Origin of the sequence: Mesorhizobium sp. M0106 (assembly GCF_040322715.1) — a bacterium.
Taxonomy (GTDB): Bacteria; Pseudomonadota; Alphaproteobacteria; order Rhizobiales; family Rhizobiaceae; genus Mesorhizobium.
In genome coordinates, this window is record NZ_JAMYUA010000003.1 from 226523 (window position 1) to 280788 (window position 54266).

The following is a 54266-nucleotide window of genomic DNA, read 5'->3' on the forward strand; positions in this document are numbered from 1 at the left end:
GAACTCGCCCCTGGGAATGTCCAGCGTGACGTCGTGCACGGCGACGATCGCCCCGAACGCCTTGCGCAGATTGCGGATGGAGAGGAAAGGGTGGGTCATGTCCGGAACTTTCGCTGCAGCAGCGCCGTCATCACCATCAGGGCAAGCGTCAGCCCGACCAGCAGGCTGGAGGCAGCGGCGATCACCGGACTGAGATCCGACCGCAGACTGCCCCAGATCTTGACGGGCAAGGTTTGCAAGCTGGGGCTGGCCATGAAGATCGCCACCACGACTTCGTCCCACGAGGCGAGGAAGGAAAAGATCGCGGCGGAGAAGATGCCGATCCGGATCGACGGCAAGGTGATCCTGAGCCTGGCCTCGAGCGGGCTTGCCCCGCAGACGATTGCCGCGTCCTCTATCGACTTGTCGAACCCTTCGAGCGCGGTCGCGATCGGAATGATGGCGAAGGGCAGCGCCAGCACGGTGTGGGCGATGACGAAGCCGATGGTGGTGCCGCCGAGGCCAAGGCGAAGGAAGAAGGCGTAGATGGCGATGGCGAAGACAACGACGGGCAGAACCATCGGCGTCAGCAGCAGGCCGCGCAGGATCTCACGTCCGGCAAACCTTCCGCGAACCAGGGCAAAGGAGGCGAGCAGGCCGATCGCTACTGCCAGGATCGCCGTCATGGTGGCGATCCGAGCGCTGGTCAGCGCGGCGTCGAGCCAGGCCGGATCGGCAAAAAGCTCCTGGTACCATTTGAGCGTCCAGCCGGGCGGCGGAAAAGCCAGCCAGCGCGACGAGCCGAAGGAGAGCAGAACAATGAAGACCACCGGCAACAGAAGAAAGCCAGCGACCAGCGCGGTGAAGCCGAGCAGGGCAACCCGTAGCCAACCCATGCGGTCATAGTCGAGCAGCATCTCAGATGCCTCCGCTCGTGCGCCTGGCACCGACAAGGCGCAGTTGCAGTGCGTAGAGAACCATGGTGACGACAAGCAGGATGAAGGCAGCGGCGCTGCCGAGCCCCCAGTTGAGCAGCGACTGGACCATCTGCGCGATCATTTCGGCAAGCATCATGTTCGACGTGCCGCCGAGCAGTGCCGGCGTTACGAAGTAGCCGAGCGACATGACGAAGACCATCAGGCCGCCGGCGGCGACGCCGGGCCGCGACAGCGGCACGAGGATGCGGCGGAACGCCTGGAAAGGGCTTGCGCCGCACAGCGACGCCGCACGCAGCGTCATCGGATCGATCGCCCGTAACGTGCCGACCAGCGGCAGGATCATGAAGGGCAGCATGATATAGACCATGCCGATAGTGACGCCGGTGAGATTGTTGATGAGCGGCAGCGGGTGGTCGATGACGCCGATGATCATCAGCGTCCGGTTGATCACGCCGGTACGCTGCAGGAGCACCATCCAGGCATAGGTGCGGGTGAGCAGGTTCGTCCACATCGACAGAATGATGATGCCGAAGATGATCGAGGCCAGTCCCGAAGGCATGATCGCCAGCATCCAGGCGACCGGAAAGGCGACAAGGACCGTGACGATGGTGACCAACGCCGCGACCAGGAATGTGTTGAAGAACACCCGCGCATAGGTGCCGTCACCAAGCAGGGCAGCATAGTTCTGCAAGCCTGGCTCGGGCTCCGTGACACTGCGCAAAAGCAGCGCCAGCACGGGGACGATGAAGAACAGCATAATCAGAATCAGGGCCGGCAGCAGGCCATTGAGACCTGCCGGCACCCGCACCGTTCCAAAGTTCCGGCGTGTTTCGACCGACATGACAGCGACCCGGCTAAGGGACGAGACGGCGCGAACCGTCTCGTCCATTGCGGTTCAAGGGCGGGCTTATTTCGCCTGCCAGGCATACCAACGCGCGGCGATGGTGTCGCGATTGGCGGCCCAGTAGTTCATGTCGAGATTGATCTGTCCGTCGACATGAGCGTCCGGCAGCGATTTCACGGCATCGGCCGGCATCTCTGCCTTGGCCTTGGTGTTGATCGGCGCATAGCCGCTGGCTTCGGCAAATTTGGCCTGGCCGGCGGGGCTGCTCGCCGCGGCGAGGAATTTCATCGCCGTATCCTTGTTCTTGGCACCCTTCGGTACCACCAGAACGTCGGCTGCGGTCAGGTTCTGGTTCCAGGAGACGCCGACATCGGCGCCATCCTTGTCCAGTGCGAAGACGCGGCCGTTCCACAGCTGGCCGAACGTTGCTTCGCCGGATGCGATCAATTGCTGCGACTCCGCCCCGCCGCCCCACCAGACGATGTCCGACTTGATGGTATCGAGTTTCTTGAAGGCGCGATCGAGATCCAGCGGATAGAGCTTGTCCGCCGGAACACCATCGGCCAGCAGCGCGATCTCGATGACACCGGGCGCCGACCATTTGTAGAAGGTCCGCTTGCCCGGGAACTTCGTCAGGTCGAACATGTCGGCCCAGCCGGCCGGTTCACCCGAAATCGCGCCCTTGTTCCAGGCGAGAACGAAGGAATAGTAGAAACTGCCGACGGCGTGATCGGTGGTGAAGCGCGGATCGAGGTCGGCCTTCGGCACGGTCTTGAAGTCGATCGGCTCGAGCAGACCGTCCTTGGCCGCCTTGATGGCGAAATCCATCTCGACGTCGACGACGTCCCAGTTGACACTGCCGCTGTCGACCATCGCCTTCAGCTTGCCGTAGTCCGTCGGGCCGTCCTGCATGACCTTGATGCCGGATGCAGCGGTGAACGGCTCGGCCCAGGATTTGGTCTGCGCTTCCTGGGTCGTCCCGCCCCAGCTGGTGAACACCATGTCCTCGGCCTTTGCGGCCGTCGTTGCCAGAACTGTCGTTGCAATAAAGCCGGCAAGGAAGCCGGTGATGATCAGTTTCATGTCGTTCTCCTCTGTTGTTTTCGTTGTTGTCTGTTCGCAATCGGTCGTTTTCGCCTTGATCGCGCATCTCCGGCCGGCGGCGGCTACCGCATGACAAAAGGATCGGGAATCGGGTCGTCGGAGGTGCGTATCCACACCGATTTCGAACGCGTGTAGTCGCGGATCGCATCGAGGCCGCCCTCGCGGCCGAGCCCGGATTGGCCGTAGCCGCCAAACGGAACCAGCGGCGAGACCGCCCGATAGGTGTTGATCCAGACCACGCCGGCATGGATGCCGCGCGCCATGCGGTGGGCTTTTGCCAGATTGGTGGTGAACACGCCGGACGCCAGGCCGAACTTCGTGTCGTTGGCGAGCGAAAGCGCTTCAGCTTCGCTGTCGAAGGCTAGCACACAGAGCACCGGGCCGAAGAGCTCTTCGCGCACGCAGGCAAGGGTCTGATCAGGCGCGTCGATAATCGTCGGCGCGTAATAGAAGCCGTCCGCCATGCCCGCGGGGCGGATGCCGCCGGTGACCAGTTGCCCGCCCGCGGCCAGGCTTTCAGCAATGATCCTCTCTATCCATTCGCGCTGGCGCGAGGTGGCGAGCGGTCCCATTTCGATCGCGGGATCCTGCGGATCGCCAATCCTGATCGCCTCGGCCTTGCGCTTGAGCCGGGCGAGGAATTCGTCCTTCACGGAGCGCTGGACCAGCAGCCGCGAGCCGGCGACGCAGCTCTGGCCGGTGGCAGCGAAGATGCCGGCAACGACCGCGTTGGCGGCGCTGTCCAGATCGGCATCGGCAAACACCACGACCGGGCTTTTGCCGCCGAGCTCGAGCGTCGTGAAGGCGAGGTTTTCCGCCGTATTCCTGACGATCTGCCGAGCGGTCGAGGGACCGCCGGTGAAGGCGACGCGGGCGACGAGCGGATGACTGGTCAGCCGGTGACCGCAATCGTGGCCGAAGCCGGTCAGGATGTTGACGGTCCCGGCGGGAAATCCCGCCTCATGGACGAGTTCGGCGAAGGCCAGCAACGGGGCAGGGCCGTCTTCCGATGCTTTCAGAACGATGGTGCAGCCGGCCGCCAGCGCCGGCCCGAGCTTGACGGCGGACAGGAAGAGCTGCGAATTCCACGGCACAATGGCGGCGACGACGCCAATTGGCTCCGGCCGGATGGTCACTTCCATGTCGGCCTTGTCGATGGGGACAAACGAACCCTCGTGCTTGTCGGCCAGCCCGCCATAATAGCGGTAATAGTCGCCGACATAGGCAATCTGGGCGCGGGTCTCGCGGATGATCTTGCCGGTATCGCGCGTCTCGAGTTCCGCCAGCCGGTCGGCATTGGCGACCACCAGATCGCCGAGCCGCACCAGAAGCTTGCCGCGTGCCGTTGCCGTCATTGCCGGCCACGTGCCGGAGCCAAGCGCCCGGTGAGCAGCTTCGACGGCGCGGTCGACGTCATCAGACGATGCAGCGGGCATCTTCGCCCATGGCGCGCCCGTCGAGGGATCGATGCTGTCGAAGGTCGCCGCCACTTCGACGAAGCTGCCGTCAATATAGTTCCTGAATTGAGTAGTGCTCATCGCAATCCAGCTTTCGGCTCGGAAAAGGCCGGCATCACCCTGTCGATGAAGAGCTGCAGCGATTTCTTCTTGCGCCGATGGGAAAGGCCGCTGTCGATCCAGATCGAATACTGATCGTAGCCGAGCGCTTCGTAGGCCTTCAGCCTGGCGATCACCTCGTCGGCTTCGCCAATGACCAGGTTCTGCTTGATCTTGTCAGGCGCATATTGCGGCATGGCCGCGATCTCGTCTTCGGTCAGCGCTTCCATTATGCCCTGGTGCACCGGCTTCTTGTTCTGGAACCAGGCGCCGAACTGGCAGTAGAACTGCGACAGATCCTGCGCGAGCCGGTCAGCCTCCGCGGCATCCTCGGCGACGAAAGTATGCATCAGCAGCATGATCGCCGGCCTTGGTACGTCGGGGTGGGCATTACACGCCGCATTGAAACGCTCCATCAGGCTGGCCACTTCGTCATCGCCCGAGGCGAGCGGCGTAACCTGGACGTTGCATTTGCTGGAAACCGCAAAGTCGTGCGAGTTCGGATCGCGTGCGGCCACCCAGATCGGCGGATAAGGCTTTTGCAGCGGCTTGGGCGACGAGGTGGTTGAAGGAAACGACCAGAACTCGCCGGCGAGTTCGAAATCACCATCCCATAGGCCGCGGATCGCCGGCACCATCTCGCGCATACGCTGGCCGGCACTCCAGGCCTCGAGGCCTGGGAAAAGTCGCTGGTATTCGTAAGCGTAGGCGCCGCGCGCAATGCCGATGTCGAGACGGCCGCCGGTGATGACGTCGGCCATCGCTGCTTCGCCGGCAAGCTTGATCGGGTGCCAGAACGGCGCGACGATGGTTCCGGTTCCGAGCCGGATGCGCCTGGTTTTGGCGGCGAGCCACGCGATGTTGATGAACGGGTTCGGCGAGATGGTGAATTCCATCCCGTGATGCTCGCCGATCCAGGCAGTCTCGAATCCTGCCTCTTCCGCCTGCAGCACCAACTCCTCCAGCTCGCCGACAAGCTCGGAATGCGGCTTTGCCAGATCCGATCGCTCCATGTGCACGAAAAGCGAAAACTTCATCGGTTTCACCCGCGGCCGGAAAGAGGAATTTGAGAAGGCGAGGGCTTGGCGAGCGGCCGGACTTCGCCTTCGACCTCGTTGCCGACATAGACGCCGAATGCATCTTCCGTACGTTCGCGCGCATAGCGGGCAAGCATCGAACGCACCGCGGGATCGGCGATCTTCAGATCGGCGATCTTCTCGATGTCGACAAGCCGCATCTGGCGATCGTCGGAATAGGATCCCTCGACCGTTCCGCGATAATAAACATGCGTGCGCCAGGGTTCGGCGGCATCGTCCCACACCGCGAACAGGAAGCCGAGCTGGGCGTCTATGGCCCTGGCGGCAAGGCGCCCATTGAGGCTGCGCGCATCGTTGGGCGTGCCCAGTCCGCGCCCCGCAGGCAATTCATAAATCCCGTCGGCCGTTTCGACGAACAGCACACGGCCCTCGTTCTCGAGAATGGCGCCGACCTCCGTATCGGGGGGCGCCGCCGCCAGCGCCTCCTGGCTAAGGCCAGGCGTGACGTAGGTGCCTCTGCAATAACCGAGGGGCTGGGCTCCGTTGTGGCTGAAGTCGCGGACGCGGCCGATGAGGATCGAGTGATCGCCAGCATCGACCAGCTGCTCCATGCCGCAATCGAACACCGCAACGGAGCCGTCGATCAGCGGATTGCCGGTCCGGCCCGGTTGCCAGCTCACGGCCGCGAACTTGTCCGCTGCTTTGGAAGCGAAGATGCCGGAATGGGCCTTCTGGTCCTCTGACAGGATGTTGATGGCGAAACCTCTCGACGTCGAAAAAGCACTGTGCCCCAGCGCCCTCTTGGCGATGCAGACAAGCACCAGCGGCGGCTCGAGTGAGACCGAGGTGAAGGAGTTGGCGGTGAAGCCGCGCGGTTCGCCTTCCACTCCGATCGTTGTGACGATGGTGACGCCGGTCAGGAAGGAGCCGAGCGCGCGCCGGAATTCGCCGCTGTCAAAGACTGCATCCGTCTCCGGCTTCACGCCAGCGTCTCCTGCCGTGTCGAGAAATTCCATGATGTGTTTGGTCACTTTTTCAGGTGAAGCCATTGCCATCATGTGCCTTTCTCCATTGAGCACGAGGCATTGGCCGTGCGGCGCAAGCCTCGCCATCGCCGCCGACATGGCCGGGGTCGAATTGCTGTCCTGCGACCCGGTCATGAACAGGGCCGGCGCGGCAAGACCGGGGAGAGCATCGGCGTGCTCAGCATCGGCATGGGCAAAGAGGCGATAGGTGCGCGCGTAGCCTTCGGGGTCGACCCTTTCAAGGGCGGTGCGCGCTGTGGTGGCCGCCCCGATAAGATTCGCCGGCAGCGGGTCGCCGAACCAGCGGGCGAGCGTAGCCGCAATGGCGGAAGGGTTGCCATGGGTGCCGAGCGCGGCCGCACGCTCGCGTACGGCCTGCGCCAAGGCCGCGGGGCGGCGGAATACCGCATTGAGACAGACGATGGAGCGAACGCGCGAAGGGGTGCGAAGGGCGATCTCCAGAGCGACCAGCGCGCCCATCGAATGGCCAACGATCGACACCGACGCCACGCCAAGATGGTCGAGAAGGCGAACCGCCTGATCGGCGAAATCCGACAGGCTGGCTTCTTCCGGCGGCAGCGGTGAAACGCCGTGGCCGAGCATGTCGATGGCGATCAGGTCATGATGGTCTTTCATCGCCGCGATCTGATCGTGCCAGATCGCGGCGTTCATGCCGACACCGTGAATGAGCAGAACCGGCGCGCCGGAGCCGGCGCGGATGAAGCCGGTGCCGTCCGGAGCCGTGTCTCGGACCCATGCGGCGGCAGCGACGTCAGCCATGCAGGTCTCCGACCTCCTTGAGGTCCTGATAGCGATCGCCGATACGATGGTGCGGGCGGCCGCCAATCGAAGCGCCAAGCGCCACCACCAGCTCGTCGGGCGCGGGCGCGTCGCCGATCTGGAAATGTACGGTCAGATAGTGGGAGCGGCGGCCTTCGTCGTTCTTGTCCATCAGCGGGATCATGATCGGGGTGTTCGGCCCTCCGCGCAGATTGGTGAAGGCGAGATAGGTCTTGGCGCCGACCGCGCGACGGTAATGGTTGCCGAAATGCAGCGTATGGATCAGCGCCGATGCATGCTCGATCTCGCCCGCCGTGCCGCAGACCGCGGCCTTGCCATAACCCTCTATCGCCTCGCCGGAGCCGGCAACGGCGATAATCTCGCGGGTCAGCAGTTCGCCGAGGACGGGAGCAATGACGCGGATCTCCGGCGACAGGTCGTCGGTGAAACCGCGGCCCGCCCAAGGGTTTGTCAGCACGGCGGCGACGCCGATCAGGCGCAACGGTTTTGGGGCTTCCTTGCCGCCCTCGATTAACGTGTTCTCGATGTAAGTGACGATCTTTCGAATGGCTGGTTTCATGAAGTCCTCGGTCGCCACGGCGCTGTGCAGCGCCGAAATCTTTACGCCATCTTATGGTATACCATACTATGGAGCACCAGAAGTCTTGTCAATCGGCTATGGAATCTGTTTTGTGGCCGGATTGGATGGGGAGAGAAAATGTCAGGCGATACGCTGCGGATCGACCGCTCTGCCAAGACGCTGAGGACGCTGGCGCTGGAGCGCATGCGTGAAGCGATCATGGGCTTCCATTTCCAGCCTGGTGAAAGGCTGGTCGAGCGGCCGCTATGCGATCAGCTCGGGGTGAGCCGTTCCGTCGTGCGCGAGGTGCTGCGGCAGCTGGAGGCGGAAGGCCTGGTGCAGATGATACCGGGCCACGGACCCGCCGTGGCCAAGCCGGATCTCGGCCGCACCGACGAAATCTATGAATTGCGGGCGCTGCTCGAGGGTATCGCGGCGCGGGCTTGCGCCTTAACGGCCACGGACGCGCAGATCGCTTTGCTCGATGCCGCCTTGACGAACCTGCTTGAGGCGTGGGCGTCCGGTGCGCCTGTCGAGGTGATGCGGGCAACGACCAAGTTCTACGAAACGCTGTTCGAGGCGGCGGACAAGCGCATTGCCTGGGAAATCGTGACGGGGCTGAATGTCCGCATCAACCAGCTCCGCTCAATGACGATCGCGTCGGAGAACCGCCGCGAGCCGGCGATCGCCGAAATGACCGAAATCATGGATGCAATCCGGTCGCGCAGGCCGGACGAGGCGGAGGAGGCGGCGCGGCGGCATGTCGAATCCGCGTGGCAGATCGCCCGCAACACGCTTCGCCTTGGCTGACTGGTATGCCGCCGGCGGTCCATCGTTCCACGGCAAGGCATCTAACTGGTGCGTACAGTGACATGTGTAACATGCCAATTTGCTTTCAGTTGCGGCGGCAAAATCGTATATCGGGTTAGCTGGGTGTGCATCTCTTGCCAAATTGCTCTGTCATTCGAACGGAGTATCGGACGGACTGAGACAGAAAAAATAGTAAAATGAATATGTTACGCCACAAAGTTGCCGTGGCGCCGATGATGGATTGGACGGACCGGCACTGCCGGTTCTTCCATCGCCAGCTGACGCGCGAGGCGCTGCTCTACACCGAGATGGTGGTGGCCGATGCGGTCATCCACGGCGCACGCGAGCGGCTGCTCGGCTTCGACGACAGCGAACGTCCGGTGGCGCTGCAACTCGGCGGCGCCGATCCGGGAAAGCTGGCCGAGGCGGCGCGCATCGGCGAAGCCTTCGGCTATAATGAAATCAACCTCAATATCGGCTGCCCGTCCGACCGCGTCCAGTCGGGCACCTTCGGCGCCTGCCTGATGAAGACGCCCGTGCTCGTCGCGGATTGCGTCGCGGCAATGAAGGCGGCGGTGAAAATACCGGTTACCGTCAAGTGCCGCATCGGCGTCGATGAGCAGGATCCGGAACCGGCACTCGATGCGTTGGCCGATGGTGTTTTCGCGGCCTGCGCCGACGCGCTGTGGGTGCACGCCCGCAAGGCCTGGCTGGAAGGACTGAGCCCAAAGGAAAATCGTGACATCCCACCGCTCGACTATGGCCGCGTCTATCGGCTGAAAGCCAGAAAACAAAACAAATTCATCGGCATCAATGGCGGCATTCAATCTCTCGCAGAGGCGCTGACGCACCTCGACCATGTCGATGGCGCCATGCTCGGCCGCGCCGCCTATCACACGCCAGGGATACTGACCGGCATCGATGCCGCGTTTTACGGCAGCACAGCTGAGTCGTTCGATTTTGCCGCACTGATCGATGCCATGGCGGATTACGCGTCACGCCATATCGAGCAGGGCGGACGCCTCGGGCATGTCACCCGGCACATGGTCGGGCTGTTTCACGGCCTGCCCGGTGCACGCCGCTACCGGCAGATCCTCTCCACCAAGGCGACACGGCCGGGTGCCAGAGCGGAGGTGCTGAAGTCAGCCTTCGCAGAGGTCGATTTCGGCCGGACCGCAGAGGCGGCCTGAGGAAAAACTTAATCCCGCAAAATCATGCGATCGCCACGGACGTCGAAGCCCGATAGCGAGCCGATGAAATTCATGCCGAGAAGGCTCTGGCCGAGCGTGCCTGGTGCGGCGATCATGATGGGCATGTCCTTGCGCACGATGCCGCCGATCGACAGTTCGTCGGTTCGCACCGCCGCCGCGCGTGTCATGCCGTTGGCGGTAGAGATCGGTATGGTGAAGCGGAGAGCCGCCGAATTGAACCCGACCGCCAGAGCGTCCTCGGCGGTCAGCACGGTGCTGGTCGCGCCGGTATCGACAACCGTCAGGATCGGCGTGCCGTTGATCGTGACGCGCGCTTCGAAATGGCCGCTGCCGGCCTTGTCCAGGGTGACGGTGGCATGGCCTTCTTCCACGCCCAGCGCCAGCGGACTGCCGGGAACAAGGCCGGCGGTGACGCGGCTGGCGAAATCCTGCAACTCATAGCGGTACTGATAGCCGGCGATCAGCGCCAGCACGATGGCACCCCAGGCGCCGAGGCTGCGGGCCATGGTGCCCAACGGCCTGCCCGATCTGAGCAGGCCGGCGCCGACGAGTGCCGCTAAGGCGCCAAGCCAGATCAACTGGCTGAAATCGTAATTCTCAATGCCGAACGTACTGCCGGCGGAATCGTTGAGCATGAGCAGGAGCACACCCGCCCCGATCGCGACGATCAGAATCCACAACAGTCGGTTCATCTCTGCGGCCGGTTCACGAGAGGGCGTCGCGTTCGCGTGCCATGCGGCTGCGACGGGTTTCCCGGCGGGGGCGTCGCTCGACCGTTTCCAGCCTTGCCGGCAGCTCGGCCATGACGCTGCGGCGGGTTTGCGGGGTCATGTCGATCCAGGCGGCGATTTCCTCGCGCGTGCGCCCGCAACCGAAACAGAAGCCGGTTTTCATATCGATCGAGCAGACCAGGATGCACGGGGATTCAATGGCCGTCATAAGGATTTCCTTGGCTAGCCTCCACATGGTGCAACGACAAAGTCAATGCAAGCCCTCCGGGAAGCGCCGCCAACGAATGCTTTCGCGTCAATACCGCCAAGTTGTACCAGGCCTGGAGGTTGTGCCGGCTTGAGGTTGTGCCGGCTGGCCAAGGCGGCTATGCCGCTCACCAATTCACACGGACGATTGCCATCGACATGACCAGCGCGCTGCCTTTCGACGATTTTCGCGACCTTCTGGTGAGCCTGCCGCCGGCAGATATGGCGGCCAAGGCCCGCGTGCGCCAGTTGTTTGCCAAGGCAGACAAGCCCAAAGGCTCGCTTGGCCGCATCGAGGACATCGCCGCCTGGCTTGCCGGGTGGAGCGGCCGCGCGCCGCCGGCGGTGACGCGGCCATTGGTGGCGATCTTTGCCGGCAATCATGGCGTCACCCGCCACGGCATTTCGCCGCGCCCCGCCGCCGCCACGGCAAATGCAGTCGAGCTCTGCGCCGCCGGCGGTGCAGCAATCAACCAGATCTGCATCGCCAACGATCTCGGCTTGAAGGTGTTCGATCTGGCTCTGCACATTCCGACAGCCGACATTACCGAGGATGCGGCACTGGACCAGCGCGGTTGTGCCGCTACCATGGCCTTCGGCATGGAAGCGATTGCCGGCGGCACCGACCTGCTTTGCCTTGGCGACCTCGGCGTCGGCAATTCGACTGTCGCCGCGGCCCTTTGCACGGCACTGTTCGGCGGCACCAGCGCCGACTGGGTCGGCCCTGGATCAGGGGCGGACGCGGCGATGCAGAAGCGCAAGGCGGAGGTGGTCGATGCCGCGGTCGCGTTGCACGGCGCGAGCCTCAAGGACCCGCTGGAAGCGCTGCGCCGGGTCGGCGGGCGGGAATTCGCCGCGATCTGCGGCGCCATTCTGGCGGCGCGGATGCAGAAGATCCCGGTGCTGCTCGATGGGTTTGCGGTGACTGCCGCCGCTGGTGTCCTACATACCGCCAACCCCGCGGCGCTCGATCATTGTCTCCTCGCAAGCCTGTCGCCGGAGTCTGGCCATGCCAAGGCCGCCGAGCGCCTCGGCCTTCGCCCGCTGCTCGATCTGGGCGTCAGTCAAGGCGAGGGGGTAGGGGCGGCGCTTGCCGCTGGGCTGGTCAAGGCCGCCGCGCTGACCAGCGCCGGCATGGCAGCCGCGGTCCGCGGTTAAGCATTCAGCGCCGGCGCGAGGCAACCGCCTTGGTCGGCAGCGCCGGCAGTTCCTCCATCACCCGGCTCAGCGGGAAGATGGCGATCGCCTCGGTGCCTTCGCGTAGCCTGGAATGGAGCTGGAATTCGCCACCATGCATGGCCAGCAAGCCTTGCACGATCGGCAGGCCAAGCCCGGTGCCCTGTTCGGCGCTCTTGATGGCGATCGAGCCCTGGCCGAAGGCCGAAAGCACGATCGGAATCTCGTCTTCCGGTATGCCCGGCCCATTGTCCTTGACGGAGAGATATTGCCCGCCGCCCGCCGTCCAGCCGACGCGCACGCGGATTTCGCCGCCGGTGGCGGTGAACTTGATGGCATTGGACAACAGATTGAGCGCAATCTGCCGCACCGCGCGTTCGTCGGCGAACAAGCGCGGCAAGGCGTTTTCGAAATCCTGGACGATGCGGATGTCCTTGTTGCGCGCCTTCAGCTCCATCATGTGGCAGCAATCCTCGACGACGGAGAGCAGCATCATCGGCTCCTCGTTGAGCTGGTAGCGGCCCGCTTCGATGCGCGACAAATCGAGAATTTCGTTGATCAGGTCGAGCAGATGCTGTCCGGAGTCGTGCACGTCACGGGCATAGTCGCGATAGGTCGGGTTGCTCATCGGGCCGAGCACCTCGTTGGCCATCACTTCGGAAAAGCCGAGAATGGCATTGAGCGGTGTGCGCAGTTCGTGGCTCATCGAGGCCAGGAAACGCGATTTCGCCAGATTGGCGTCTTCCGCCCGCCGCCGTGCCTCGTCCGACATCGATTTCGCCGTCTCCAGTTCGGCGATCAGCGCATCCTTCTCGGAGCGGAACGACAGCAGCATCAGCGAGGAACGGTTGAGCTGGCGCGCTACATAGGCGAAGAAAGGCAACGAGGCGATCAGCAAGCCTGCCATGATCACTTCGACCGGCATCCATAATTTCGCACTGGCATAAGCATAGATGGCGACCGGGAGCGCGAAGGTCGCCAACAGCGCACCGCGCAGGGACGAGGCCAGGATCGCGGTTGCCGACATGGCGAGCAGCAGCACCACCGCCTTGGCGACCTGGAACTGATCCATTTGGCAAGTTTCGCAGCCGAGCCATGCGAACCAGGCCCAGCCAAGCCCGCACAGAAAATGGCCGATCAGGAAATCCCTATGCGTTTCCAGCGGGTTGAGCTCGGACGCTTGAGTGACGCGTCTGGCCATGAATGCAACGATGGTATAGCAGATGAATGTGAACAGCGCCCAGACGCCGATCTCCTTGCCGATGCCCGCGAACAAGCCTGCCGCGGCCGTTGCCAGGACGAGCAGCGGAATGACGATCACGCCGCCGGTCATCGAAAGCGCGTGGAGCTTCAACAGCTCGCGGTCGAAGTCGGGATTTCCGGCTTGCTGCGAAAGACGGTCGCGCGTCTTGCGCACCGCGCGCGCGACATCGCTGTTGCGATGGCGTTTCCTGCGGTCCACAATAAACTTGTCTGCCATGGTCGAGCGTTGCAGGGGCATGAAGTCTTCAATTTACGCGGGCAGCAATTTCAAATCGTTAAGCTACGTTCGAATGATTAACCAACGGTTTGCCATATGAGCCGTTCGTGGTCGCGATGGTCGCGCCAGCGATACTATGCGCCACGTCCGCGAAGCCTGTGGCGCCGACTAATGGACTATGGGCTGACACTCATCGTGCTCGGCCTGGCGATCCTCCTGGCGGCGCGCCTCGACCGGATCGAGACGCGCAAGACGGAAGGCGCGGCCACCGTCAATGACGGCGATAGCATCACGCTCGGCAGCGAGCGCATCCGCATGCGTGGCATCGACGCGCCGGAATATTCGCAGATCTGCCGCAAGGACGGTGCCGACTATCCTTGCGGCAAGCTCGCGCGGCAGTCCCTGGTGCGGTTGATCGCCGGCAAAGCCGTCTCCTGCCGCGGCTGGCAGCGCGACCGCTACGGCAGGCTGCTCGGCGACTGCAAGGCCGGCGGCAAGGATCTCAACCGTGCGCAGGTCGAGGCCGGCTGGGTGGTCGCCTTTGGCGATTTCGAGACCGAGGAAGCTGCTGCGCGCGCGGGCAAAGCCGGCATCTGGGCCGGAACTTTCGACGAGCCGAAGGATTGGCGCGAGAGCCACGGCCACGAGCTGGTCGAAAGAAAGCACAGCACCTTGGCGTCGATCGGCGATGCCTTGCGCGAAATTTTTCGCTTCTGGTGAGCTGTGCCTATAGTTCATCGAGACGGACGAGGAGGATAGAGATGAAGCTGTTCGACGGCGGGCGCGCGCCCAATCCACGTCGGGTTCGGATTTTTTTGGCCGAAAAGGGACTTCAGGTTCCGCTGGTGCCCGTCGACATGGGCGCGCTGGAGCACAAAGAGCAGCCGGTCAGCTCGCGCAATCCGCTGAAGCGTCTGCCGGTGCTCGAGCTCGATGATGGCACAGTCATCACCGAATCCGTCGCAATCTGTCGTTACTTCGAGGAACTGCACCCCGAGCCGGCTTTGTTCGGGCATGGGGCGCTCGGCAAGGCAATCGTCGAGATGTGGCAAAGACGTGTGGAGTTCAATCTGTTCGGCTGCGTCGCCGCGGCGTTCCGGCATATCCACCCCGCAATGAGGGAATGGGAGATCCCGCAAATCCCCGAATGGGGCGAGGTCAACAAGCCGAAGGCGATCGAATTCCTGAGATTTCTGGACACTGAGCTCGCCAGCAGGGAATTCGTCGCCGGCGATGCCTATTCGATCGCCGACATCACCGGGCTGGTCGCCATCGACTTCATGAAGCCGGCTCGCATCAAGGTACCCGAAGAGTGCACCAACGTGCTGCGCTGGTATCGAGAAATCTCCAGCCGGCCGAGTGCCGCCGCCTGACAATGAGTTCCGAATGACCGAAGAGTTGGAAGCCCTGGCGGCGAGGGTACGCGCCTGCCGCATCTGCGTCGATAAGCCGGCCGCCAGGCCGCTGCCGCACCAACCGCGGCCCGTGCTCAGGCCATCTTCGAGTGCGCGTATCCTGATCGCCAGCCAGGCGCCGGGTACCAAGGTTCACATCATAGGCATGCCGTTCACCGACGCCTCCGGCGACCGGCTGCGAAGCTGGCTGGGCGTCGGCAGCGAGGAATTTTACGACACGGACAAATTCGCCATCGTGCCGATGGGCTTTTGCTTTCCCGGTCAGGACGCCAGGGGCGCCGACCTGCCGCCGCGCCGCGAATGTGCGCCGGCCTGGCGCACATCGCTGATGGCGCTGATGCCGCAAGTCGATATGGTGCTGACGATCGGCATCTACGCGCAAAGCTGGCATATGGGCGCGGCGCGCCGTCCCTCGCTGACGGAAACGGTCATGGATTGGCGTGCCATCTGGGCGGCGGCGACCGACCCGAAAGTCCTGCCGCTGCCGCACCCGTCCTGGCGCAACACCGGCTGGCTGAAGCGCAATCCATGGTTTGAAATGGATTTGCTGCCCTTTCTGAGATCGGAAATCCGCTATCGCCTCGGCTAGGCATTCAGCAAGAAATCACTCGCTTTCGCGCTATCCAACAGAATTTCTTTCTTGTAAAAGGCCATGATAAGAGGGATTATGGTAATCCATTCCTCGAAGCGCGCCGCGCATGAGGGGACGCGCGTTAAATTCTTGTTTTTATGCATGTCGTTGTGCCAAGGCCGCTGCGCACTTGGACGACTTGCATCAGGGGAGCACCCAATGGACCGCCTTGATAGAAAAATTCTCCGCCTGCTGCAGGAGGATGCGACGCTTGCAGTCGCCGACGTCGCCAAGAAGGTGGGCCTGTCGACGACGCCGTGCTGGCGGCGCATCCAGAAGCTCGAGGAAGAGGGCGTCATCAAGCGGCGCGTCGCCATCCTCGATCATGAAAAGGTCAATGTGCGGGTCACGGTGTTCGTCTCGATCCGCACCAATTCGCACAGCCATGAATGGCTGCGGCGCTTTTCGGAGGTCATCCAGGAATTCCCAGAAGTGGTCGAATTCTATCGCATGAGCGGCGACGTCGACTATCTCTTGCGCGTCGTGGTGCCCGATATCGCCGCCTACGACGCCTTCTACAAGCGGCTGATCGCCAAGATCGAGATCCGCGACGTGTCGTCTTCCTTCGCCATGGAGCAGATCAAATATACGACCGAGATGCCGCTGGATTACATGATGCTCGACAAGGAGTCCGGCGCCAACGCCGCCTGAGGTTCTTCTGTTTAGTTCTTCTTTTTGTTAAGGAAAGTCCAGGGCGAGTTGACCGGCAGCGTGATCGTGTCCGGCACGGTGTCGACGTTAATCACCTCGGCCTTGCGCACGGTGTAGCCCGACTGGATGACACTGACGCCGTCGAGGATGAAAAGCTGGCTCTTCTCCATGCCCGGCTGCAATGCGCCGGTCACCGAAACCGGCTGGTAGGCCTCGGACATCCTGTAAGGGTGTGCAGGCGTGACGAGGACGATCTGGTTGGGCGGCGGCGTCGGCATGTGGCTGCAGGCTCCCGTCCACGGCACCAGCAGGAACTGGTAGACGAGATCGCCGTCGCGATCGACTGGCAGCGCATAGCCCGCGAGTTGCACGGTCTTGTCCTGCAAGTCGAGTGAGAGCGTCTCGCCACGATCCGGCATTTTGGCCGCGATCATCGGCAGTCCGACGCTTTCGGCGGCTGCCTGGGTAGCCGGGCGCAGATCCTTCCAGAAAATGTGCATGGTTCCGGCGGAAGCGCTTGCCGCGATCGCGGACGCCAACAAGGCAGTTGCTATGATCGTGCCTGATTTAAAACGGTTGCTCATCGCTGCTCCGCCGTTGAGCCTTGATCTGCGAACATCAAGTAAAGCTGCCGCTGCCTCACAGGTCAACGCTCAAGCCGCATCACATGCCGGCGCGAGCCGGTCATGCCGATCTCGCGAAAGCCGCGGGCGACGAACATGTCGCGAAAACCCATGAAGCTGTAGCTCGGCGAAGCCTGGTCGACGGGATAGGCTTCGATCGTCCTGGCGCCTTTGGCAAAGGCGTGATCGATGGCCGCGTCGAGCAATGCGCTTGCCAGCCCGCCGCCGCGCAACGCTCTCGGCACAAAGAAGCAGACGATCGACCAGATGCCCATCTCGCTATCGTCCTGCTGCCGTGACAGCTTGCGGTAGGTCTCCCGCGGCGCGATCGAGCACCAGCCGACGGTCCGGCCATCGATCTGGGCGACAATGCCGACTGGCGTGCCGGCGTCGATCAGCGTCATCATCGCGCGTTTCTTCTCGTCGTTCTCGACGTGCTCGCGGCGGTCGAGATTGCGCCAAGCCATACACCAGCAGTATTTCGGCCGGCCGGGTTGCTCGAACAGGTTTTCGAAATCGGCGCGCGTCGATTGCGTCACCTCCGTGAAGCGCACTTCGCTCAGGTCAAGCTTTTCTGGCGGCGAGCCGCTCGAGCGTCTTGGCATCGGAAAGTTCCTTCACGGCGTCCTTGCCGATCCAGCGTGCGGTCCTGTCTGTCGAGGCCGCCAGTTTTAGCGCCACGGCAAGGGCAGGGCCGTGCAAATTCATCGATCGCTTGCCGATCGAACGAAGCGCCCAGTTCACGGCCTTCTTCACAAAATTGCGGCCGTCGGTCGCATGCGCTTCGATGATCGGCAGGAATTCGAGGAAGGTCGTCTCGGGTTCCTTCTTCCGGTGGACCACCGACCAGGCCATCATCGCAAAAGCCGTGCGTCGAACGAATTCCCGTTCGTCGACCGCGAATTCGGCGATCAATTCCTTCCAGCAATCCGTATCGACAAAGAGATCGGAGACCCCGTCGACGATATCCCACGAGTCGAAAGTCGCCGCCCATCGTCTTGCATCCGCGGCGGAGAACCGCTCCGGATCGGCTGTCACGGAAGCGATGAACTGCGCCTCCATGATGCCTGTCTGCCAAAGCTCGAAGGCACGCTCATGGTTGCGCTTGATTTTCTTGGCAATCTGCCGCTGCACGCCATGCGAGATACCGAGCGCACGTTCGATCTTGATGCCGTAGCGCAGCATGCCAAGTCGATTTTCCTCTGAGGCGATCGAGCGCAGATGAGCGACGATTTCATCGGCGCTGGATTGAGGCGAAAGCTCGGCCACGGTGAAATCCTATTTCTCCAGCCGCGCCAGCAGCGAGGACGTGTCCCAGCGCTTGCCGCCCATCGCCTGCACGTCCTTGTAGAACTGGTCGACAAGTGCCGTCACCGGCAGTTTGGCGCCGTTGCGGTCGGCCTCGGCGAGGCAGATGCCAAGATCCTTGCGCATCCAGTCGACGGCGAAGCCGAAATCATATTTGCCGGCATTCATCGTCTTGTGGCGGTTCTCCATCTGCCAGGAACCGGCGGCGCCCTTGGAGATAACCTCGATTACCTTTTCGATGTCGAGCCCGGCCTGCTTGCCGAAGTGGATACCTTCGGCCAGTCCCTGAACGAGGCCGGCGATGCAGATCTGGTTGATCATCTTGGTGAGCTGGCCAGCCCCTGCCGGTCCGATCAACCCGACCATGCGGGCATAAGCATCTATGACTGGCTTGGCCCTGTCGAAGGCGTCAGGCTCGCCGCCGACCATCACGGTCAGCATGCCGTTCTCGGCGCCTGCCTGACCGCCGGAGACCGGGGCGTCGAGGAACGAAAACCCGAGCGCTTGCGCGTGCTGTGCCAGTTCGCGCGCGACCTCGGCCGATGCCGTTGTGTTGTCGATGAAGATGGCGCCTTTCTTCATGGAATTGAAGGCGCCTTCGGCACCGGTCGTCACCGAGCGCAGATCGTCGTCATTGCCGACGCAGGAAAAGACGAAATCCTTGCCCGCGGCCGCCTCTGCTGGTGTCGCGGCGAAGCTGCCGCCATGCTGGGCGACCCACTGCTCGGCCTTGGCCCTGGTGCGGTTGTAGACGGTGACGTCGTGACCGCCCTTGTTCTTGAGATGTCCGGCCATCGAATAGCCCATGACGCCAAGACCAAGAAATGCCACCGAAGCCATGTTTTCGAATCCCTTAGAAGCCTGCTTTGCGGTCTTCTTACCGGATCAGGCAAGGCGATGGGAGTCAGCGGTGTAGATGGATGGTGATGCGCCGTTCGATCCACTCGACGCCGTGGCGCAATGTTTCCACGATGATCAGATAGATGATCGCCGCCCAGATATACGACTGAAAGTCGAAGGTGCGCGCATAGGTGAGCCGGGTGATGCCCATCAAATCGTAGACCGTGATGATGGCTACGATTGCCGAGCCCTTGATCATCAGGATGATCTCGTTGCCATACGGGCGCAACGCGACGATCAGCGCCTGCGGCAGGATGATCTTCCACATCGTCTGCAGTTTGTGCAGGCCGAGCGAGGCGGCACCTTCCCACTGGCCCCTCGGCACGCTCTCGATTGCGCCACGCAAAATCTCGGCCTGGTACGCGGCCGTATTCAGCGAAAAGGCGAAGATCGCGCAGTTGAACGCTTCGCGGAAGAAGCCCCACAGTCCGACCATCTCGAGCTCCGGCCGGAAGGAGCCGACCCCATAGTAGACCAGGAAGGTCTGCGCCAACAGCGGCGTGCCGCGAAAGAAATAGACATAGGCATAGGCGAACCCCGAAAGGATCGGGTTCTTCGACATGCGTGCATAGGCGATCGGCACCGACAGGATCGCGCCAAGCACAATCGAGATGGCAACCAGCAACAGGGTGATGCCGAGGCCGGATATGTAGCCGGGTGCATATTTCTGGAAGAACTCCGGGTTCCACGCAGCGACCAGGTAGACGACCATGCCAATGCCGAGAGCGATCCACAGGCCGACCAGGACATGGCCGAGGATGCGTTGGCGCGACCAGCCGCGTGCGGGCGGCGGCGGCCGGTCGACCTTCAGCGTGTCGGTGGCAAGGCTCATCTCTTGACCTCGCTGCCGCCGACCGCTCGTTCGATCGCCTTGATGCCGAAGGAGGAGACGATCGCCAGCAGGAGATAGATGAGGCCGGCAAAACCGTAAAACAGGAAGGCATGCTTGGTGACGCGCGCGGCAACCCCGCTCTGCCGGAGGATCTCGTTGAGGCCGACGGCCGAGACGAGCGCGGTGTCCTTGAGCAGGATAAGCCAGAGATTGGCAAGTCCGGGCAACGCGATGCGGATCAACTGCGGCAGCACGATCAGCCGCATCGTCTGGCCGCTGGACAGGCCAACCGAATAGCCTCCCTCATATTGCCCTTTTGGAATGGCGCGGAAGGCGGATAAAAACACCTCGCTGGAATAAGAGGAAAAAATGAAGCAGAGCGCGATCATGCCGGCGACGAAGCTGTTGACGTCGGCGGAGGTGCCGGTGCTCACCAGCCGGACAATGTACTGCAGGATCAATGGGATGCCGAAGAAGATCAGAAACAGGGTGAGCAGCTCGGGTATTCCGCGAAAAATCGTGGTGTAGATGTTCCCGGCCAGTCTCAGCGACGGCTCTTCCGACTGTTTGGCCAGCGCCACGAAAAAGCCGAGCGTCAGCCCGAAGGGCAGAGTGGCCAGCGCAAGACATACTGTGACAAACACACCCGCGGCGATGTCGTCGAGCCAGCCTTCGGGTCCCCAACTGAGAAGCGTCAGTGCGCTCTGCATCCGCCTGCCTGTTCTCCTTAAGGCTCTTTGAGACCCGTGCCGCGTCACCCCTCGTGCGCGGCATCCTTATAAGAACGGCGGGAATCTCCCGCCGTTCACGTCCTCCTATGTCGGTCGATCAGGACTCGCCGCCATAAACGTCATATTTGAAGTATTTGTCGTTGATTTCCTTGTACTTTCCGTTTGCTCGGATGGCGTCGATCGCCGCATTGAACTGGTTGACCAGATCGGTCTCGCCCTTGCGCACGGCAATGCCGGCGCCCGGACCGTGGATTTCGATAACCGGCTTGATTGTGCCGACCAGCTTGCAGCAGGCGCCGTCCGGCGAATCCAGCCATTGCTGCAGCACGACGATGTCGTCATTGGCGGCATCGAGCCGGCCATTGGCCAGATCGAGCTGGTATTCCTGTGCGGTCGGGTACGGCTTGACGGTGCTGTCGGTATAAGTCTTGGTCGAATAGTTGAAATGCGTGGTGGACGCCTGCACGCCGATCGTCTTGCCGGCCAAATCTTCCTTGGTGACACCCTTGATGTCGGTGTCCTTGGGGGCGGCGATCGCCGGCGGCGTATTGTAATATTTGTGGGTGAAGTCGACCTTCTCGGCGCGTTCCGGCGTGATCGACATCGACGCGACGATGGCGTCGAACTTGCCTGCCTGAAGGGCGGGAATGATGCCGTCCCAGTCCTGCGCGACAAAGGTGCACTTCACCTTCATCTCGTCGCAGAGCGCCTTGGCAATGTCGATGTCGAAGCCTACGAGCTGGCCGTCGGCTGTCAGATTGTTGAATGGGGGATAGGCTCCCTCGGTGCCGATCCTCAAGGTCTTTTCCTGAGCCTGGGCAACGCCAAGCGTCAGCAGCGCAGCCGAAGCGGCAAGCGCGATACGCAGTGCAATACGCATAATGGTCCTCTCTGTTGGTCCCGGCCGTCGTTCCCGAACGGCTCTGTGGGCGGTGCTTTTGACCGCCCGCTGATGCGATACTCCCATTCTTTCCCAAGAAAAAGCAACTGCAAAACCGTCGCTTGAGGGAAGGTCATGTTCAGAAAGCGATGACGCTGGGTCAGACGCCTAAATTGGAAAGCAAGTGGGCGGAAACTGTCTTCTGCCGCATTTTCAGCGCGACAGGCTTGTGGCGCGCTCGATGAAGTCAGCTATCGAATTCGTGTCGTCGAGATCGAAGGCCGGCAGGTCTTCGCCGACAATGGGGAAGTCGGAGGCGATGGCGACAATGTGTGGATCGCCTGCCGAGAGCGGTGTCCGGTCCTTGGCCTCGAGCCGTCGCGTCTCGATTTTCTTGTGCGCTTCGCGCTTGTAACCCTCGACCAACACGATGTCGCACGGTGCCAGCCGTGACAGGATCGCGTCCAGCGTCGGCTCGTCCTCGCTGCGCAATTCGTGCATCAGCGCCCAGCGCCTGCCCGACACGACCGCGACCTCCATCGCTCCCGCCTGCCGGTGGCGAAAGCTGTCCGCCCCTGGTTTGTCGATGTCGAAATCATGATGGGCGTGTTTTATCGTCGACACTTTCCAGCCGCGCCGGACGAGCTCGGCCACCAGCTTTTCGGTCAATGTCGTCTTGCCGGAGTTCTTCCAGCCGGTGATGCCGAAGATACGTCTTTTCATGGTTCGATGCTCCGCAACAGATGCGCGGCCTGGGCAAGGTCGTCGGGAGTGTTGATGTTGAAGAACGGATCGACCTCGGCCCCGCCCGATTTCAGGATGGGAAATTCCACCTCGACAAAACCGTGCCGGTCGATGAACGCCGCAACGCGCCGGTTGTCTTCCTCGACGAGAAATTGTCGCAAGGCCTGATCTAACCCTAGCGGCCAGAGTGCAAAGGTCGGATGCCGTTTGCCGCCGGAACAAGCAACGGCGATCGAGCCAGAGCGCGCATAGGCTGCCGCGAGCAGCCGCTCGACCATGTCCCTGGGCAGGAAAGGCGTATCGCCGGCAGCCGTGACCAGCGCCTGGCAGGTCGTGTCGGAAGCCCATTCGAGGCCGGTCAGGATCCCGGCAAGCGGCCCGGCATAACCTTTGACAGTGTCGGCAAGCACCGGAAGCCCCGTCGCGGCAAACCGTGCCGGATCGCCATTGGCGTTTAGCGCAAGCGGTCCAACCTGCGGGCCAAGGCGCGAAACGACACGGTCGAGCAGGGTGCCGTCGCCAAGCGCAAGCAGCGTCTTGTCGCCGCCGCCCATCCGGCTCGACCTGCCGCCGGCCAGAATGATCCCTGCAATATGTCGGCCCATGGTTTGCTGCCTAGACCCAAAATCCAGTTTTCAAATCAGACAGTCGTCGACAGTCACTCTATATGCCGTCCGGCGCCATGTCCGGTCCAGTGCTTTCGGCGGCTGTTTTTCGCCGTCCAACGATCCGTTCGCGGTAGAGTGCATAGAGGCCTGACGCGATGATGATCGTGGCACCGAGGATCATCGGCAGATCGGGGACATCGCCGAAGATCGTGAAGCCAAGCAAGATCGACCAGAGCAGGGCGGTGTAGCGAAACGGCGCGATGAAGGAGATATCGCCCACCCGCATCGCCGTGATGATGAAGTGGTAGCCGATGAGCACGAGCACCGCCGCCAGCGCCAGGAACGCCGTGCTTTGTCCCGTCATCGGTGTCCAGCCGCCCATCGGTGAAAGCAATGCCGCGCCCAGAAACGTCATGGCAAGGGCGGTGGCGCTCGACACCAGCAATGTCGGAATTGCCTGCGGTATCCGCTTGGTGGCGAGATCGCGCACCGCACAGCATGCGACGCTGGCCAGCGCCAGCAGAGAAAAGACGCTGAACCCTTCGAAGCCGGGCCGCACGATGATCAGCACGCCGGCAAAACCGGCGGCAATGGCCAGCCAGCGCCGCCAGCCGACGCCCTCGTTGAACACAAGCGCGGCGCCCATCGTCACCGCCAGCGGCAGCGCCTGCAGCACGGCGGAGACATTGGCGATCGGAAGATGTGCCAGAGCAACCAGGAACGACACGGTGGCGCCGGCCTCGCTGGCAACGCGCAGCGCAACGGTCGGCTGCAGCATCGAACCTGGCCGGGCAAGCGCGCCGCGTTGCCACGCAAGCAGGCCAACGAAAAGCGAAGCGAAGGCGCCGCGGATCAGCATGACCTGCGCCATGTTCATCGATTCCGACGAGAATTTGGTGATAGCGTCGTTGAGGGTGAAACCAGCCATGGCCACCATCATGAACAACGCGCCGCGCAGGTTTGGCGAAAGAGGCAAGGCGATTACCGGTGAGTCCTGCAGCAAGCGTCTAGCAGGCACCCGCAAAACAGCAACGTCAAAGGGCTGGGCCACAGCCTTTCTATGGCCCGTAACATCTGTCGCGCAAGAGCGGCAGGGCTTATTTGGGCGTCAGTACCTCGGTGCCGTTGCCTTCCTTGCCGGCGATCGTCCACAGGCCACGCAGCGAGCCGTCGTCCTGCACCTTGTAGACGACAAGACCGACCGCCTTGCCCATGACATAACCGGCGGAGAAGGCATCATCGTTGCGCATGCAGATACCGTCCGAGGACGAGCCGCCTGTCTCCCAATGGATCGTGCAGGTCGTCTCGCTGGTCAGCGTGATCGTCGCGTCGCCACCATAGGACGACCCATCGAAATTGGTGCCGGCCACGGCATAGGTGCCGCCGATCGACTGGGCCGCCGCGGGCAGGGCCGCGAGGCTGAGCAATGCAAGAGAAAGAATGAGTTTGCGCATATCGTATTCCCCCACTGGGCGAAGAACCGCTCCAGAGCAGAGGCTAGGCCCGAATGGGCTTGCGGTAAATCCGGTGACCGTTTGCGGACAAGACCTTTTCTGGGTGTGACCCCAAAAAAGGTGCCGTTCTAAAGGATGGGTCCGGAGGGCAAATTTATCACACTTCGGCGCGAGGAAATTTTTCGACGAGATCAAATTTGCTCGGCAAGATTCACCAAATTGGTCATTGTAAGCTTCTGATCGTGTTGGGGAGATGGTCCATGATGAATGCACGAGGCAATGCGGACTGGCTTGGCACAGGCAGCAGGCGGCATGTTTCGTCGGCTTTCCGGTTCTCTTCTGCCCTGGCGGTCATCCTCATGGCGATAGCGCCTGCGTTCGCCGAGAACGGCGCTTCGGCGTCGGCAGTCGAACGGATGTCCACGCCGGGTCACGAAGCGGATGAGCTCGCTCGCCGCGTCGGGAAATGGTCCGTCGTCAACACGATCTGGCCAACGCCCGGTGCGCAGCCGATCGTCATGACCGGGCTGGTGGCCGAGCGCACGATGATCGGTCCCTTCATGCAGGAGGTGATGCGCCCGGCGCCCGGGTCGAAAATGCCGGACTTCCAGCGGATAGCCTATTTGAGCTATGACCGGGTGGAGGGCCGCTGGAAGTATGTCTCCATGGACACCCGTTTCCCGGCAGGGATCATGCCCGCCTGGAGTTTTGGTGGCGAGGAGGACGGCAAGATTTCACTCCTGTTCGAGCCGCTTGGTTTCGTAGGCTTCGGGCCCGAGGTCGAAGGGCGGTTCACGGCCTCCGATTTCACCATTTCCAGAGATGGCGATAATCACGAGGTGGCCGAGCAGCATTTCCTGCAGGCCAATGGCAGCGGCAAGAAATGGCTTGCCGTGCGGTATGACTACACGCGCCAACAACCGTGACTCGCTAGCAAAAACAATAGGCTGCCAATAAGTTCTGACGTCGCCGGATGCTCACGGTCCCCTGAGGCTGCCGGCGATCGCATCGACGAGCGGGTCGTATTTCGATTTCAGGGCTGGCGGGTAGTCGATCCAGACCGTGCGGATGACACCGTCTTTTCCGAACAGGCAGCGTTCATAGAAGATGTTCCCGCCTTTGATGCCCGACAGCACCGCCCAGTCCTTGCCGGTCTTGCTGTAGGTGATCCTGTAGCCAGGTTCCTTGCCGGCCCTCTCGGCGGAGACGAAGGCTGTCGGGGTGTCATCATCGATGTTGAGGATACCCGAACAGATCAGGCTGGCGCCATCGGCAGTGAGCCATTGTTGTCCATCGCCATTGTCCGGCTCAGGCTGGCGAAGAGTGAAGATTTCATCCGGAAAGGTGCAGATGGTACCGAAGCGCTCGTTCGTGTAGGTAAATGGCGCGGCAACTGCCGTGGTCCCCGCCATCACTCAGAAAAACGTCAGGACTGCAAAAAACCGCTGCACGCCTTGCCTCGCGCCGATACCAAGGCGATTATTCTTGCACGAAATCGGCGAAAAATTAGCCGCCGGTGACGCTCATATGCCGCGACACCGACGGACGGTTGGTGCGGCGATCGATGATGAAGTCGTGGCCTTTGGGCTTGCGGCCGATTGCTTCGTCGATGGCATCGGCGACCAGCTCGTTGCCTTCCGACGCACGCAGCGGCGCGCGCAGGTCGGCCGCATCTTCCTGGCCGAGGCACATGTAAAGGGTGCCGGTGCAGGTCAGCCGGACCCGGTTGCAGCTTTCGCAGAAATTATGCGTCATCGGCGTGATGAAGCCCAGCCGTCCGCCGGTCTCGGCGACTTGGACATAGCGGGCCGGGCCACCGGTCTTGTAGGGAATGTCGCCTAGCGTGAACTGGCGTTCGAGAGCCGCGCGCAACAGCGACAGCGGCAAATACTGGTCGGTGCGGTCGGCGTCGATCTCGCCCATCGGCATGGTTTCGATGACCGTCAGATCCATGCCGCGGCCATGCGCCCAGCTCAGCATTTCCGGCAATTCGGCGTCATTGAAGTCCTTCAACGCCACGGCGTTGAGCTTTACCTTTAGCCCGGCCGCCTGCGCGGCGTCGATGCCGTCCATGACCTTGTCCAGATTGCCCCAGCGGGTGATCTGGCGGAATTTGTCGGCATCGAGCGTATCGAGCGAGACGTTAATGCGCTTGACGCCGCAGTCGGCGAGCTCGGCGGCAAAGCGGGAAAGCTGCGATCCGTTGGTGGTCAGCGTCAGCTCTTCCAGTGCACCACTCTCGAGATGCCGCGAAAGCTGGCGTACTAGGTGCATGATGTTCTTGCGCACAAGCGGCTCACCGCCGGTGAGGCGGAGCTTGCGCACACCCTTTTCGATGAAGACCGTGCAGAGCCGGTCGAGCTCTTCCAGCGACAGCAGGTCCTTCTTCGGCAGGAACGTCATGTCCTCGGCCATGCAATAGGTGCAGCGGAAATCGCAGCGGTCGGTGACCGATACGCGCAGGTAGGTGATCGTGCGACCGAAAGGATCGATCATATCCATGCTTATGCGCTTCCCGTGGCCGTGAACGGCTTCGTTATACATGGCTATGTGATACGAACCAACTTGCCATTCAAGATAGAAGCTCGCGATCATCGGTAACATTCCGACGCCGACAGATCATGTCGGAACTTTCCATGCGGCCTTTTCCCTCGACGCGAAGCGGCGTAGGAAGGGCGGTTCTCCGCAGGATCCACCACCATGACAGCGCCAAAGGAACTCAGGGTCTCGAAGGACCGCAAGCTGCTTTCCGTGACCTTTCCGGGACATCAGCCGTTCCAGTTGCCGGCTGAGCTTCTGCGGGTCGCCTCGCCATCGGCCGAGGTGCAGGGCCATTCGCCCGAACAGCGCGTCACCGTTCCCGGCAAGCGCAATGTGGCGATCCTGAAGATCGAGCCGGTCGGCAATTATGCCGTGCGCATCACCTTCGACGATTTCCACGACACCGGTATCTTCACCTGGAACTACCTGCATACGCTGGGTCATGAGAAGGATGCACGCTGGGCCGCCTATCTCGCCGAACTGGAAGAGAAGGGGCTGAGCCGCGACCGTTGAAATGGATCCCGCAGGACTCTCAGGTCAACGCAGATCGCCAGTATCTCGCTGGTGTCGTAACAAAACGGCGTGCCTTCGATCAGCCGGTCATTCTTGAAGCGCAAGACTTCGGCAAACGGCTGTTTGATGGTTGCACCATTGGCCCGCGACGTCAGCGAAAGCGAGCAGCTCATGAATACCGTGTCATCGTTTTGGGCGACCTGAAGGTCCTCCACCGCCACGTCGCTCCAGATTTCCCGCATTTTGCGGAAAAGGGCGCCAACGCCGTCGAGGCCGCTCCAGTCACCGGCATAGGGCAGGGAGCGCGGCTCATGCACGACAATCTCGGCATGAAATGCGCCGGCAAGCACATCGAGGCTCTCCGGCCCTGATTGCAGGAAAGGCATTTCAACATTGAACATGTTTTCAATAAGTTCCATGGCGGTGCGTCGCCGGTCGAGCGGTTTATCCATTTTTGACCTCCGTATCCGTTGGCACGATCATGCAGGTAAAGCGGTTTGCCCTTGTTTGCGTTGCCTCGACATCCGTTTCCTGATGACCGGCAAACGGGCACTTGTCGTGAAAACGTCATCCATCTGGAGTAGCGCCGGCAAAGCTTTGGAGACGAAAACATGTCCATGATCACCAGCATCGAACAGCTTGAAGCGCTCTATGGCCTGCCCGGCGAGGCGTCGGTGGTCAAGGAACTCGACCAGCTGATTCGCGAATACGCAGCTATCATCGAGGCTTCGCCGTTTGCCGCGCTCGCAACCTGCGGGCCAGAAGGGCTGGACTGCTCGCCGCGCGGCGATCTCGCCGGCTTCGTCCGCATCCACGATCCGAAAACGCTGATGATGCCGGACCGGCGCGGCAACAACCGTGCCGATTCGCTAAGCAACATCCTTCGCGATCCGCGCGTCGCGCTTCTGTTCCTCGTGCCGGGTTCCGGCACGACACTGCGCGTCAATGGCCGCGCCCACATCACCACCGATACCGGGCTCTGCGCCTCGTTCGCCGTCGAGGGCAAGCCGGCGCGCTCGGTGACGGTCATCGAGATCGATGCGGTTTATTTCCAGTGCGCCCGCGCCATCCACCGATCGGAACTGTGGAATCCGGCAAGGCATGTCGACCCGAGATCGCTGCCGACTCCCGGCCAAATCCTGGAAATCACCAGCCGCAAGAACATTGACGGCGAGGTCTACGACAAGGAATGGCCCGAGCGCGCGAAAAAATCGATGTGGTGAAGCATTTGGTGGTGGAGCACTGGGCTGTCAGGCGGTCTTCAAAACCTCGGCAATCCTACGCATCTGTTCGCCGATCATGTCACATTGTTCCGGCGTCGACTGGCTCATCGCCTTCTCGATCAGCGCCATATGGACCTTCAGCGCCTGCATCAGCAGTGCCTCGCCGGCCTCTGTCAACGTCAGCCTCAGCACGCGCTTGTCCTTCTCGTCGCCCTCGCGGCGCAGCAGGCCACGGGTCTCCAGCTGAGGCAAAAGCATGGTGATGTTGGAGCGGCCGACCAGCAGCCGACGAGCAAGGTCGTGCTGCGACATGCCGGGATGACGGTAGAGGTTCATCAGCACGTCGAGCTGCGCCGGCTTCAGGTCGAGCGGCGCAAGCTTCACCGCCAGGGTGCGTTCCACCACATGGCAGGCGCGCGCCACCGCGACCCAGTTGCGAAAACGCGGGTTGTCCCAGGGCAGGTCTTGCTTAATGTTCATGTTTGAACTATTATGTTCATGCTTGAACCAATGAATGGATCGCCACTATGGCATCATTTGGACTGAAGGTCATCCGCGGCACGTTCGGCGTGGCTGAGCATGTGGCACCGCGACTCACCGGGCGTGCTGCATTCGAGCTGTTCTGCCGCACGCCGCACGAGAAGAGCTTGAGCAAAGGCGAGCGCCGCGCAATTGATCGCGCCGCCGATTTCATGACCCAGGCACGCCATCACCGGCTAAAGACCAGAACCGGCTGCGTCATGGTGCATGAATTCCGGCCCGAGCCGGGCAGGGCGACTGCCGGCACCGTGCTCGTCATCCATGGTTGGCGTTCGCGCACCGAATACATGCGCACGCTGATCGAAGCCTATCGCGATGCCGGCTACAAGGTGGTCTCGCTCGATCTGCCGGGCCACGGCCAGTCGCAGGGCCGCCGGCTTACCCTGGTCAGTGCGGTCGATGCGGCACGGGTTGCCGGCGAATGGTTCGGCCCGTTCGCGGCCATTGTCGGCCATTCCTTCGGTGGTGCCGTTGCCGCCAACGCCGTCGCCGGTTCGATCTGGAACATCCCGCGATTGGCGGCCGGGCGGCTGGTGCTTATCGCCGCGCCGAGCTCGCTGCCGGCGATCTTCGCTGATTTCAGCCGCATGCTGAATGTCGGCTCGCGCTCGCAGGCCGCCATGGCCGACCGGGTCGAGCGCATCGCCGGCCGGCCGTTGCACGAGTTCACCGGTGACCGCCAGCTCGCAAGCACGCCGCTGCCGACGCTGGTGATCCACGCGCCGGACGACCGCGAAGTTTCCGCCGAGCATGCAAGGCTCTACACGCGCGCCGGCGACCATGTGCGGCTTTACTGGGCCGAGGGGCTCGGCCACCGCCGCATTCTCGCCGACAGGGGTGTGGTGGAGCGTGCCGTTGGCTTCGTTGCCGGCAGGCTGGAGTCGTCTCTGCAGTGACCTGAATATCGTTCTTGTCAGCCGGGTTCGACCGTCACGCTGCCCCGGTGCTGGCCATCGCTATCCAAGCTGCCATTGCCCCGGCCACCGTCGCCAGAAGAGCCGAGCGCGACGCGCCGTCGCGCGCCTGGATCGACATGCCGTGCTGCACGGTCGCGTAGAAGGTCGCGGCCGTACCGCAGTCGAAATCGGCCGGCAACTCTCCCTCGGCCACGCCACGCTCGAGCCGTCTCAGCAAGGCTTCGCGGTTTTCGGCGCGGCGACGGCGCAGATCATCGCAGATGGCGCCGCGGCTTGAGTCCTGGTGCAATGCGCCGAGCGCGATCAGGCAGCCTTGCGGGCGACCGGTCTGTGAATAGGCCCTGGCCGTCTGCCGCAGGAACCGCTCGACCGCCTGGCGCGCGGTCGGCGCCTTTTCCAGCGCGGACCAGATCTCGGTTCCCTCGACCCGCGTGTAAAGCTCGGTTGCCTCGAGAAACAGCGCTTCCTTGCTGCCGAAGGCGGCATAGAGGCTGGGTGAGTTGATGCACATTGCAGCGGTCAGGTCGCTTATCGACGCGCCCTCATAACCCTTGGCCCAAAACACTTCCATTGCGCGCCGCAAGGCGGCGGCTCGATCGAAGGTGCGGGGGCGGCCTCGTTCCGGCATGGCATCCTTTCTGTATTGATCGATACATAATTTGGTTGACGCGGTTCAGCAAGGCTGGCAGATATTTATGTATCAATCACTACAAAATGGAGAAGCAGGTGTCATCCAGAAGATTGAACGGCAAGGCCGCCCTCGTCACCGGCGGCAGCCGCGGCATTGGTGCGGCGATCGCAAGAAGGCTCGCGGCCGACGGCGCGGGCGTGGCGATCACCTATGTGAATGGCGAGGAAGGGGCGCGTGCGGTGGTCAGGGAAATCGAGGCGGCCGGCGGCCGGGCCTTTGCCATCAAGGCCGACAATCGCGATGCTGGGGCGATCGAGGCGGCAGTCGATGAGGCAGCAACAGCCTTCGGACGGCTCGACATCCTGGTCAATAGCGCCGGCATCTGGCGCGCTGCGCCGATCGATGCCCTGTCGCTTGCCGATTTCGACGAGACGATGGAGGTCAACCTCAGAGCCCCGTTCGTCGCCGCCAAGGCGGCAGCAGCGCATATGGGCGAGGGTGGCCGGATCATCTCGATCGGCAGCAATCTGGCCGAGCGTGCCACGGACGCCGGCCTGAGCGCCTACTCGGCCAGCAAGGCTGCCTTGGTTGGCCTGACCAAGGCCTTTGCACGCGATCTCGGTCCGCGCGGAATCACCGCCAATGTCGTCCATCCGGGGTCGACCGATACCGACATGAATCCGGCAGCCGGCCCGCACGCCGAGCATCAGCGCCAGAAGATGGCGATGCCTCGCTTCGGCACGGCCGACGAGATCGCCGGCATGGTCGCCTGGCTTGCCGGTCCCGAAGGGCGCTTCGTGACAGGCACGGCATTGACCATCGACGGCGGCGCCAACGCTTGAGGCTTGGCTCACGGGCACTATCATTATCGGGGGCGATGACGGATTGACTCGACCCGTCACGATCTTGTGAAACCGTTCTGCAACAGACGTTCCGAAATTTATGAAAGCTTAACGAAATCAGTATGAATCAGTGTAGTCACGCCTTACATCCGCCATGCGGTGGGCGAGACCGTGAAAGCGGTGCGGAACGGGATCCGGTTCAACCGGAGCGGGTGATCCATGAAAGTCCTTGGAAACAAAGCAACCGTGCTGCCGTTTGCGGTGGCCGCGGCAATGCTGGCCTTCGGGGCGCCGAAGGCTGAAGCGCAAGGGTTCTTCGACATGCTTTTCGGCGGCGGCGTCAAACACGCACCGCCGAAAAGTGACTTTCCGCCGCCACCGTCAAAATACAAGCCGAAGCCCAGGGCGCCGGCCGCTTCCGGTGGTGGTGCGCAAATCAGCAGCCCGTCCTATTATACCTACAAGAGCGATCCGCTGGTGCGCGTCGATTTTTCGGCACTGTCGGCAGCGCCTGAACCAGCAACGCCTCAGGACGCTGCTTTCGAGCCGGCGGCCACCGGGGCTGCATTCCGCGAAGCCATTGCCGGCCTCGACGGCTATGACCTCTACGCCGAGAAGGACATCGCCAAGGCGCTGATCGCCTATTACTCGGCCAATCCGGATTTCATCTGGGTGACGGGAACCAGTCCCAGCAGCCGTGCCCAGGATGCCGTGCGGGTGCTGGGCGAGGCCGCGAGCTACGGCCTGACGCCCGCCGACTACACCGTGGAAGTTCCGGCAGCAGGCACATCGGCGGGCAATGTCGATGAACGCCTGAAAGAGCTGGTCCGCTTCGAGATGGCGCTGTCGGCGCGTGTCCTGCGCTACGCCCGTGACGCACAAAGCGGCCGCGTCGATCCCAACCGCATGACCGGCTACTACGATTTTCCGCCTAAGCCGCTCGACATGGAAGGGGTGCTGAAGACGCTGGCCCATACCCAGCAAGTGCGCACTTATCTCGAGTCACGGCATCCACAGAATTCCGAGTATCAGGCGCTGCGCGTCGAACTGGAAGCGCTCCAGGCCAGCGCCGAAGACGAAATCACCATCGATCCCGATCTGCTGTTGAAGCCGGGGCAGACCAGCCCCGAGCTGCCGAAGCTTTTGACAAAGATCGCGCGCAATCTCGATGACGAGATGGGCGGCGCCTATGGCGAGGTTCTGGCGAGGCTCGCTACCAGCGAGGTCTACGATCCGGAGCTGGTGCCGGTGATCAAGGCGGTGCAGGAACGGGCCGGCATGAAAGGCGACGGCGTCATCGGCCCGCGTACCGTTGCATCGTTGGCCGGAACGTCCAAGGCCGACAAAGTTCAGAAGGTTCGGGTTGCGCTCGAAGAGTTGCGCTGGTTACCTTCCGACCTTGGCAGCCCGCGCGTCTTCATCAACCAGCCGGCTTTCACCGCGAGCTATATCGATGATGGCGAGGAGAAGCTGAAGACCCGCGCCGTGGTTGGCAGGCCGACCAACCAGACTGCTTTCTTCTATGACCAGATAGAGCAGGTCGACTTCCATCCCTATTGGGGCGTGCCGCAATCGATCCTGGTCAACGAGATGCTGCCGCGGCTGCGCCGGGATCCTGGCTATCTCGACCGCGCCGGCTACGAGGTGGTCAATGCCCGCGGCAAGCGCATTCCCTCGTCCTCGGTCAATTGGGGCGCCTACGGCGCAAAGATACCCTACGGCGTGCGCCAGCTGCCGAGCGAGGCCAATGCGCTGGGCGAGCTGAAGATACTGTTCCCCAACAAGCATGCAATCTACATGCACGATACGCCGCAGAAGTCGTTTTTCCAGCGCGACATGCGTGCGCTCAGCCATGGCTGCGTTCGCTTGCAGGATCCGCGCGGCATGGCCGCTGCCGTGCTCGGCACCTCGGTCGACTACATCGAGGACAAACTGAAACACGGACATTCGACCGAGGACGTGACACGCAAGATCCCGGTCTATGTCGCCTATTTCACCGCATGGCCGGACCTGTCTGGCAAGGTCGAATACTTCAACGACGTCTACGGCCGCGATACAAGGCTGCAGCAGGCGCTCGACAGCACGGAAGCGGTGCGTTCGCCGGCAAGCTGACGAATGCGGTTCTAGCGCTGAAACAGTGGACGCCGAAAACCGGCATCGCGTCCGGCGATGAGCCAATAGACCAAGCCCGCGACAACGCCTGCGGCGGCAATGATGCCGATATCGGCCCAGCGCTCCGGGTTCGTGTCATCCGGTACACTGGGCCAGATCAAGGCGAAGCCGCCAACCGCGGCCGCCGCGCCGAAGACCATATGCAGCCAAAAACTGCGCAGCGAGAAAAACTCGGCAATCAGTGCGAAGATCAGCGTCTGCAGGCCGGTCAGCACGATCGTCAGAAAATAGATGAACATGCCGAGCGGCGGCAACAGCAGCACCGCAACGGGGGTGACGCCCATGACGTCGAAATAATTCGGCGCATTTGGCAACGAACTCAGCCCGCCATAGATCGCCGCCACCGCGATCAGCCCAACCAGTACCGCTATGAAATAACCCGCGAGCATCATCAGAAAGCGTTTCAATACGTGCTTTACCGTCGCCATGCCCACCCCCCGCGCGCAATGATAGCACTCAGTCAGCCATCAAAGTCATATCTACGCAAGCGTGTGCCGAAGGCCGGGGGCCTTCGAGGCGCGCCATTTTTTAGAATCTGGACCGTTGGCGCCCAGCTTCATTTCGGCGCGGCTGTCACCGGATCGTAGGTGATTTCGACTTTCGCCTTGTCGTCCGTGTAGTAGGTGACAGTGTAGGCGCCGCTGTCCCAATCGATTTCCTTGATGTAGCGGAAGTCGTCGCGCTGCTCGACCTTGGCGATGATTTCCGACAGCTTCTTGGCATTCTGCGGCGGCACCGGATTTTCGTCCGCGGCAAAGGCCGATCCGCCGACAAGCAGCACGGCGGCCGCCAAAACAAGTCTGGACATGGCTTTCCCTCACATCTCGATCAGCAGAAACTCGTTTCTATGCAGGTTTGTTCCGGGATAGCGGACCGTTGCGCTATAAGGAGGCGCCGTCCGTACCTGATTTATGGCTGCCGAAAGAAAGGCAGCTCGCTTAAAATCATGATGCGTCGTCTCAACATCGCGGCCATAATAGTGCCGGCGGTCATTCGGGGGGTCTACATACAAATGCGTCATGCCATTATATTTGTACTTTCCATACTTTCCGTACCGGCCGTTTCGATGTCTGTGCAGAAAGCTGCAGCGCTGGAACCTGAACGCTATACAGTCTATTGCGCCGACGATCGTATCGAGGTTTCGTTCTGGGATATCGAGCAGATGAAGGTGCGGGCCGGCTCCGACGTTTGTCAGTTCCAGAGCTATACGAGCTACAGCAGCGCTTTGAATTTCGCCCAAAAGAATTTTGGCGGCGAGGGGGCGACCTGCAGCTGCTAGCCGCTCCGGCTTGGAATTGACTCAGGAAAGCAGATGGTGGGCGATGCAGGGATTGAACCTGCGACCCCACCCGTGTGAAGGGTGTGCTCTCCCGCTGAGCTAATCGCCCGCTCGTTGCCCGAAGGCCAAGCGCGCCGCGATATAAGGGAGGCCGGCCTGCTAAGTCAACCACTTGTCGGTCGGCATTTGGCGGTCCGCCCGATGGGCAGCTTTCAGCCTTCTGCCGCGGCCATCAGCCCTTGTACCAGATCGAGCGTCAGCGAATCGAAATGCGAGATCACCGCCGACGGTTCGAACTCTCGCACATGACGGTCGGTGTAGCCGAAATCGACTGCCACCACCGGAATCCCGGCGGCCTTTGCCGTGTCGATGTCGGTCTGCGAATCACCGACCATCAGTGCACGGTGCGGGTCGCCGCCGGCGCGCGCGATGGTCAGCGTGAGATGGCGCGGGTCTGGCTTGCGGAACGGAAAACTGTCCTGGCCGCAGATCGCCGCGAAATGCCTGGTCATGCCGAGCGCCTCGATCAGCGCCACCGAATTGGCCTCGTATTTATTGGTGCAGATGGCCAGCAGGTAGCCGGCCGCCTCGAACCGCGCGATCGCCCCGGGGACGCCGGGATAGGGGCGCGATTTGCCGGGGATGTTAACGGTGTAATGGTCCAGAAACAGCTTGAGCAGGCGATCGTGCTCCTCCACTGCCAGCGACCTGTGCTGCGCTGCGTGGGCGCGCTCGATCATCACCCGGCCGCCATGGCCGACGAAGCGCCTGAAGCCGGCTTCGTCGACGGCCGCGAGCTGGCTGGCGGCAAGGCTGTGGTTGAGACTGTCGAGCAGGTCCGGCGCCGTGTCGATCAGCGTCCCGTCGAGGTCGAACACGATGATCGGTCGGGTCATGGCCTGTCCTGTGACAATTTGATTGCCGGCAGGCGATAAACGCTGCGGCCCGTTCAGGCAAGCCGGCTTATCCACCGCGGGCAAGGTCCTTTGACCAGCCCGGCAAAAATGCTACGAGCGCCGAAACAAATCTCGGGACCCGGCATGGATGCGAGGCAATTGAAGGTTGAGGCCGCGCGGGCAGCGCTTGCCCATGTCACGGATGGCATGCGGCTCGGCATCGGCACCGGCACCACAGCGGACGAGTTCGTACGGCTGCTCGCCGACAAGGTCGCCACCGGCCTGACTGTCATCGGCGTTCCGACCTCGGAGCGCACCGCCGTCCTTTGCAGCGAGCTTGGTGTGCCGCTGTCGACCCTTGAGGAAACGCCCGAGCTCGACCTCACCATCGACGGCGCCGACGAGATCGATCCGGCGCTGACATTGGTCAAGGGCGGCGGCGGCGCGCTGCTGCGCGAAAAGATCGTCGCGGCGGCCTCCGCCCGCATGATCGTCATCGCCGACAGCTCCAAGATGGTCGAGATGATCGGCCGTTTTCCGCTGCCCATCGAAGTCAACCGGTTTGGCCTGCGCGCCACCGAAATTGCGGTCGGCGCGGCGGCTGCAAACCTTGGCCTTTCCGGCCCTGTTACATTGAGGATGACGGGGAGCCAGCCATTTGTTACAGACGGCGGCCATTTTATCCTCGATGCATCTTTTGGCCGCATTCCGGATACAAGAGCGCTTTCGAATGCTCTCCACGCCATTCCGGGCGTGGTCGAGCATGGTCTTTTCATCGGGCTGGCATCAACGGCCATCATAGCCGGCGGCGACGGCATCCAAACCGTCCATGCCGCCCGAAAATCAGGGAGTTTTACCGATCATGATGTTGCATAACCGGGTTGGCCGCTTTTTTGCCATTCTGGCGGCCTCGGCCGTTTTCGCGTTTTCGTCGCCTGCGTTTTCGCAGGACGTCACCGATGCGCATTTGAAGGCGGCGCGCGCCGCCGTCGCGGCGATCCATGCGACGGATACGTTCGACAGCATCCTGCCGCAAGCGGCCGCGGCACTGGAGCAGCAGCTGATTCAGAAGAACCCGGATATGCAGGAACTGATCGCCAAGACGATCAACGAGAAGGCGATGGCCTTGGCATCGCGCCGCGCCGACCTGGAAAAGGAAGCGGCGCTCGCCTATGCAAAGGTATTCTCGGAAAAGGAACTCAATGAAATCGCCGCCTTTTACAATTCCGATTCCGGCAAGAAGCTGCTCGACAACGGCCCGATCGTGACGCGCGAACTGGTGAAGGCTGCCGAGATCTGGCAGAACGGCCTGGCTCGCGATCTCGCCCAGCAGGTCGGCGAGACCCTGGGTGCAGCGGCGAATGCCAAGGCGCCGGCTGCACCTGCCGACGGTACCGCTCCGGCCGATGGCGCAGCTCCCGCGGACGCTACACCGAATTGATTGCGGACTTCCGAGCCGCCTGACCGCCACTGGACCAAAAGCCCGGCAAGTCCGGGCTTTTCTTTTGATAGTCGGCAGCCTACCTGTCTCGGGGTTTGAGGGGCAAGGAGTTCAGCCATGGCCGGTTACGACTACGATCTTTTCGTCATCGGCGGCGGCTCCGGCGGGGTGAGGGCGGCGCGCGTCGCGGCCGCACTCGGCAAGCGTGTCGGCATTGCCGAGGAATACCGCTATGGCGGCACATGCGTGATCCGTGGCTGCGTGCCGAAGAAGCTCTATGTCTACGCCTCGCAATTCCCCGAGCATTTCGCCGACGCCGCCGGTTATGGCTGGACGGTGCCTGAGGCGCGTTTCGACTGGCAGACGCTGGTCGCCAACAAGGACCGCGAAATCAGCCGGCTGGAGGCCATCTACAAGAAGAACGTGCAGGGCGCCGGCGGCGAGGTCTTTCATTCGCGCGCCACCCTGGTCGATCGGCATGTGGTGCATCTTCTCGGTGAGGATCGCACCGTTACCGCCGACCAGATCCTGATCGCTACCGGCGGGCGACCGGCGCCGCATCCGGCATTGCCCGGCCATGAGCACTGCATCTTTTCCAACGAGGCCTTCGACCTCAAGGAACTGCCGAAGGCAATCATGATCGAGGGCGGCGGCTATATCGCCGTCGAATTCGCCAACATCTTTCACGGCCTCGGCGTCGACACGACGCTGGTCTACCGCGGCAAGGAGATCCTCAGCCGTTTCGACATGGACCTCAGACGCATGCTGCACGACACGATGGAAAAGAAAGGGATAAAAATCCTCTGCCACGCCGTGTCCGAGTGGGTCAGGAAGCGGCCTGACGGCCGGCTCGACGCGCTTGTCACCGGCGGCACGGTGCTGACGGTCGACCAGGTCATGCTCGCCATCGGCCGCATTCCCAATACCGAGAACATGGGCCTGGAAGGCGTCGGCATCGAGATGACCAAAACCGGGGCAATCCACGTCGACGAATACTCCCGCACGAACATCGACAACATCTGGGCAATCGGTGACGTCACCCATCGCGTGCAATTGACGCCGGTGGCAATCCACGAGGCGATGTGCTTCGTCGAGACCGCCTTCAAGGACAAGCCGACGGCGCCCGACCATGACACGATCGCTACCGCAGTCTTTTCGCAGCCCGAGATCGGTACGGTCGGCCTGTCGGAGGATGAGGCGGCAAAGCGCTTTTCGAATGTTGAAATCTACCGCGCCACCTTCCGGCCGATGCGGCACACACTTTCCGGCCGCGACGAAAAGATGCTGATGAAGCTGGTCGTCGACGGCGCCTCGAAAAAGGTCCTCGGCGCCCACATTCTCGGGCCGGATGCCGGCGAAATGGCGCAGCTTCTCGGCATACCGCTGAAGGCCGGCCTGACCAAGGATGATTTCGATCGCACCATGGCGGTGCATCCGACTGCCGCGGAAGAACTCGTCACCATGTACAAGCCGACTTACCGGGTGAGAGATGGTGAGCGCGTCTGACGCGACGACAACCCATCGCGGCAACGAAATTGCCGCGATGGAAGTGCGTGAGTTTTCTTACAGCAACGTTCCGCGCAGGATCGCCAGCGCCACAGAAAAATAGATCACCAGCCCGGTGACGTCGACCAGCGTGGCGACGAACGGGGCCGATGCGCTGGCCGGGTCGAAGCCCATGCGCTTCAGGGCGAACGGCAGCATCGATCCAGACAACGAGCCGAAGGTGACGATGCCAACCAGCGTGGCGCCGATGGTCATTGCGATCAGCGGCCAGTGCGGGCCGTAGTCGTAGAAGCCGAGATACTGCCAGAGCGCGATGCGGCAGACGCCGACCACGCCAAGAATCGAGCCAAGCACCAGGCCGGTGGGCAGCTCGCGCAATGCCACCCGCCACCAGTCGCCAAGGCCGATCTCGCGCAGCGCCAGCGCCCGGATGACGAGCGAGGTCGCCTGCGAGCCGGAATTGCCGCCGGAGCTCATGATCAATGGAATAAATAACGTCAGCACGATCGCCTTTTCCAGCTCGCCCTCGTAGCTCTGCATCGCGTTTGCGGTCAGCATCTCGCTGATAAACAGCGCGCACAGCCAGCCGGCGCGTTTCTGGATCATCGCCAGAAAGCCCATCTTCATATAGGGCTCGTCGAGAGCCTCCATGCCGCCGAAACGATGCACATCCTCCGTCGTTTCGTCGATCATCGTGTCGATAATATCGTCGATGGTAACGATGCCGAGCAGTTTGCCGTTGTCCACGACCGGAACGGCGAGCAGATCATATTTCGAGATCAACTGAGCAACCTTTTCACTATCGGTCAGCGGTGAAACGGTGATAGGCGCACGATCCGGCGCGATTGCCATGATCAGCTCGTCGGGCCCGCCAGCGATAAGTCGACGCAGGCTGGTCGAGCGCAACAGGACATGCGTTTGCGGATCGACGATGTAGATCGCGTAGACGGTTTCGCGCGTCCGCTCCACCTTGCGGATATAATCCAGCGTGCGGGCCACGCTCCAGTCCGGCGGCACGCTGACATATTCGGTCGTCATGAGCGAGGCGGCGCTGCCTTCGGGATAGCCGAGAATGGCAAGCAGCGTCGCGCGCAGCGGTGGCGCCAGGCCACCAAGCAGTTCGGAACGAGCCGGCTCGTTCAGATCGCGCAGTATGTCGGCGGCGCGGTCGACCGACATGGCGGCAAGCAGTCTGCCTGCCTTGATGCGGGGCAGCGCCTCGACCAGTTCGGATGCGCCGTCGAGTTCAGGCTGGTCGAAGATCTCGACCAGCCGCTCGAACGGCACTTCGCAAAGCAGCTCCGATGCCGTCTCGCGGGGCTCCTGGTTCAAGGCCTCGACGATGTCGGCGACGTGTTCGTTGGCAAGTACGCGAGCGATGGCGATGGCATCGCCGCCCGCGACAGGGGAAAACTCGTTCATGGCTCACTCCTTGCCGTCCGGCAGGACGTGAGCCTGTCAGGCCACGTCAAGCGGACGGCGGTTGCGTTCGACTGTGACTGTCGCCAGGCATGGCGCGGTGACCTTTCTGCTCGCGGGTTCGAGTTGAGATTCTGCAAGCCGGCGCAACATAGGAGCGCGCCTTGCCGAGTCAATCGCGAGAGCGGGTTAAAACGGCGGCAAACCGGCGGATCGCGAGACTGTGATCGGGCGACGTGGCAGGCTGGCTGGATGCTGGCAATGGTGCCCGCGGCTATCTCTGCTTCAGCCGGCGGGGAAAGCGCAGCCATTTGTCCTCGGCCGGCCGTGTCGGCTGCGTGAGGATGGTGGTGAGCTCGACCGGCAAGCTCGGAACCAGCGGCTTCTTGGTAGCGACGCCGTCGGCGATCGCAACCACGCTGTGGTAGAATTCGGTGCCCGCGAGCGATCTCGGCGGCGTCGCCTCATGCATGATCGAGATCACCGTTGCATCAGGGCAATTGTCCTTGATCGCCTGATGGAAGGCGATCCGTCCTTCGGGATCGAGCGCGCCGGTGGCTTCATCGAGGAACAGCAATCCCGGCTGCTGCAGCACGATGCGGGCGACAACCAGCTTCTGCTTCTGCCCACCCGAGAGAACCTGATCCCAGATCTTTCCTTCACGGCTCTCATCAGCCAGATGCTCGATGAAGTCGCCGAGACCGGCCTTGTGCAGGGCGGATGCGACCTGCACGTCGGCGTAATCATGCTCGGAACCGGGCAGGCAGACCAGTTGCTTCAGCGAAACCTGCTGCAGCTTCACCTCCTGAGCGGCGTAGAAACTCCTGACCCCTTCCGGGAAGACGATGGTGCCGCGGCCATAAGGCCACAGGCCGTTGATCGCCTTGATCAGCGAGGTCTTGCCGCAACCGGATTCGCCCTTGAGGAAAGTCCACTCGCCACGCCGGAAGCGCAAGTTCGCGGCACTCAGGAAGGGCGTTGCGTCCTCGCCCTGATGCGCCAGTTCGAGCTTCTGGATGGTCAGGCCGAACACCGGGTTCTGGTGGTCGTAGCGGAACTCGGATCGGCCGGTCTGCTGATAGAATTCCTGCGGGTGCTGGACGTTTTCGATTGCCTGCGCCAATTCGATGACGCGCTGGCTGTTGGCGCGCAAGGTGGCGATCTCCGGCATCACATGGATGAACCACGAACAGTTGCTGATCAGCTTATCGACCTGGCCGGAAGCTGTCAGATAACCCTTGAGGTCGAGGCCGTTGTGGATGAAGGGCACCAGCCCGGGCCCGAAAGCGACAATCTTGGCACCGATGAAATTATAGATCAGCTCGAACGAGGTGTAGCCGGTATTGACGATGTTCAGTCTGGCCCAGGTACGGTCAATGTCTGCATAACGCTGGCTGTGTACAGTCTTCTGCACATTCTCGCCCTGCGATGCGGCGACATGAAAACTGCGGCGCAGGAACGTGATCAACTCGCTGCGGTAATTGCCTTCGGCCTGCTGCATTCTGACGTTTAGCCACTCCAGCATTCGGCCGAGTTTCAACGCGATCCAGGTGTTGAACGGCACATAGACAGCGATTGCCAGGAGAGCAAGGACGGCGCTGCCGTAGCTGCCGAGAAACTCCAGCCCCTTCACCTCGACAGAGTTTTTCAGCAATTCGCCGCCGAGAAAGTAGAACGAAGCGAAGACGCCTAGCACACCCGAAGCAAGCCCGATGGCTCCACCGGTCATGGCCTTGATGGATTCCTGCACGCGCTGGTCGATATTGTCGGGAGCTGCATTCCCGGAAGAGCCATGCTGGGCATGGAAATGCGAATGATTGGAGTCGAGCAAGGCCTCGTTGAATCGGCTATCCAGCCAGCCACGCCATTTGCGATGCAATGTCTTGGAAACAAGGTTCCGAATGCCGGCAATAACCAAGTCCTTGAGCACGACCAGCAGCACCAGCCAACCGGCGTTGGTCAGTATTGTCTTAAGTGGCGTCGTGTTCGCGGCATCGTGGAAAAAAGCGATCGAAGCCGCCAGCTCGGCCCCAGCCACCGTAAACCAGACGTCGGCTTTGCTGGACAGCGCGATGATCAGCGCGATCACCAGCGTCAGCGTCCAGGCTTCCCTCCAGCGGTCCGAGAACCAGTAGACCCGCATCAGCCCCCAGAAGCTGCGCATCGAAGATACGGGCGTCAGGGGCGACTGCCTTGCGGCACCGCGGAGCCATTTTTCCGATATTGAATGTCGCGTTGGTCTATCGACCCGAATCACTATCCCGCCCAAACGATTTTTCTTTTGTTACGGACAGTAACACCAATTGATCATTTTCCATTAGCTTTTCACCAGTCGCAGGTGGCTTAGCTTGCCGGCCGTTGCAGTGGAGCAACAGAATGAATGATCACGGCGCTGTGCCGTCACGTTTCGAGGGGCGGAATACCAACGCAATTTCAAATAGTTACTTGCCTGCGCCCGAGCAAGTAGAGATCTTCCCCAAGGGAAGGTCTTCACACAGCTTTGTGAACATAGAAGCGCCTTCCAGCGGCCGATCTTCACAGCCTGAACCGCCTTCACGGCCAGTCCGGCCTCGTCGGCGGCCAGGACGTGACCGTATGATTCGTGTTTGAAGCCGCCTTGTCAGGAACCCGTAATCGGCCAAGCAATGACTTTGCCGACACAGTCCAGGATGCGGATCAATATCAATTGGCCCATGCTTTTTTAAAAGCGCGCCCAAACCTCGTTTGACAAAGATGCGCTTCGGATCGAACCTGCCGGACGCATCCAGGTTTGAACCGGGGGGAAGTTCTTCATGCTTGCACGGACATTGTTTGCGGCGATGCTCGCAACGTTCGCCTGGCTGCCGCAAACATATGCCGGCAGCCAGGCCGTTCCCGCAAACGCCGAGGGACAGATCGAGTTCAACACGCCGTCCGGCAATATTGGCTGCATCTACACACCGAAGGGCGGCACCAGCACCTACGAGCCGCAGGATGGCGGACCGGAACTGAGTTGTTCGCGCGTCGAGCCCAGCTACGTCACGATCATCCTCGGCCCGAAAGGCCCGGCGACGCTGATCAAGAATCCGGGCGAGCAAGGCTGCTGCGGCGGCGTCACCAGGCTGGCCTACGGCAACAGGTGGAGCAAGGGGCCATTTTCCTGCCAGTCATCCACCAAGGGATTGACCTGCACCGGCAAGCATGGCCATGGCTTTTTCGTCAGCAAGGCCAAGGTGACCGTGAAATAGTCCGACTCAGTTCGCTGTTTCCAGTTCGCCGCGTGCCTTGGCCGCGGCGACCTGGCGGAGTGCATCGGCGAGCGTATCGGCGTCCTGGGCACCCATCACCGCATATTTGCCTTCAAGCAGAAAGCACGGCACACCCGATATGCCCATGCGCGAAGCGGTGGCGATTTCGGTGCGCACGGCCTCTACATCGGCGTCGGTCGGCAGAAGCGTTTCGACCACGGACGCATCCATGCCGGCCTCGCGGGCGGCTTCGATCAGCACGGCATGATCGCCGAGATTGGCGCCTTCCTCGAAATTCAGCTGGAACAGCCGGCGCACCAGCCGGTTCTGAATGGCCTCGCCGGCCGTGCCGGCCCAGCGAATGAGACGGTGCGCATCCAGCGTATTGGGCGCGACCTTGATGGCGTCGAATGCGAAGGAGATGCCTTCAGCCTCGCCCAGCGGTTCGATCCGGGCATGGATTTCGCGGATGCGATGCTCGCTGCCGAATTTCGCCACCATATAGTCGCGGCGGTTCTTGCCTTCGGGCGGGATTGTTGGGTCGAGTTGGAAGGGCCGCCAGCGTATGTGAACGTCGATATCGACGGCGGCAATCGCCTTGTCGAGCCGTTTCTGGCCGATAAAGCACCAGGGACACACGACGTCGGAGACCACATCGACGGTAATCGAGCTCTCGTCGTTCATCTTGATCTCCTGTTGTGAAGAGGTCACTTCGGTTTGCGCCACCAGGTCGGCAACTGATAACCGTATATGGGCGTCTTTTGCGGATGTTCCAGATAGTTCCAATAAGCGAGCCATTGCTGGTTGTTGTGCTGCGTCGGCACCATGTAATTGCCGGAGATCAGCAGCCGGTCGAGAACGCGGACGGCCGCTACATAGTCCTCCTTCGAACGAGCTCTCAGCATCGCCTCGATCGCCGCATCCACTGCGGGGTCGGCGACACCCGCCAGGTTGAACGAGCCTTCGGCCTTGGCGGCAGCGGATCCCCAGCGCCCGGTTTGCTCGATACCGGGCGACAGCGAGTTGTTGAAACCGGTCGAGCCGACCAGCACCTCGAAATCGAAACGCTGCTTGCGCGACTGGATCTGATCACCGTCGAGGCTGCGGATGCCGACATCGATGCCGAGCTTCTCAAGGGTGCGCTGATAGATAGCGGCAAGTCGCTCTTCGTCCTGCGAGGCGGTCAGGATCTCGAAACCGAACGGCTTTCCCTCGGGATCGAGCATCGCGCCGTCCTGCACCGTATAGCCCGCGCTCTTCAGCAGCTCGAATGCCGCCTTCAGCACCTTGCGGTCCTGGCCGGAGCCGTCGGTAGCGGGCGGCCTGTAGGTGCCGTCCATGACATCTGCGGGCACTCGGCCGGGGTAGGGGGCCAGCAGGGCCTTTTCCTTTTCGCTGGCCGGGTGGCCGAGCGCGGACAGCTCGGAATTCTGCCAAAAGCTCATCGTGCGCGTGTATTTGCCGCCGAACAGATTCTTGTTGGCCCATTCGAAATCGTAGAGCATGCCGAGCGCGCGCCGCACGACCGGATTGGAAAATTTCGGCAGCCGCGTGTTGAACAGGAAACCGTTGACCACCGGCGGAATGCCGGTATCGAAAGTTTCGGCGATGACCTCGCCCCTGTGGAAGGCCGGAAAATCGAGATCGCGCTCGCGTTTGACCGGGTCGCTGTCGTCGTCAATGGCGCAGATGCCTTTCTTGAACGCTTCCTGCTTGGCGTTGGCGTTGAGGAAATATTCGATGGTGATCTGGTCGTAATTGTCGAAGCCGCGCTTGGACGGCACGTCCTTGCCCCAATAGTCCGGATTGCGCTTGAACACGATGCGCTGACCGGGCACGACTTGCGCCACCGTGTAAGGCCCGCTGCCGATCACCGGCTTTAGCGTCGTCCTGTCGAAGGTGTCCTTGTTGAAGGCGTGTTTCGGGATGATCGGCGTCAGCGCAATGATCAAAGGAAATTCGCGGTCGGCCTTGTCGTTGAAGGTGAAGCGCACACTGCGGTCGCCGGTCTTTTCGAGCTTGGCAATCGCTTTCATTCGCTGGCTGTAAGGTGGGCGGCCCTTCTCGGTGAAGACGTCATAGGTAAACAACACGTCTTCCGGCGTCACCGGCTCGCCGTCCGACCATTTGGCGTTGGGATCGAGGTGGAATTCGATGCTCTTGCGCTCGGGATCCATGTCGGCGGTATCGGCGAGCAGGCCGTAGAGACTGAAGGCCTCGTCGTAGTTGCGCTGCATCAACGGCTCGAAGACAAGATTGCCAAAGGCTTGATCCATCATGCCGCGCGCGGTGGTGCGCAGGCTTCTCAGGATGAACGGATTGAGATTGTCGAAGCGGCCGACGACGCAATAGGTAATGCTGCCGCCTTTCGGCGCGTCGGGGTTGACGTAGTTGAAATGCTTATAGTCGGCCGGCAGCGCCGGCTCGCCCTGCATGGCAAGCGCGTGCTTCGGTTCCGACAGGGCCGGCTGCAGGGAAAGGCCGACAAACAACATTGCGGCGATCAGCCAAACGACAACGCGGCCCATGACCGTCTCCTTCCCGATTCGATGCGCAGCATACATGAGCCGGTCGTGCACCGGCCAACCCCTTGAGCCTATCCTTCGGCCAAGATTCGCGAGACCCGGGCTGGATTCGGCACCGCTTGCAGTGTAACACGCCGTCCGAAGTCATTCTGTTGCCTCATTTCGGCAACAGGTAGCTGGACCACACGGCATGAAAAAAGCCGGTTCCGGGATCATTTGAGAGGAATGCACGACATGACGAGCCTGAACAGCAACGCGTACCGCCTGTCGGTCATGGCCGCTGGCGTGGTCGGCATTCTGGGCGCCGGGATTCCCGCTGCTTCCGCGCAGCAGCAACAGCAGATTCCGCAAGGCTGGTTCAAGGCCTGCACCAAGCAGGAAGACGTCGACATCTGCAATGTCCAGAACATCACCACCGCCGGCAACGGCCAGCTCATCACCGGCGTCAGCCTGATCGAATTGAAGGGCAAGGTGAACCGCAAGGTGTTCCAGGTGACGGTTCCGACCGGCCGTCTCGTTCCTCCCGGCATCGGCCTCCAGATCGACGGCGGCAAGGCGCAGAAGCTCGACTATGTGATCTGTTTTCCGGATCGCTGCGTGGCGGAAGTGCCGCTGAGCGATCAGCTTGTCGCATCCTTCAAGAAGGGATCGGCGCTGACGCTCACCTCGGTCAATTTCCAGAACCAGCCGAACCCGATCAAGATTGCGCTGACCGGCTTCAGCGGCGCCTTCGACGGCCCGCCGCTGCAGCAGTCGGACATCGAGGACCGACAGAAGAAGCTCCAGGAGTTCGTCGCCAAGAACAATCAGGATTTTGCCAAGAAGCTCAAGGAAGAGCAGGAAAAGGCGAAGGCCGCCAACTGATCGACGGGTTTTCGAACCAACAAAAAAGCGGGGTTCATGCCCCGCTTTTTTCGTTTGGACCGGCTGTTTGTCGGGTCCAGCCATGTCTCAAGCCTGTCCCAGTCCAGCCAGATCCCGGCTAAGTCAATGTCTCAATTGGTACTTCGGCTCGTAGCGCCCGTCAGGCTTCTTGTCGAACATTTCACCAATCTGCGGATGCCGGACCGGTTCGCCCGACCCGTCCTCGAGTAAATTCTGCTCGGACACATAGGCGATGTATTCCGTTTCGGAATTCTCGGCGAGCAGATGATAGAAAGGCTGGTCCTTGCGCGGCCGCACGTCAGCGGGGATCGCCTCGTACCATTCGTCAGTATTGGCGAATTGCGGATCGACGTCGAAAATGACGCCGCGGAACGGAAACAGCCGGTGCCGAACCACCTGTCCGATCGAGAATTTGGCTGTCTTCATCGCACTCACCACTTGAACTTCTTGAACGCCACGCATCCTGGAACACGCAAGGAACGCTCCAGGACTTTAGATTCTTACGCACCGGTCCGGCAAAGACTGGCCCAGACCTTAAGGTCGACATCGTCATTATTTGGCGCATACGCCGCGTCAATTCAATCCCGATCCCCTTGATGCCGGGTTGAGCATCGCGAGATGCGGATCAAGGGCGGTGGCCAAGATCGCTATCGCTCAGCCGGTTTTCGCAATCCGCCAAAAAACGCCGCAAAACCGCTGCCGGGTCGAAGACCCTCACGCATGAAAAACGCCCGTAACGGCGCAAACCCCTCAAGCGCGCCAAGGCCAGCGCTGCGCACCATCTGAGCCGGCAGCATGTCGGAAAGCAACGACATGTTGAGCAGGTTGACCGCGCTGCTGCGCGCCAGAATGTCCGGCCGCCGCTTGAAATCATAGGCTGCAAGCGCCTTGGGGGCGCCCGGGTCCGAGCGGTTTCTGCTTGCGGCACCAATCAGGTCGTCGATGTCCCGGATGCCGAGATTGAGGCCCTGCGCGCCAATTGGGGGAAACACGTGGGCGGCTTCACCGACAAGTGCCACGCGGCGATGCGCAAACCGCCACGGGCTCACCGCTGAAAGGGGGTAGACCTGCCGGCCGGGCTCAACCGACACGCGGCCCAACATCGATTGCATCCGCTGTTCGACCCGCGTCGAAAGCTCGGCGTCGTCGAGTGCTGCAAGGTCCTTGGCGATATCGGGTTCGAGCACCCAGACAAGGCTGGACCGGTTGCCGGGCAGGGGAACCTGTGTGAACGGACCGGTCTCGGTGTGGAATTCGGTCGAGGTGAAGGCATGGTCGCTGCGGTGACCGAAATTGAGCACCAACGCCGCCTGCGGATAGGATCGGATCGAGGTGCGGATGCCGGCTGCCTCGCGGGCCGGCGACTGACGGCCATCGGCGGCAACTGCCAACGATGCCTCAACCTCGCTGCCGTCGGCGAGAACGGCATGGGCATGGTCGGCATCGAGGCGCCATGCCTCCACCATCGACTTTCGCCATTCGATGCCCGAATGCGCGACAGCCTCGGCTAGCGTGCGGTTGAGAACGCTGTTGGGCAAGTTCAGCCCGAATTGCTCTTCGTTGATCTCGCTGGCGCGAAAGGTCACTGTCGGGCTGCGGATCAGCCGGTTGGTTGCGTCAACGATACGCATCACCTTGAGCGGCGCTGCGTGCGGCCTGATTCCGTCGAAGATCCCTAGCCGTTCGAACATCTTCAGGGCAGGGTTCATCAAGGCTGTCGTCCGGCCGTCGGGGCCGGCTGCATCGGGTCCGACGAGCGTCACGGGAAAGCCCGCCTCGGCAAAGCCAAGCGCCGCGATCAGCCCCGCAGGGCCGCTGCCGGCGACCAGTATCCGTGCTGTTTCCCGATGGTTCAAATTCGACTTCCGGATTGCGAGGTGAGGCCCGTCCGACCTGCTGGTCCATATAGGTCAGGTGATGCGGCTTGATCAACGCGGCGATTCGGCCCATTCGGTTGCCATGACCGGCCAACAAGACGATTTCAGCCATCTCGACGGCACCGGCCGCGCGATGGCGAGCGTTGCGCGCAGCCCTCGACTGACGGTGAGCGTCGTTGCCGGCATGGGCATCGCCCTTGCCTGGCTCCTTCTCGGCGCAATGGCAGTTCGTGGTGCCGTAAGCCGGCTCCCGGGCACCGATGCACCCGGCGACACGATGCTGGGGAACCTGCCGCAGCTGCCGCTGCCGGATTTCCTTGCGCGTTTCTTCGCCCTTTGCCTGGCGCCGGCGCCGCTTCGCGCAAGCGTAGGGGCGCAAGGCGGGGCACTCACCGCGATGTGGCTGTTGATGGCCATCGCGACCATGCTGCCCTCCGCGGCGCCGATGATCCGCACCTATTGCGAGATCGCAGATACCGCCAGGATCAAGGGGGAACCCGTTGCCCATCCGTTGATCCTTGTCGCTGGATATTTGAGCGTCTGGCTTGCCGCCTCGGCAATATTCGCTGCCCTGACGCTCGCAGTCCATGCATTCGTGTCATCCGGGCAGATGCTCGATCCGCTGCTTGGAATTGCCGGAGCGGCCGCGCTGTCGATCGCTGGCCTCTATCAGTTCAGCTGGCTGAAGAAAGCCTGTCTGGAGAAGTGCAGAAATCCGTTCTCGGTCCTGTTCGCCAACTGGAGCGCCAGGCCCATTCGCATTTTCCGGCTCGGTATGGAGCAGGGCCTGTGGTGCCTTGGATGCTGCTGGGCGCTGATGCTGGTAATGTTTGCCGTCGGTGTGATGAACGTGTTCTGGATGGCGCTGATCGGCTTGTTCAGCCTGGTCGAAAAACAGACGGCAGGCAATCTGCCGACGCGGTTGGGCGGTGCGATACTGCTTGTCTGGGCAGCCGCGCTACTAGTAGTCTCGGCATGAGGGGGAGAATTCGATGACAGATCAAAACTGGGCAATGAAGGGAGAGCTCATCCTTTCCTGCAATTGCACGGTTTTTTGCCCTTGCGTTCTGTCGCTCGGCAATCATCCGCCCACGGAAGGCTATTGCCAAACCTGGGCGGGGTTCCGGATCGATGCCGGCCATTTCGGCGAGGTCGACCTGTCCGGTCTCAATCTTGGGCTGGTCATGGAAATCCCCGGTTATATGAGCCGCGGCAACTGGACGGCGGGCCTGTTCATCGACAAGCGCGCCTCGGTTTACGCTGTGAAGGGACTGACGAAGATATTCACCGGCAAGGCCGGTGGAACCACATCGCTGCTCTCCATCCTGGTCGGACAGTTCCTCGGCGCCGAGCAGGTGCCGATCACCTACGAGACGCGTGCGAAAACACGCATCTTTCAGATACCGAAGATCATCGATGGTGCGGTGACGCCAATCACCGGCAAGGATCGCGACAAGGATGCGATCATCAGCAATTCGGAATACTGGATTGCGCCGGAAATCATCGTCGCCAAATCCGACAAGAGCAAAATGCGGGCCTTTGGCCGCAACTGGAACTTTGCTGGCCGTTCGGCCGAAATCTGCAAGCTGGACTGGCGGGGCCCGTGAGCAAGAAGACGACGGCCAGGAAAATCGCCGACCGGATTCCGCGGCCGAAGAAGAAAGTCACATGGCCTCAGGCGCGGGCGTTCTCGGTCCATCTCTTGACCGCGTCGGGCTCATTCCTGGCGTTTCTGTCGCTAGTGGCAGCAAGCGAGCAGCGCTGGACGGCGATGTTCTGGTGGCTGGGGCTGGCGCTTTTCGTCGACGGCATCGACGGGCCGATCGCCAGGAAGCTCGATGTCAAGGAAATCCTGCCGACTTGGTCGGGCGAACTGCTCGACAACATCATCGACTACGTGACCTACGTGTTGATTCCGGCCTTCGCGCTCTATCAGCGCGGCTTCATGGGCGAGCGCCTGTCGTTCCTGTCGGCGGCGATCATCGTGGTGTCGAGCGCAATCTACTATGCCGATACCGGCATGAAGACGAAGGAGAATTTCTTCAAGGGCTTTCCGGTCGTCTGGAACATGGTGGTGTTCACGCTGTTCGTCATCGAGCCCGGACAATGGGTTTCTTTCGCGGTGGTCGTGGTGGCCGCCATTCTCACCTTCGTGCCGATCAATTTCATCCATCCGGTGCGGGTGAAGCGGCTGCGGCCAATCAATCTCGGCATGACGCTGCTTTGGTGCGCTTTCGGCGCGCTGGCGCTGGCGCAGGCCGCACTTGCCTCCTTCTACGACCAGATCGGCGTGCTGGGCGAGCAGGTCAGCGATTTCATCAAGTTCGGGATTACGTTCACCGGGCTTTACCTCGCCTGCATCGGCGCTATCATGCAGTTCTTCCCAAATCTCGGCGCCAAGCCGGATAAGAAAGCCTGATCCCAAGAGAGCCAGAAAATGTCCAAAGCGATCCGCATCCATGCCCATGGCGGCCCGGAGGTCCTGACCTATGAGGATGCCGATCCCGGGCAGCCGGGCTCGGGACAGATCCTGGTCAAGCATACCGCGATCGGTCTCAATTTCATCGACGTCTATTATCGCTCTGGCCTTTATCCGCCGCAGGGCGGATTTCCGCTGATCCCTGGCGGCGAGGCGGCCGGCGTGGTCTTGGATGTCGGCTCGGATGTCGACTGGCTCAAACCCGGCGATCGCATCGCCTACGCCGTGACGACCGGCGCCTATGCCGGGCAGCGCGTGATCCCCGCCGACCGCGTGGTGAAGGTGCCGGACGGCATCAGCGACGAACAGGCCGCAGCCATGATGCTAAAGGGCATGACCGCCGAATATCTGTTGCGCCGTACATTCAAGGTGAAAGCCGGCGACACGATCCTGTTTCATGCGGCGGCCGGCGGTGTCGGGCTGATCCTCGGCCAATGGGCCAAGCATCTCGGCGCGACAGTGATCGGCACGGCGAGTTCCACCGACAAGATCGAGCTCGCCAAGACGCATGGCTTCGACCACGTGATCAACTATCGCGAACAGGATTTCGTGGCCGGCGTTGCCGCTATCACCGGTGGCAAGAAATGCGACGTTGTCTACGATTCAGTCGGCAACGACACATTTCCAGCCTCGCTCGATTGCCTGCGGCCGCTCGGCACTTTCGTCAGCTTCGGTCAATCGTCTGGGCCGATCCCGCCCTTCAGCATCTCGTTGCTGGCGCAGAAGGGCTCGCTGTTCGCAACGCGGCCGACGCTGTTCGTCTATAATGCCAGGCGCGAAGACCTCGAGGTTTCCGCCGCCGCCTTGTTCGACGTGGTGCTCAGCGGCGCCGTCAAGATCAAGATAAACCAGCGTTACGCGCTCAGCGAGGCCGGCAAGGCGCATTCCGATCTCGAAGGGCGCCGGACCACCGGGACAACAATACTTATCCCTTAGGCGCCCGCCGTTTCGGGCCGCCGACGCCGCCGTTCTTGCGAACTGCTCTTTACCGCTTGAGTTTCCGCTGAAATTCTTGAAGCTCTTTCAAGTCGTGAGGCGCTTACCGTAGAGAGCAGCCCGCGCATACGATGCTTGCGGGAACACAGAACATGTCTGGCAAACCAGATGGAGGCACCGTGAGTGCAGATCAGGACGGCGCAAACTTGCTTGAGGTTCGCGGCCTCACAAAGATATTCGGCACGTTGACGGCGTGCGACCATGTCGATCTCAACATTGCCAAGGGTGAGATCCACGCGTTGCTTGGCGAGAACGGCGCCGGCAAGTCGACCCTGGTGAAAATGCTGTTTGGATCGCTGGAACCGAATTCCGGCGAGATTTTCTGGAATGGCCAGGCGGTCAGGATCACCAGCCCCGGTACCGCAAAAAAGCTCGGCATCGGCATGGTTTTCCAGCATTTTTCGCTGTTCGAAGCGCTGACGGCGGCGGAGAACATCGCGCTGTCGCTGGATGATGGCTCGCCGATCAGCACGATCGCGGCCAAGGCGAGGGCGCTCTCATACAGTTACGGCCTGCCTCTCGATCCGCTGTCGCTGGTCGGTGATCTGTCGGTCGGCGAGCGTCAGCGTATCGAAATCATCCGCTGCCTGCTGCAGACGCCGCAACTTATCATCCTCGACGAACCAACTTCGGTGCTGACGCCGCAGGAGGCCGATAAGTTGTTCGAGACGCTCGAACGGCTGCGTTCGGAAGGAAAGTCCATCCTCTACATTTCGCACCGGCTGGAAGAGGTCAAACGGATCTGCGACCGCGCCACCGTGCTGCGTCACGGCAAGGTGGTCGGCCATTGCAATCCGCGCCAGGAAACCGCATCTTCGTTGGCGCGGATGATGGTCGGCAACGAGGTGCTGGCCGTGGTGCGGGCGCCGGCCGAGGGTATCGAGACCGCGCCGGTGCTGCTTCAAATCCGCGAACTCACCCGCAAGCCGGCGACCCCGTTCTCGATCCCGCTCAGGAACATCAATCTCGACGTCCGCGCCGGCGAGGTGATCGGCATTGCCGGTGTGGCCGGCAACGGCCAGGGCGAATTCTTCGAATCCGTTTCCGGCGAGGTGCTGCAGCAGGATGCCGGCTCGGTCCGCATCCGCGGCAAGGATGCCGGCGGCCTCACCATCACCGGCAGGCGCCTGATGGGCGCTGCCTTCGTCCCGGAAGAGCGGCTCGGCCATGGCGCAGCACCGCGCATGAAGCTTTCGGAGAACCTGCTTCTGTCGCGCCACGCCACCGATGGCAAGATGTTTGTCGGCGCTGGTGGAATGGTCAAGGGCGATGCGATCCATACCGCTTCCCAGCGCATCATAAAGGCAATGGACGTGCGCAAGAGCGCGCCGGATCCGGAAGCTGCGGCTCTTTCGGGCGGCAATCTGCAGAAATTCATCGTTGGCCGCGAACTCGACCGCCGGCCGAGCGTCTTGGTGGTCAATCAGCCGACCTGGGGGGTCGACGCGGGGGCGGCGGCCCACATCCGCCAGGCGCTGATCGAACTGGCGCGCAGCGGCTCGGCGGTGCTGGTGATCAGCCAGGACCTCGACGAGCTGTTCGAGATTTCCGATGCGATCACGGTCATGCACAATGGCGAACTGTCGAAGCCGCTGCCGATAGCTGAAGCGACATTCGAGAAAATCGGGCTGCTGATGGGCGGCGCCGAACCCGGTCATGCCGAACATACGCTGGAGACGGCCTGATGCGCCTCGAACTTGTAAAACGCCCGCAGCGCTCGATGCTGTTTTCGGCACTCTCGCCTTTCATCGCTTTCGTTTTGACGATCATTGCCGGTGCCATCATGTTCGCGCTGCTCGGCGTCAACCCGTTGACCGCGTTCCGCATCTACTTCATCGAACCGATCAGCCAGGTCTGGCAGTTGCATGAGCTGGCGATCAAGGCCGCCCCCCTGATCCTGATCGCCGTCGGACTGTCGGTCTGCTACAAGGCCAACATCTGGAACATCGGCGCCGAAGGCCAGTTCATCCTGGGCGGCATTGTCGGCTCGATCATCCCCGTGCTGTTTCCGCAGTTCGAAGGCCCATTGGTGCTGCCGCTGATGCTTCTGCTCGGCATGGTCGGTGGGGCCGCCTATGCTGCA

The 54266-nt window shown here is 61.9% G+C and carries 60 protein-coding genes, 1 tRNA gene and 1 pseudogene (2 of these 62 running past the window's edge); 25 read left to right on the forward strand and 37 right to left on the reverse strand.

Translation table 11 applies throughout. From position 1 onward, the window contains the following. The 8 genes from NKJ55_RS04605 to NKJ55_RS04640 all read right to left on the reverse strand — a co-directional run. Positions 1-99, reverse strand: partial view of an ABC transporter ATP-binding protein gene (locus tag NKJ55_RS04605; protein WP_352448864.1) — the beginning only. It extends 978 nt beyond the left edge of the window; 99 of the gene's 1077 nt are visible here — the first part of the coding sequence; it begins with the start codon at positions 97-99; the stop codon falls past the left edge of the window. Beyond that, positions 96-896 carry an ABC transporter permease gene (locus tag NKJ55_RS04610; protein WP_352448865.1) on the reverse strand — a complete coding sequence of 267 codons (801 nt, stop codon included), beginning with the start codon at positions 894-896 and terminating at the stop codon, positions 96-98. The genes NKJ55_RS04605 and NKJ55_RS04610 overlap by 4 nt, the downstream gene beginning before the upstream one ends. A gap of 1 nt (position 897) precedes the next feature. Continuing rightward, positions 898-1758, reverse strand: a complete 861-nt coding sequence (locus NKJ55_RS04615; protein ID WP_352448965.1) for an ABC transporter permease — start codon at positions 1756-1758, stop codon at positions 898-900. A 66-nt stretch (positions 1759-1824) separates the two neighbouring features. After that, the gene (locus NKJ55_RS04620; protein ID WP_352448866.1) at positions 1825-2844 is read right to left on the reverse strand and encodes an ABC transporter substrate-binding protein; all 1020 of its coding nucleotides are present in this window, start codon (positions 2842-2844) and stop codon (positions 1825-1827) included. Between the two features lie 83 nt (positions 2845-2927). Then, a complete protein-coding gene (locus NKJ55_RS04625; protein ID WP_352448867.1) occupies positions 2928-4403 on the reverse strand; it encodes an aldehyde dehydrogenase in 1476 nt (491 codons plus the stop codon). Continuing rightward, a complete protein-coding gene (locus NKJ55_RS04630) occupies positions 4400-5458 on the reverse strand; it encodes an LLM class flavin-dependent oxidoreductase (protein WP_352448868.1) in 1059 nt (352 codons plus the stop codon). Before NKJ55_RS04630 ends, NKJ55_RS04625 begins: the two co-directional genes overlap by 4 nt. Positions 5459-5463: 5 nt before the next feature. Further along, on the reverse strand, positions 5464-7263 hold the full coding sequence (locus NKJ55_RS04635) for an alpha/beta fold hydrolase (protein WP_352448869.1): 1800 nt from the start codon (positions 7261-7263) through the stop codon (positions 5464-5466). Next, positions 7256-7843, reverse strand: coding sequence for an amino acid synthesis family protein (locus tag NKJ55_RS04640; RefSeq protein ID WP_352448870.1), 588 nt, complete (start codon positions 7841-7843; stop codon positions 7256-7258). The genes NKJ55_RS04635 and NKJ55_RS04640 overlap by 8 nt, the downstream gene beginning before the upstream one ends. Before the next feature lie 138 nt (positions 7844-7981). On the opposite strand from NKJ55_RS04640, the gene NKJ55_RS04645 reads away from it, so the two are divergent. Both NKJ55_RS04645 and dusA read left to right on the forward strand, forming a co-directional pair. After that, on the forward strand, positions 7982-8653 hold the full coding sequence (locus NKJ55_RS04645; protein ID WP_352448871.1) for a GntR family transcriptional regulator: 672 nt from the start codon (positions 7982-7984) through the stop codon (positions 8651-8653). Between the two features lie 197 nt (positions 8654-8850). Then, entirely contained in the window at positions 8851-9843 is a 993-nt protein-coding gene (gene dusA, locus NKJ55_RS04650; RefSeq protein ID WP_352448872.1) for a tRNA dihydrouridine(20/20a) synthase DusA, read from the forward strand. A gap of 8 nt (positions 9844-9851) precedes the next feature. On the opposite strand, the gene NKJ55_RS04655 is transcribed toward dusA, so the two are convergent. Beyond that, a complete protein-coding gene (locus NKJ55_RS04655; protein WP_352448873.1) occupies positions 9852-10556 on the reverse strand; it encodes a TIGR02281 family clan AA aspartic protease in 705 nt (234 codons plus the stop codon). A gap of 13 nt (positions 10557-10569) precedes the next feature. Continuing rightward, positions 10570-10803 (reverse strand): DUF1289 domain-containing protein, encoded by a 234-nt coding sequence (locus NKJ55_RS04660; protein ID WP_031193575.1) that lies wholly within the window; start codon positions 10801-10803, stop codon positions 10570-10572. 197 nt (positions 10804-11000) lie between these two features. Between NKJ55_RS04660 and NKJ55_RS04665 the strand changes: the two genes are divergently transcribed. Continuing rightward, positions 11001-11999, forward strand: a complete 999-nt coding sequence (locus tag NKJ55_RS04665) for a nicotinate-nucleotide--dimethylbenzimidazole phosphoribosyltransferase (protein ID WP_352448874.1) — start codon at positions 11001-11003, stop codon at positions 11997-11999. Positions 12000-12003: 4 nt separating this feature from the next. On the opposite strand, the gene NKJ55_RS04670 is transcribed toward NKJ55_RS04665, so the two are convergent. Next, positions 12004-13518, reverse strand: coding sequence for a sensor histidine kinase (locus NKJ55_RS04670; RefSeq protein WP_352448875.1), 1515 nt, complete (start codon positions 13516-13518; stop codon positions 12004-12006). Positions 13519-13593: 75 nt separating this feature from the next. Here NKJ55_RS04670 and NKJ55_RS04675 point away from each other — a divergent pair, with 75 nt between their 5' ends. The 4 genes from NKJ55_RS04675 (at position 13594) to NKJ55_RS04690 (ending at position 16194) form a co-directional block, all read left to right on the forward strand. Continuing rightward, complete coding sequence (locus tag NKJ55_RS04675) at positions 13594-14217, forward strand: thermonuclease family protein (protein ID WP_352448876.1); 624 nt, start codon at positions 13594-13596, stop codon at positions 14215-14217. Positions 14218-14258: 41 nt separating this feature from the next. Continuing rightward, on the forward strand, positions 14259-14870 hold the full coding sequence (locus NKJ55_RS04680) for a glutathione S-transferase (protein WP_352448877.1): 612 nt from the start codon (positions 14259-14261) through the stop codon (positions 14868-14870). Between the two features lie 13 nt (positions 14871-14883). Further along, positions 14884-15501: a uracil-DNA glycosylase family protein gene (locus NKJ55_RS04685; RefSeq protein WP_502904453.1), complete on the forward strand. Its 618-nt coding sequence runs from the start codon at positions 14884-14886 to the stop codon at positions 15499-15501. A gap of 201 nt (positions 15502-15702) precedes the next feature. After that, entirely contained in the window at positions 15703-16194 is a 492-nt protein-coding gene (locus NKJ55_RS04690) for an Lrp/AsnC family transcriptional regulator (protein ID WP_023675006.1), read from the forward strand. Between the two features lie 11 nt (positions 16195-16205). Here NKJ55_RS04690 and NKJ55_RS04695 read toward each other — a convergent pair whose 3' ends face one another. The 11 genes and pseudogenes from NKJ55_RS04695 to NKJ55_RS04745 form a co-directional block, all read right to left on the reverse strand. Further along, entirely contained in the window at positions 16206-16778 is a 573-nt protein-coding gene (locus NKJ55_RS04695) for a DUF3299 domain-containing protein (protein WP_352448878.1), read from the reverse strand. 62 nt (positions 16779-16840) lie between these two features. Then, positions 16841-17422, reverse strand: a complete 582-nt coding sequence (locus tag NKJ55_RS04700) for a GNAT family N-acetyltransferase (RefSeq protein ID WP_352448879.1) — start codon at positions 17420-17422, stop codon at positions 16841-16843. Further along, a complete protein-coding gene (locus NKJ55_RS04705; RefSeq protein ID WP_254817259.1) occupies positions 17382-18086 on the reverse strand; it encodes a DNA alkylation repair protein in 705 nt (234 codons plus the stop codon). The genes NKJ55_RS04700 and NKJ55_RS04705 overlap by 41 nt, the downstream gene beginning before the upstream one ends. A gap of 9 nt (positions 18087-18095) precedes the next feature. Next, positions 18096-18971, reverse strand: a pseudogene (locus tag NKJ55_RS04710) (NAD(P)-dependent oxidoreductase); the annotation flags it as partial. A gap of 58 nt (positions 18972-19029) precedes the next feature. After that, on the reverse strand, positions 19030-19857 hold the full coding sequence (locus tag NKJ55_RS04715) for an ABC transporter permease (protein ID WP_023675012.1): 828 nt from the start codon (positions 19855-19857) through the stop codon (positions 19030-19032). Beyond that, on the reverse strand, positions 19854-20567 hold the full coding sequence (locus NKJ55_RS04720; RefSeq protein WP_352448880.1) for an ABC transporter permease: 714 nt from the start codon (positions 20565-20567) through the stop codon (positions 19854-19856). Before NKJ55_RS04720 ends, NKJ55_RS04715 begins: the two co-directional genes overlap by 4 nt. Positions 20568-20685: 118 nt before the next feature. Beyond that, positions 20686-21468: an ABC transporter substrate-binding protein gene (locus NKJ55_RS04725; RefSeq protein ID WP_023717637.1), complete on the reverse strand. Its 783-nt coding sequence runs from the start codon at positions 21466-21468 to the stop codon at positions 20686-20688. Positions 21469-21681: 213 nt separating this feature from the next. Then, positions 21682-22191 carry a molybdopterin-guanine dinucleotide biosynthesis protein B gene (gene mobB, locus NKJ55_RS04730; RefSeq protein ID WP_352448881.1) on the reverse strand — a complete coding sequence of 170 codons (510 nt, stop codon included), beginning with the start codon at positions 22189-22191 and terminating at the stop codon, positions 21682-21684. Further along, positions 22188-22817 carry a molybdenum cofactor guanylyltransferase MobA gene (gene mobA, locus NKJ55_RS04735; protein ID WP_352448882.1) on the reverse strand — a complete coding sequence of 210 codons (630 nt, stop codon included), beginning with the start codon at positions 22815-22817 and terminating at the stop codon, positions 22188-22190. Before mobA ends, mobB begins: the two co-directional genes overlap by 4 nt. Positions 22818-22875: 58 nt before the next feature. Next, complete coding sequence (locus NKJ55_RS04740) at positions 22876-23796, reverse strand: DMT family transporter (RefSeq protein WP_352448883.1); 921 nt, start codon at positions 23794-23796, stop codon at positions 22876-22878. Positions 23797-23917: 121 nt separating this feature from the next. Next, positions 23918-24274 (reverse strand): hypothetical protein, encoded by a 357-nt coding sequence (locus NKJ55_RS04745; protein ID WP_352448884.1) that lies wholly within the window; start codon positions 24272-24274, stop codon positions 23918-23920. A 197-nt stretch (positions 24275-24471) separates the two neighbouring features. Between NKJ55_RS04745 and NKJ55_RS04750 the strand changes: the two genes are divergently transcribed. Next, the gene (locus NKJ55_RS04750; protein WP_352448885.1) at positions 24472-25200 is read left to right on the forward strand and encodes a hypothetical protein; all 729 of its coding nucleotides are present in this window, start codon (positions 24472-24474) and stop codon (positions 25198-25200) included. A gap of 51 nt (positions 25201-25251) precedes the next feature. On the opposite strand, the gene NKJ55_RS04755 is transcribed toward NKJ55_RS04750, so the two are convergent. Together NKJ55_RS04755 and moaA are read right to left on the reverse strand one after the other, a co-directional pair. Continuing rightward, on the reverse strand, positions 25252-25686 hold the full coding sequence (locus tag NKJ55_RS04755) for a hypothetical protein (RefSeq protein WP_352448886.1): 435 nt from the start codon (positions 25684-25686) through the stop codon (positions 25252-25254). Positions 25687-25780: 94 nt separating this feature from the next. Continuing rightward, a complete protein-coding gene (gene moaA, locus NKJ55_RS04760; RefSeq protein ID WP_352448887.1) occupies positions 25781-26776 on the reverse strand; it encodes a GTP 3',8-cyclase MoaA in 996 nt (331 codons plus the stop codon). A gap of 198 nt (positions 26777-26974) precedes the next feature. On the opposite strand from moaA, the gene NKJ55_RS04765 reads away from it, so the two are divergent. Continuing rightward, on the forward strand, positions 26975-27328 hold the full coding sequence (locus tag NKJ55_RS04765) for a gamma-butyrobetaine hydroxylase family protein (protein WP_352448888.1): 354 nt from the start codon (positions 26975-26977) through the stop codon (positions 27326-27328). On the opposite strand, the gene NKJ55_RS04770 is transcribed toward NKJ55_RS04765, so the two are convergent. After that, entirely contained in the window at positions 27283-27780 is a 498-nt protein-coding gene (locus tag NKJ55_RS04770) for a nuclear transport factor 2 family protein (RefSeq protein WP_352448889.1), read from the reverse strand. The two genes, NKJ55_RS04765 and NKJ55_RS04770, sit on opposite strands and share 46 nt — an antisense overlap. A gap of 159 nt (positions 27781-27939) precedes the next feature. Between NKJ55_RS04770 and NKJ55_RS04775 the strand changes: the two genes are divergently transcribed. After that, positions 27940-28551 carry a pyridoxamine 5'-phosphate oxidase family protein gene (locus NKJ55_RS04775; RefSeq protein WP_352448890.1) on the forward strand — a complete coding sequence of 204 codons (612 nt, stop codon included), beginning with the start codon at positions 27940-27942 and terminating at the stop codon, positions 28549-28551. 27 nt (positions 28552-28578) lie between these two features. On the opposite strand, the gene NKJ55_RS04780 is transcribed toward NKJ55_RS04775, so the two are convergent. Beyond that, positions 28579-29031 (reverse strand): MarR family winged helix-turn-helix transcriptional regulator, encoded by a 453-nt coding sequence (locus NKJ55_RS04780; RefSeq protein ID WP_352448891.1) that lies wholly within the window; start codon positions 29029-29031, stop codon positions 28579-28581. A gap of 47 nt (positions 29032-29078) precedes the next feature. On the opposite strand from NKJ55_RS04780, the gene NKJ55_RS04785 reads away from it, so the two are divergent. Continuing rightward, entirely contained in the window at positions 29079-29987 is a 909-nt protein-coding gene (locus NKJ55_RS04785) for an alpha/beta hydrolase (protein ID WP_352448892.1), read from the forward strand. Between the two features lie 34 nt (positions 29988-30021). Here the strand turns inward: NKJ55_RS04785 and NKJ55_RS04790 are convergent, their stop codons facing one another. Then, entirely contained in the window at positions 30022-30636 is a 615-nt protein-coding gene (locus NKJ55_RS04790) for a TetR/AcrR family transcriptional regulator (protein WP_352448893.1), read from the reverse strand. Positions 30637-30734: 98 nt separating this feature from the next. Between NKJ55_RS04790 and NKJ55_RS04795 the strand changes: the two genes are divergently transcribed. Both NKJ55_RS04795 and NKJ55_RS04800 read left to right on the forward strand, forming a co-directional pair. Then, complete coding sequence (locus tag NKJ55_RS04795) at positions 30735-31481, forward strand: SDR family NAD(P)-dependent oxidoreductase (protein WP_352448894.1); 747 nt, start codon at positions 30735-30737, stop codon at positions 31479-31481. A 219-nt stretch (positions 31482-31700) separates the two neighbouring features. Further along, positions 31701-33593, forward strand: coding sequence for a L,D-transpeptidase family protein (locus NKJ55_RS04800; protein WP_352448895.1), 1893 nt, complete (start codon positions 31701-31703; stop codon positions 33591-33593). 11 nt (positions 33594-33604) lie between these two features. On the opposite strand, the gene NKJ55_RS04805 is transcribed toward NKJ55_RS04800, so the two are convergent. Continuing rightward, positions 33605-34081, reverse strand: coding sequence for a hypothetical protein (locus NKJ55_RS04805; RefSeq protein ID WP_352448896.1), 477 nt, complete (start codon positions 34079-34081; stop codon positions 33605-33607). A 128-nt stretch (positions 34082-34209) separates the two neighbouring features. Further along, on the reverse strand, positions 34210-34461 hold the full coding sequence (locus NKJ55_RS04810) for a PepSY domain-containing protein (RefSeq protein ID WP_352448897.1): 252 nt from the start codon (positions 34459-34461) through the stop codon (positions 34210-34212). A 138-nt stretch (positions 34462-34599) separates the two neighbouring features. Here NKJ55_RS04810 and NKJ55_RS04815 point away from each other — a divergent pair, with 138 nt between their 5' ends. After that, on the forward strand, positions 34600-34932 hold the full coding sequence (locus NKJ55_RS04815; protein ID WP_352448898.1) for a hypothetical protein: 333 nt from the start codon (positions 34600-34602) through the stop codon (positions 34930-34932). 34 nt (positions 34933-34966) lie between these two features. Here the strand turns inward: NKJ55_RS04815 and NKJ55_RS04820 are convergent. Together NKJ55_RS04820 and NKJ55_RS04825 are read right to left on the reverse strand one after the other, a co-directional pair. Beyond that, positions 34967-35041 (reverse strand) — tRNA-Val (locus tag NKJ55_RS04820). Between the two features lie 103 nt (positions 35042-35144). Beyond that, a complete protein-coding gene (locus NKJ55_RS04825) occupies positions 35145-35828 on the reverse strand; it encodes a phosphoglycolate phosphatase (protein ID WP_352448899.1) in 684 nt (227 codons plus the stop codon). Between the two features lie 144 nt (positions 35829-35972). Between NKJ55_RS04825 and rpiA the strand changes: the two genes are divergently transcribed. The 3 genes from rpiA to gor all read left to right on the forward strand — a co-directional run bounded on the left by rpiA (position 35973) and on the right by gor (position 38775). After that, complete coding sequence (gene rpiA / locus NKJ55_RS04830) at positions 35973-36704, forward strand: ribose-5-phosphate isomerase RpiA (protein ID WP_352448900.1); 732 nt, start codon at positions 35973-35975, stop codon at positions 36702-36704. Continuing rightward, positions 36691-37269 (forward strand): DUF2059 domain-containing protein, encoded by a 579-nt coding sequence (locus NKJ55_RS04835; RefSeq protein ID WP_352448901.1) that lies wholly within the window; start codon positions 36691-36693, stop codon positions 37267-37269. Before rpiA ends, NKJ55_RS04835 begins: the two co-directional genes overlap by 14 nt. A 117-nt stretch (positions 37270-37386) precedes the next feature. Next, the gene (gene gor / locus NKJ55_RS04840) at positions 37387-38775 is read left to right on the forward strand and encodes a glutathione-disulfide reductase (protein WP_352448902.1); all 1389 of its coding nucleotides are present in this window, start codon (positions 37387-37389) and stop codon (positions 38773-38775) included. A gap of 57 nt (positions 38776-38832) precedes the next feature. On the opposite strand, the gene mgtE is transcribed toward gor, so the two are convergent. Then, complete coding sequence (mgtE, locus tag NKJ55_RS04845; protein ID WP_352448903.1) at positions 38833-40197, reverse strand: magnesium transporter; 1365 nt, start codon at positions 40195-40197, stop codon at positions 38833-38835. Positions 40198-40468: 271 nt separating this feature from the next. Further along, a complete protein-coding gene (locus NKJ55_RS04850; protein WP_352448904.1) occupies positions 40469-42358 on the reverse strand; it encodes an ABC transporter ATP-binding protein/permease in 1890 nt (629 codons plus the stop codon). Positions 42359-42986: 628 nt separating this feature from the next. Between NKJ55_RS04850 and NKJ55_RS04855 the strand changes: the two genes are divergently transcribed. Next, positions 42987-43421, forward strand: coding sequence for a hypothetical protein (locus NKJ55_RS04855; protein ID WP_352448905.1), 435 nt, complete (start codon positions 42987-42989; stop codon positions 43419-43421). A 6-nt stretch (positions 43422-43427) separates the two neighbouring features. Here the strand turns inward: NKJ55_RS04855 and NKJ55_RS04860 are convergent, their stop codons facing one another. Further along, complete coding sequence (locus NKJ55_RS04860) at positions 43428-44105, reverse strand: DsbA family oxidoreductase (protein ID WP_352448906.1); 678 nt, start codon at positions 44103-44105, stop codon at positions 43428-43430. A 23-nt stretch (positions 44106-44128) separates the two neighbouring features. Continuing rightward, positions 44129-45916, reverse strand: coding sequence for an extracellular solute-binding protein (locus NKJ55_RS04865; protein ID WP_502904455.1), 1788 nt, complete (start codon positions 45914-45916; stop codon positions 44129-44131). A 264-nt stretch (positions 45917-46180) separates the two neighbouring features. On the opposite strand from NKJ55_RS04865, the gene NKJ55_RS04870 reads away from it, so the two are divergent. Continuing rightward, positions 46181-46810, forward strand: coding sequence for an invasion associated locus B family protein (locus tag NKJ55_RS04870; RefSeq protein WP_352448908.1), 630 nt, complete (start codon positions 46181-46183; stop codon positions 46808-46810). A 123-nt stretch (positions 46811-46933) separates the two neighbouring features. On the opposite strand, the gene hspQ is transcribed toward NKJ55_RS04870, so the two are convergent. Continuing rightward, positions 46934-47257: a heat shock protein HspQ gene (gene hspQ, locus NKJ55_RS04875; RefSeq protein ID WP_352448909.1), complete on the reverse strand. Its 324-nt coding sequence runs from the start codon at positions 47255-47257 to the stop codon at positions 46934-46936. Between the two features lie 221 nt (positions 47258-47478). Beyond that, the gene (locus tag NKJ55_RS04880; protein ID WP_352448910.1) at positions 47479-48687 is read right to left on the reverse strand and encodes a UbiH/UbiF family hydroxylase; all 1209 of its coding nucleotides are present in this window, start codon (positions 48685-48687) and stop codon (positions 47479-47481) included. A gap of 103 nt (positions 48688-48790) precedes the next feature. Between NKJ55_RS04880 and NKJ55_RS04885 the strand changes: the two genes are divergently transcribed. From NKJ55_RS04885 to NKJ55_RS04910, 6 genes are all read left to right on the forward strand, one after another. Next, complete coding sequence (locus tag NKJ55_RS04885) at positions 48791-49687, forward strand: DUF2182 domain-containing protein (RefSeq protein ID WP_352448911.1); 897 nt, start codon at positions 48791-48793, stop codon at positions 49685-49687. A 13-nt stretch (positions 49688-49700) separates the two neighbouring features. Further along, positions 49701-50315, forward strand: coding sequence for a DUF1326 domain-containing protein (locus NKJ55_RS04890; protein ID WP_352448912.1), 615 nt, complete (start codon positions 49701-49703; stop codon positions 50313-50315). A 35-nt stretch (positions 50316-50350) separates the two neighbouring features. Beyond that, complete coding sequence (gene pcsA / locus NKJ55_RS04895) at positions 50351-51127, forward strand: phosphatidylcholine synthase (protein ID WP_502894951.1); 777 nt, start codon at positions 50351-50353, stop codon at positions 51125-51127. Between the two features lie 18 nt (positions 51128-51145). Then, complete coding sequence (locus NKJ55_RS04900; protein ID WP_352448914.1) at positions 51146-52123, forward strand: quinone oxidoreductase family protein; 978 nt, start codon at positions 51146-51148, stop codon at positions 52121-52123. Between the two features lie 152 nt (positions 52124-52275). Then, a complete protein-coding gene (locus NKJ55_RS04905; protein ID WP_502904454.1) occupies positions 52276-53868 on the forward strand; it encodes an ABC transporter ATP-binding protein in 1593 nt (530 codons plus the stop codon). After that, on the forward strand, positions 53865-54266 hold the 5' portion of the coding sequence (locus NKJ55_RS04910; RefSeq protein ID WP_352448966.1) for an ABC transporter permease. 711 nt of this gene lie beyond the right edge of the window; the window shows 402 of its 1113 coding nt (coding positions 1-402); it begins with the start codon at positions 53865-53867; its stop codon lies beyond the right edge, outside the window. The genes NKJ55_RS04905 and NKJ55_RS04910 overlap by 4 nt, the downstream gene beginning before the upstream one ends.

What these genes read in the sequence shown, in the direction of transcription:
- NKJ55_RS04675 (WP_352448876.1), top strand. Translation starts at nt 13,594, where the DNA reads ATGAGCCGTTCGTGGTCGCGATGGTCGCGCCAGCGATACTATGCGCCA.
- NKJ55_RS04745 (WP_352448884.1), bottom strand. Translation starts at nt 24,274, where the DNA reads ATGCGCAAACTCATTCTTTCTCTTGCATTGCTCAGCCTCGCGGCCCTG.
- NKJ55_RS04790 (WP_352448893.1), bottom strand. Translation starts at nt 30,636, where the DNA reads ATGCCGGAACGAGGCCGCCCCCGCACCTTCGATCGAGCCGCCGCCTTG.
- NKJ55_RS04755 (WP_352448886.1), bottom strand. Translation starts at nt 25,686, where the DNA reads ATGGCGGGGACCACGGCAGTTGCCGCGCCATTTACCTACACGAACGAG.
- moaA (WP_352448887.1), bottom strand. Translation starts at nt 26,776, where the DNA reads ATGGATATGATCGATCCTTTCGGTCGCACGATCACCTACCTGCGCGTA.
- NKJ55_RS04625 (WP_352448867.1), bottom strand. Translation starts at nt 4,403, where the DNA reads ATGAGCACTACTCAATTCAGGAACTATATTGACGGCAGCTTCGTCGAA.
- NKJ55_RS04660 (WP_031193575.1), bottom strand. Translation starts at nt 10,803, where the DNA reads ATGACGGCCATTGAATCCCCGTGCATCCTGGTCTGCTCGATCGATATG.
- hspQ (WP_352448909.1), bottom strand. Translation starts at nt 47,257, where the DNA reads ATGAAGACAGCCAAATTCTCGATCGGACAGGTGGTTCGGCACCGGCTG.
- NKJ55_RS04720 (WP_352448880.1), bottom strand. Translation starts at nt 20,567, where the DNA reads ATGCAGAGCGCACTGACGCTTCTCAGTTGGGGACCCGAAGGCTGGCTC.
- NKJ55_RS04850 (WP_352448904.1), bottom strand. Translation starts at nt 42,358, where the DNA reads ATGCGCAGCTTCTGGGGGCTGATGCGGGTCTACTGGTTCTCGGACCGC.
- mgtE (WP_352448903.1), bottom strand. Translation starts at nt 40,197, where the DNA reads ATGAACGAGTTTTCCCCTGTCGCGGGCGGCGATGCCATCGCCATCGCT.
- NKJ55_RS04700 (WP_352448879.1), bottom strand. Translation starts at nt 17,422, where the DNA reads ATGCCAAGACGCTCGAGCGGCTCGCCGCCAGAAAAGCTTGACCTGAGC.
- NKJ55_RS04765 (WP_352448888.1), top strand. Translation starts at nt 26,975, where the DNA reads ATGACAGCGCCAAAGGAACTCAGGGTCTCGAAGGACCGCAAGCTGCTT.
- NKJ55_RS04815 (WP_352448898.1), top strand. Translation starts at nt 34,600, where the DNA reads ATGATGCGTCGTCTCAACATCGCGGCCATAATAGTGCCGGCGGTCATT.
- NKJ55_RS04865 (WP_502904455.1), bottom strand. Translation starts at nt 45,916, where the DNA reads ATGTTGTTTGTCGGCCTTTCCCTGCAGCCGGCCCTGTCGGAACCGAAG.
- NKJ55_RS04630 (WP_352448868.1), bottom strand. Translation starts at nt 5,458, where the DNA reads ATGAAGTTTTCGCTTTTCGTGCACATGGAGCGATCGGATCTGGCAAAG.
- NKJ55_RS04645 (WP_352448871.1), top strand. Translation starts at nt 7,982, where the DNA reads ATGTCAGGCGATACGCTGCGGATCGACCGCTCTGCCAAGACGCTGAGG.
- NKJ55_RS04685 (WP_502904453.1), top strand. Translation starts at nt 14,884, where the DNA reads ATGACCGAAGAGTTGGAAGCCCTGGCGGCGAGGGTACGCGCCTGCCGC.
- NKJ55_RS04805 (WP_352448896.1), bottom strand. Translation starts at nt 34,081, where the DNA reads ATGGCGACGGTAAAGCACGTATTGAAACGCTTTCTGATGATGCTCGCG.
- NKJ55_RS04890 (WP_352448912.1), top strand. Translation starts at nt 49,701, where the DNA reads ATGACAGATCAAAACTGGGCAATGAAGGGAGAGCTCATCCTTTCCTGC.
- NKJ55_RS04715 (WP_023675012.1), bottom strand. Translation starts at nt 19,857, where the DNA reads ATGAGCCTTGCCACCGACACGCTGAAGGTCGACCGGCCGCCGCCGCCC.
- NKJ55_RS04620 (WP_352448866.1), bottom strand. Translation starts at nt 2,844, where the DNA reads ATGAAACTGATCATCACCGGCTTCCTTGCCGGCTTTATTGCAACGACA.
- NKJ55_RS04825 (WP_352448899.1), bottom strand. Translation starts at nt 35,828, where the DNA reads ATGACCCGACCGATCATCGTGTTCGACCTCGACGGGACGCTGATCGAC.
- NKJ55_RS04770 (WP_352448889.1), bottom strand. Translation starts at nt 27,780, where the DNA reads ATGGATAAACCGCTCGACCGGCGACGCACCGCCATGGAACTTATTGAA.
- NKJ55_RS04780 (WP_352448891.1), bottom strand. Translation starts at nt 29,031, where the DNA reads ATGAACATTAAGCAAGACCTGCCCTGGGACAACCCGCGTTTTCGCAAC.
- NKJ55_RS04655 (WP_352448873.1), bottom strand. Translation starts at nt 10,556, where the DNA reads ATGAACCGACTGTTGTGGATTCTGATCGTCGCGATCGGGGCGGGTGTG.
- NKJ55_RS04835 (WP_352448901.1), top strand. Translation starts at nt 36,691, where the DNA reads ATGATGTTGCATAACCGGGTTGGCCGCTTTTTTGCCATTCTGGCGGCC.
- NKJ55_RS04725 (WP_023717637.1), bottom strand. Translation starts at nt 21,468, where the DNA reads ATGCGTATTGCACTGCGTATCGCGCTTGCCGCTTCGGCTGCGCTGCTG.
- NKJ55_RS04860 (WP_352448906.1), bottom strand. Translation starts at nt 44,105, where the DNA reads ATGAACGACGAGAGCTCGATTACCGTCGATGTGGTCTCCGACGTCGTG.
- mobA (WP_352448882.1), bottom strand. Translation starts at nt 22,817, where the DNA reads ATGGGCCGACATATTGCAGGGATCATTCTGGCCGGCGGCAGGTCGAGC.
- NKJ55_RS04635 (WP_352448869.1), bottom strand. Translation starts at nt 7,263, where the DNA reads ATGGCTGACGTCGCTGCCGCCGCATGGGTCCGAGACACGGCTCCGGAC.
- NKJ55_RS04870 (WP_352448908.1), top strand. Translation starts at nt 46,181, where the DNA reads ATGACGAGCCTGAACAGCAACGCGTACCGCCTGTCGGTCATGGCCGCT.
- NKJ55_RS04785 (WP_352448892.1), top strand. Translation starts at nt 29,079, where the DNA reads ATGGCATCATTTGGACTGAAGGTCATCCGCGGCACGTTCGGCGTGGCT.
- dusA (WP_352448872.1), top strand. Translation starts at nt 8,851, where the DNA reads ATGAATATGTTACGCCACAAAGTTGCCGTGGCGCCGATGATGGATTGG.
- NKJ55_RS04670 (WP_352448875.1), bottom strand. Translation starts at nt 13,518, where the DNA reads ATGCCCCTGCAACGCTCGACCATGGCAGACAAGTTTATTGTGGACCGC.
- NKJ55_RS04640 (WP_352448870.1), bottom strand. Translation starts at nt 7,843, where the DNA reads ATGAAACCAGCCATTCGAAAGATCGTCACTTACATCGAGAACACGTTA.
- NKJ55_RS04665 (WP_352448874.1), top strand. Translation starts at nt 11,001, where the DNA reads ATGACCAGCGCGCTGCCTTTCGACGATTTTCGCGACCTTCTGGTGAGC.
- NKJ55_RS04690 (WP_023675006.1), top strand. Translation starts at nt 15,703, where the DNA reads ATGGACCGCCTTGATAGAAAAATTCTCCGCCTGCTGCAGGAGGATGCG.
- NKJ55_RS04775 (WP_352448890.1), top strand. Translation starts at nt 27,940, where the DNA reads ATGTCCATGATCACCAGCATCGAACAGCTTGAAGCGCTCTATGGCCTG.
- NKJ55_RS04855 (WP_352448905.1), top strand. Translation starts at nt 42,987, where the DNA reads ATGCTTGCACGGACATTGTTTGCGGCGATGCTCGCAACGTTCGCCTGG.
- rpiA (WP_352448900.1), top strand. Translation starts at nt 35,973, where the DNA reads ATGGATGCGAGGCAATTGAAGGTTGAGGCCGCGCGGGCAGCGCTTGCC.
- NKJ55_RS04610 (WP_352448865.1), bottom strand. Translation starts at nt 896, where the DNA reads ATGCTGCTCGACTATGACCGCATGGGTTGGCTACGGGTTGCCCTGCTC.
- mobB (WP_352448881.1), bottom strand. Translation starts at nt 22,191, where the DNA reads ATGAAAAGACGTATCTTCGGCATCACCGGCTGGAAGAACTCCGGCAAG.
- NKJ55_RS04800 (WP_352448895.1), top strand. Translation starts at nt 31,701, where the DNA reads ATGAAAGTCCTTGGAAACAAAGCAACCGTGCTGCCGTTTGCGGTGGCC.
- NKJ55_RS04905 (WP_502904454.1), top strand. Translation starts at nt 52,276, where the DNA reads ATGTCTGGCAAACCAGATGGAGGCACCGTGAGTGCAGATCAGGACGGC.
- gor (WP_352448902.1), top strand. Translation starts at nt 37,387, where the DNA reads ATGGCCGGTTACGACTACGATCTTTTCGTCATCGGCGGCGGCTCCGGC.
- NKJ55_RS04680 (WP_352448877.1), top strand. Translation starts at nt 14,259, where the DNA reads ATGAAGCTGTTCGACGGCGGGCGCGCGCCCAATCCACGTCGGGTTCGG.
- NKJ55_RS04885 (WP_352448911.1), top strand. Translation starts at nt 48,791, where the DNA reads ATGACCGGCCAACAAGACGATTTCAGCCATCTCGACGGCACCGGCCGC.
- NKJ55_RS04615 (WP_352448965.1), bottom strand. Translation starts at nt 1,758, where the DNA reads ATGTCGGTCGAAACACGCCGGAACTTTGGAACGGTGCGGGTGCCGGCA.
- NKJ55_RS04810 (WP_352448897.1), bottom strand. Translation starts at nt 34,461, where the DNA reads ATGTCCAGACTTGTTTTGGCGGCCGCCGTGCTGCTTGTCGGCGGATCG.
- NKJ55_RS04900 (WP_352448914.1), top strand. Translation starts at nt 51,146, where the DNA reads ATGTCCAAAGCGATCCGCATCCATGCCCATGGCGGCCCGGAGGTCCTG.
- NKJ55_RS04695 (WP_352448878.1), bottom strand. Translation starts at nt 16,778, where the DNA reads ATGAGCAACCGTTTTAAATCAGGCACGATCATAGCAACTGCCTTGTTG.